The sequence below is a fragment of the Candidatus Symbiopectobacterium sp. NZEC135 genome (assembly GCF_025962695.1).
Window position 1 is genome coordinate 230,686 of sequence record NZ_JAGFPF010000001.1, and the last position, 52,649, is coordinate 283,334.

Sequence of the window (52,649 nt, forward strand, 5' to 3'; positions counted from 1 at the left end):
CTCATCCATGATGACGCTGCGTGGCGTAAGCAACCTCTATGTGGGTGGCTTGACGGTGCTGAACCCGGCCTATCACGGTGTGATGGCGCTGGAATCAGAAAACGTGGTGATGCACGGTCTGCAACACAAAACCTATGACGGCAACAACGCCGATGGTATTGAGTTCGGTAACAGCCAAAACGTCATGGTGTTCAACAACTTCTTCGATACCGGGGATGACAGCGTCAACTTTGCCGCAGGTTATGGTGCGGGGGTTGAAGAGTTTAGTCAGAAAGCCCAAAGCGGTGCCTGGATCTTCAACAACTACTTCCGTGAAGGTCACGGTGCGGTGGTTGCAGGAAGCCATACCGGTGCCTGGATCGAGAAGATTGTGGCTGAAAACAACGTGATGTACCTGACAGACGTCGGTCTGCGCATGAAGAGCCGTCCGTATTACGGCGGTGGCGCGCGTGACGTGTTGTTCCGTGATAACGCGATGAAAGATATCGGCGGCAACGAGCCGTTTATTTTCACCATCGCTTACAGCGCGGATACCAACGATACCCTGCCTGCCAAAGAACCGGCTCAGTTCCGCGATATCACTGTGTACAACATCACGATCGATGGCTCCAACAAGAAGAGCAGCATCGCGGTGGATGGTATGACTCAGGCAGCAATGGATACCGCGTATGGGTTTGATCTAGGTCGCGACGCGTACCATAAGAACTTCGATTTTGAAGATGTGAAGTTCCGCAACGTCAAAGCGACGGCCATTGGCTTCCTGCATGACAGCCAGTTCAAGAACGTCACGTTTGACAACGTATTGAACGGTGCGCAGGCCTGGAGCTTCGGTGAAGGGGTTTCCAACGTCAAGGTCAAAGACAGCGTGAATGATCAAACCATCACCACGACGGGTGCGCAAACCATCACGCTTGATGGCGCAACGCAGTAAAACCGTGCAGTAAAACCATGCAGTAAAATCGTAGTGTAACGCTATCCCCACGTCAGCAATGGCGTGGGGAAAGGAGAATGTATCAGGTGATGCAACAACGCGTACAACATTTGCTGTCAATCGGCGCGCGCCTGCCTTCCTCTTGGCTCAGGCTCGGGATGATGGGGTTACTGTTGTTACTGATTTGCCAACAGCTCGCCGTCTGGACCTGGCGCGTGTTGTTGCCAGCGCAACCGATGGTGAACGCTGTCTCTCTCTCGCCTGCACACGCCACGTCAACACCGTCACAAACCACTGTGTATACGCTGTTTGGTCGCTCTCCCAGTGCGACGTCGCTCAAGCCCGTTCCAGAAGGCGTACTGGAAGGGGATATTCCTGTTTCTTCCCTGCAACTGACCGTGACCGGCATTCTGGCAAGCCGACAGACCGATCGCGCCATTGTGATTATCGCCAAAGATGGTCGGCAATTCAGCCGTGGCGTCGGTGACGCCGTTCCTGGCTATGAGGCCCGGATTGTGACCATCTCTGCCGATCGTATCGTACTTGAACATCAGGGGCGTTATGAAGCGCTCTACCTGTATCGTGATGAAGTGGGTGCAACCAACCATAACAGCAGCACGTCCAAGCCGCCTGCGGCGGCACTGAGTGTAGTACGTAACACGCTGAAATCAGAACCGATGAAGGTGATGGAATACCTCGCGATTGTCCCTCAGATGAAAGATAACGCGCTGGCGGGATATCGCCTGAATCCGGGGAAAAAAACCGAACTGTTCTATCGCCTGGGGTTGCATGACAACGACCTGGCGGTGGCGCTCAATGGCATGGATTTGCGTGATGCGGAGCAAGGGCAACAAGCCATGGCGCAATTGCCGCAGTTAAGCGAATTGACGTTGACGATAGAGCGCGACGGACAGCGCCAGGATATTACGCTGACCCTTGATGGGGCTGCGGATGATGAGAGTGAACAGCACGCGGGCCGAGATGAGCCGTAACGGGAGACGAACAGGTGGCGCAACGTGTTTTTAGCAAAGGGCGGCGGATGACTGGCTTGCGGTTGGCGGGGGCGGGCCTTCTCATGATGGTTTCTGCCTGGTGCTGGGGCGCGGAATTTTCCGCCAGCTTTAAAGGGACGGATATTCAGGAGTTCATCAATACCGTCAGCAAGAATCTGAATAAAACCGTGATTATCGATCCTGCGGTGCGCGGTTCTATCACGGTGCGCAGCTACGACATGATGAACGAAGAGCAGTATTACCAATTCTTCCTCAGTGTGCTGGACGTGTACGGTTTTGCCGTGGTGCCGATGGATAACGGTGTGCTAAAAGTGATTGCCGCCAAAGATGCCAAAACTTCATCGATACCGGTCGCGACGGACAAGCAACCGGGTATCGGTGATGAAGTGGTGACGCGTGTCGTGCCGGTGAATAACGTTGCCGCCCGTGATTTAGCACCGCTGTTGCGCCAGCTCAATGACAATGCAGGCTCTGGCAGTGTGGTGCATTACGAACCGTCTAACGTGCTGCTGATGACGGGTCGCGCCGCGGTGGTGAAACGCCTGATGGAGATCGTTGAACGTGTCGACCGCACCGGCGATCGCAACGTGGTGACGGTGCCGCTCTCCTACGCCTCGTCTGCCGAAGTGGTGAAACTGGTTAACGAACTGAATAAGTCTGACGAAAAAACCGCGCTGCCGGGGGCGATGACCGCCAACGTGGTGGCGGATGAACGGACCAATGCGGTGTTGGTGCGCGGTGAGCCTAAATCGCGCGAACGGGTGATCGCCATGATCAAACAGCTCGACAGGCAGCAGGCGGCGCAGGGTAACACCAAGGTTATTTATCTCAAGTTCGCCAAGGCCGCTGATTTGGTGGAAGTACTTACCGGCGTTAGCGACAGCTTGCAAAAAGATCAGCAAACGACGCAGCCGGGTACCGCGCTACGCCGCGATATCTCCATTAAAGCGCATGAACAGACCAATGCCTTGATCGTCAATGCCGCGCCGGATGTGATGCGCGATCTGGAGCAGGTGATAAACCGTCTCGATATCCGTCGTCCGCAGGTGCTGGTAGAGGCGATCATCGCCGAAGTGCAGGACGCCGATGGCCTTAATCTCGGTATTCAGTGGGGCAATAAACACGCCGGGATGACGCAGTTCACCAACACCGGGCTACCGCTTTCCACCGTGGTGACCGGCGTGGATCAATACCGCAAAGATGGCACCATACCCACCGCGCTGGGTGCTGCGCTTGGCAGTGCTAACGGTTTAGCCGCCGGGTTCTACCAGGGCAACTGGTCGATGCTGCTGACTGCCATTTCCAGCGACAGCAAAAACGATATTCTGGCAACGCCAAGCATTGTCACGCTGGACAACATGGAAGCCAACTTCAACGTCGGCCAGGAAGTGCCGGTGCTGGCGGGATCGCAGACCACGGCCAGCGATCGTATCTTCAACACCGTTGAGCGTAAAACGGTCGGGATCAAACTCAAGGTCAAACCGCAGATCAACGAGGGGGATTCGGTGCTGATGGAGATTGAGCAAGAGGTCTCCAGCGTAGCCGATTCCGCCTCCAGCAGCAGTTCTGAATTGGGCGTGACCTTTAACACCCGCACGGTGAGCAACGCGGTGCTGGTTGGAAATGGTGAGACCGTCGTCGTCGGCGGCTTGCTGGATAAGAGCACTACCGAGAGCGCATCACGCGTGCCGTTATTGGGCGATATTCCGGTGATTGGTGCGCTGTTCCGCTCCAACAGCAAACAGATCAAGAAACGTAACCTGATGCTGTTTATCCGGCCCACCATCATCCGCGATCGCCAGCAGTACCAAACGGCGTCCAGCGATAAATACCGCTCATTCAGCGAAGAACGCGGGCAGCAACGCGAAGGGGATAACCGCGATAACCTGCTGCATGACAAACAGCTGCGCTTGCCTGGCAGCGGTAACACACAAACCTTCGTTCAGGTGAAAACCGCCCTTAGCGCGCTCTACCCCACGGGGGGCCGATGAGCGAGCTTAACGCCAGCATGCAGGAAGGGCGGCCCCTCTTGCCTTTTGCCTACGCGCGCACCCACCGCATCTTGCTGTTGCAGGATGGCGCAATGCAGCAGCACAGCCTGATGTGTGATGCGACGACAACGGCAACCGCGTTGATGGAGGCACGTCGCGTGGCGGGCAGCGCTTTTTCCGTAGCCTGTGTCAGTGCACAAGAGTTCGATCGGCAATTGATCGTTTGCTATCAGCGTGATTCCGATGAAGCGCGGCGTTTGATGGAGGATATTGGCAATGAAATGGATTTCTACACGTTGGTGGAAGAGTTGCCAGACAGCGACGATTTGCTGGACGCTGACGATGACGCGCCGATTATCCGTCTGATCAACGCCATGCTGACCGAGGCCATCAAAAACAAAGCCTCAGATATTCATATTGAAACCTACGAACGGCACCTGTTAATCCGTTTTCGCGTGGATGGCGTGCTGCGCGAGATTTTGCGCCCGCAACGCAAACTGGCGTCACTGCTGGTATCGCGTATCAAAGTCATGGCGCGGCTGGATATTGCCGAAAAACGTATTCCACAGGACGGCCGTATGGCGCTGCGCATTGGCGGGCGTGCCGTTGATGTGCGCGTCTCCACCTTGCCTTCCAGCCACGGCGAACGCGTGGTGCTGCGTTTGCTCGACAAGAACAGCGTCCAGCTCGATCTCGCGGCGTTGGGCATGTCGCAAGCGTTGCGACAACAGATTGATACACTGATCAACCGTCCGCACGGCATCATTCTGGTGACCGGGCCGACCGGTTCCGGTAAGAGTACCACGCTGTATGCGGCGCTGAGCCGCTTAAATGCCACCGAGCGCAACATCATGACGGTGGAAGACCCCATCGAGTATGAGCTGGAAGGCATCGGACAGACGCAGGTCAACACCAAGGTTGACATGACCTTTGCTCGCGGCCTGCGCGCAATTTTGCGTCAGGACCCTGACGTGGTGCTGGTCGGCGAAATTCGTGACGGCGAAACCGCGCAGATAGCGGTGCAGGCCTCACTCACCGGCCACCTGGTGCTCTCAACCCTGCACACCAACAGCGCGCTGGGGGCGCTGTCGCGCTTACAGGATATGGGTATCGAGCCGTTTCTGCTCTCCACCTCGCTGCTGGCCGTGTTGGCGCAGCGGCTGGTGCGCACCCTGTGCCCTGACTGCCGTGAAGCACACCCGGTTAATGCCGTGCAGGCGCAGCAAATGAGCATTACGCCACACAGCACGGTGTATCGGGCCGTTGGGTGCGCGCAGTGCAACTTTACTGGCTACCGGGGTCGTACCGGGATCCATGAACTTTTACTGGTGAATGACGACGTTCGTGCTGCCATCCACCGTGGCGACGGTGAACTGGCGATTGCCCGCCTGCTGGGGCCGGAACGTCTTACCATTCGCCAGGACGGTATCAACAAGGTGTTGGCCGGTTTAACCACCTGGGAAGAGGTCATTCGAGTAACGCAGGAGGAGTGAGATGGCGCTGTTTCACTATCAGGCATTGGACGAGCACGGAAAACGCTGTCGCGGCAGTCAGGAGGCCGACTCGGCTCGCCATGCGCGACAGCTACTGCGCGAGCGGGGCCTGACGCCATTGGCATTAAACGAGGGGCAAGGCAGCGGCGGCGCATCCGCGACACCGCGTTTTTCGCTGCGCCGCGCCACGCGCATCAGTGCGGCGGATTTGGCGTTGTTAACGCGCCAACTGGCCACGCTGGTGGCAGCAGCGTTGCCGTTGGAAGAGGCGCTGGATGCGGTGGCGCGTCAGAGTGAAAAACCGGCCTTGAGTAACCTGATGAGCGGCGTGCGCAGCAAAGTGATGGAAGGGCATTCACTGGCGGAGGCGATGAAAGCGTTTCCCGGCTGCTTTACCCGTCTCTACTGCGCCATGGTTGCCGCAGGGGAGACCTCGGGCCATCTGGATACGGTGTTGAACCGGCTGGCGGATTACACCGAACAGCGCCAGCAGATGCGCAGCCGCATTCAGCAGGCGTTGATCTACCCGTGCGTATTGACGGTGGTGGCCATTGCCGTGGTCAGTATTTTGCTGTCCGTCGTGGTGCCGAAGGTGGTCGAACAGTTTATTCACATGAAACAGGTGTTGCCGTTGTCAACCCGCGTGCTGATGGGTTTGAGCGATATGGTGCGCAGCGCCGGGCCGTGGATTGCCATTGCGCTGGTGGTCGGTGCCTTGGTCGCCCGGGTACTGCTCAAGCAGGAAACGCGTCGTCTGGCCTATCACCGCCGCCAGCTCGGCATGCCGGTGATTGGGCGCATTCTGCGCGGTCTCAATACCGCGCGCTATGCGCGTACGCTCAGCATTCTTAACGCCAGCGCGGTTCCGCTGTTGCAGGCGATGCGCATCAGCGGCGATGTGATGAGCAATGATTATGCGCGCTATCGCTTGTCGCAAGCCACGGAGGCAGTGCGCGAGGGCGTCAGCCTGCACAAAGCGCTGGAACAAACGGCACTGTTTCCGCCGATGATGCGCCACATGATCGCCAGCGGTGAACGCAGCGGTGAGCTGGACAGCATGCTGGAACGGGCGGCAGATAATCAGGACAGGGAATTCAACGCGCAGATGTCCATGGCGCTCGGGCTGTTTGAACCGTTATTGGTGGTGACGATGGCGGCCGTAGTGCTGTTTATTGTGCTGGCCATTCTTCAGCCGCTGTTGCAACTGAATACCATGATGAGCATGTAACGTAATCCCCGATCTAGGGGGTAAGGAATAAGGAAGACAATATGCAACAACATAACCCTACCCACCGCCAGTCAAGGCGGCGTCGCCCTGCTCAGCAGGGGTTCACGCTGCTGGAAATCATGGTGGTGATTGTGATCCTCGGGGTACTGGCGAGCATGGTGGTACCCAGCCTGATGGGCAACAAAGACAAAGCGGATCGCCAGAAAGCGGTGAGTGACATAGTGGCACTCGAAAGCGCATTGGATATGTATCGTCTGGATAACCAGCGCTACCCGTCGACGGAGCAGGGGCTGGTCGCGTTGGTGAAAAAACCGGTGATCCAGCCTGAGCCGAAAAATTACCAGCCGGACGGCTATATTCGGCGTTTGCCGCAAGACCCGTGGGGCGCGGATTATCAACTACAAAATCCGGGCAAGCACGGCAAACTGGATATTTTCTCTCTTGGGCCGGATGGCATGCCGGGCACCGAAGACGATATCGGTAATTGGAATATCGGTGGCAAATAGCGTGGGTAGCGCAAGGTAGGGCAGGATGGAAAAGCAACGCGGGTTCACACTACTGGAGATGATGTTGGTTGCTCTGCTGGCAGGGATTGCTGCCAGCCTGGTGATGATGGCCTTTCCTTCCGACAGGCAGAGTGACAGTGCCTGGCAGATGGCCTATTTCCGCGCGCAGCTTGATTTTGCCGTGGAAGAGAGCCAACTGAACGAACATGTGCTGGGTGTGCGTATTTATCAGAACCGGTGGCAGTTTATCGAGCTGTTGCCGAATGACGGTGGTGAAACGTCACGCTCGCACAGCGATCAGTTTCTGGGCTATCACTGGCAGCCCTGGCGACCACAAAGCATTACCCCCTCTGCGACGTTACCCGCACGCTTGCGCCTGGAACTGCAAGATATCAAAAGTAAAAAAGCGCTAAAACGCAATGCCCACGACGAGGTTTCTAACGGGCGTGACGATGAGCCTGACATTCTGATCTTGCCCGGCGGAGAAGTCACGCCGTTTCGTCTGGTGTTCAACGCCGAACCGAAAACGCAGAACGCCTGGGTACAGGTGGATGCCGTCGGCAACATCATGACCTCGCAGGATGTGCAAGAAAAACGCACGACGATGCAGGGGGCGCGGTTATGAAACCGCAGCAGGGTATGACGCTGCTTGAGGTGATGGTGGCGTTGACGGTGTTTGCGTTGGCGGGGCTGGCCGTGATGAAGACCGCTATCTACCAGGTCAGCACCCTGAACCGCCTGGAACTGAAAACCTTCGCAGGTTGGGTGGCAGAAAATCAGCAGGTACAGTTGAAGCTGGAGAAACGCTGGCCGGAAACGCGCTGGGTCAGCGGTGTCAGTTCTCAGGGCGGGGAGCGCTGGTTCTGGCGTTGGCAAGGCGTAGAAACCGGTGATGCGCAATTTCGCGCGCTGGATGTTGAAGTGCGACGTGACAAAAACAGCAGCGCGGCTGACGCCGTGCTGCGCAGTTATGTGGTGAAACAATGAAGGGCAGAACTGCCCGCGTTGACGGTGTAACCGCAAGGCCATCGCACGCACAGCGCGGTTTTACGCTGGTCGAGATGCTGCTGGCTATCGGCATTTTTGCCGCGTTGAGCGTTAGCGCCTTTCAGATACTGAACGGCGTGATGCGTAATGATGAAATTTCAGCGCGCAAGGCGCAGCGGCTATCGGAGTTGCAGCGGGCGTTTGGTCAGGTGGAGGACGATCTTTCACATATTATTGCGCGTCATGGTCGAGGCAGTGCTGCGTTCTTCTTTACTGGCAGTAAGCAGATGCAAAGCGAAGACGACTATCTGCGTTTCACACGCAATGGCTGGCTTAATCCGCTGGGTATTTTACCGCGCAGCGAATTACAGAGCGTGGCGTATCGATTACGTGATAACCAACTGGAACGGCTGTTTTATCGCTATGTCGATCCTATTCCCGGTGAAAAGCCGGAACAGAAAGCGATATTGACCCAGGTGGAGGGGTTTCGCTTACGTTTTTACGGCAGTAACGGCTGGCAGAAATCCTGGAGCAACGCCGCGCAGTTACCGCAGGGGATTGAGGTGATTTTAACGCTGCGCGATTACGGTGAAGTGTCACGCATGTTCCTTATCGCGCCGGGAGAGAAAACATGAGGTCGCGCCAGCGCGGTGTCGCCTTGTTGGTGGTATTGCTGATCCTGGCGCTGATGGTGACGGTCGCCGCCAGCATCGCTGAACGACAAGGCAAGGTGTTTATGCGCACCGACCGCCAGTTGGGGCACCAGCAGGCTAAATGGTATGCCCTTGGCGCGGAAGCCTTTGTGGGCAAAGTGATCCTGCGTGATGCGTTGACCACGCCGGAACGTACCACATTGTCGCAAAACTGGGCGCAGCGTGGACGCCAGTTCCCGGTTGAGGGCGGGGAGATCCTCGGCTATGTGCAGGATGGGCTGGCGTGTTTCAACCTGAATGCCCTTAATCAAACCCTCAGTGAGGACAGCACGACGGTCAGCACGCCGTATCCTGCACAGGTATTTCGCTGGCTGCTGATCAATCTTGGGGTCGATCCGGCACAGGCGGTAAACATTGTGGCAGCAGTGCGCGATTGGATTGACGAAGACAGCCAGCCGATGGCGAACGGGGCTGAAGATGAAACCTATATGGCGCTGCCCGAACCCTACCGTGCGGCCAACCAGTCGATGGTGGATATCAGCGAATTGCGCATGGTGCAAGGGGTGGATGCGGCGCTCTATCAGCGTTTGTTGCCGTTTGTTTGCGCACTGCCAACACAAAAGTTACAGATAAATATTAATACCTTACGGGATTATCAGGCACCGCTGCTCTCCGCGTTGTTTCTTAACACGCTAAGCGGTGAGCAGGCAAAAACGCTGTTACAGCAGCGCCCTGTGACGGGGTGGCAAAGCGGCGCTGCATTTTTATCGCAAGACGGTTTTCCCAATATCAATAAAAGCAGTGCGCAGCGGGTGTTGGTGGCGAGAAGCGATTGGTTTTTTGCCCACATGCGGGTTCGCATGGGTGACAGTGGTGATGTCTATCAAACCAGTCTGCTGCATCGGGATGGAAAAACAGTGTCCGTGGTACGACGGTACCCAGGCGGCTACCGCACGGTGAATCCATGAACAGGAACAGTATGAAGACGTTTAATTTTCAACGTATAGTGCCCGGCCGTGCGCTGACCGCTTCACGCCAGATGAGTGACAGTGTGCGAACGTCTGACAAGCCGCGCCTGATCCTGCGGCTGGCAGGCGATGAGTCGGATGTTGAATGGCTGATCGCGCACGGTCGTGAGGGGCGCGTTGTCATGCAAGGGCAGGGCAGTGTAGCGCAATTGCACGAACTGCTGGCGGGGTATCCGGGCATTCACTCTGCCACCGTGCTGGTGCCGACGACCGCCGTGACGTTTCACTCGCTGACGATTGCCCGACAGGCTCGCCGCCAGCTACAGCAGGCACTGCCGTTTATGCTGGAAGAACGCCTGGCCGTTGATGTGGAAACTGTACACTGTGCCGTACTGGCCTGGGACGGCGATCGTGCGACGGTTGCTGTCGTTGCAAAGAGCAAGATGGTGCACTGGATGGCGCTGTGCACCGCGCTTTCTATCAAACCGGATATCATCCTGCCGGATGTGATGGCGCTGCCTTTGCCCGTCACGGGGCTCAGTGCGCTCTGTCACCGCGATCTGTGGCTGTTTCGTCACACAACCGGCGATGGCATGGCGGCAGAGCAGAGCTGGCATGCGGCGTTGCTGGCCGCATTGCCCCAGGCCCATCCCACTGATGAGCCCGATGACGCAGGGGATGACGTCGACCCAGAGATGCCGGTTCTGCACGGTGACAGCTATAGCACCCCGGTACCATCCACCGGTATCTGGGCACCTCAACCCGCCACGCCGCTGCTGCAATTGGCGGCACAGGTATCGACGTTGTCCCTGTCAGGGTTGGATCAGGGGGAGTTCGCACCGGTGAGAGCATGGCGTAACGGGTGGAATGCTTGGCGTGGGGTAACGGCGCTGGCTGGTTGCTATCTGCTGTTGTTGCTGGCCGATGCTGCGTGGCAGCATTACCAGTTGTATCAACAAGCGACTTACTGGCAGCAAGAAAGCGTACGCGTTTATCGCCAGATATTCCCGGCAGAAACCCAGGTCGTAAATCCTCGGGTGCAGATGCAACAGCATTTACAGCAGGCTGGTGGTGAGCGCGATACGCCGCGTCTGCTGCAATCCATGAATCGCTTACAGGCGCTGCTGGGCGAAAATCAGGACATACGCCTGACCACGCTGGCCTATGACGGTAACCGGCGGGAAATTCGTCTGGCTTACAGCGCACCGGCCTATCCTGAGCTGGAGCAGTTCCAGCAACAAGCTGAAACCTATTACCAAATCCAACACGGTGAAATTCGCCAGAATGGCTCACGCGTTGAAGCACAGATGACGTTAAAGGGGCAGCCATGAGAAACGCCGTCATGATGCAGTGGCACCACTATTGGCTCAGCATTACACCGCGTGAGCGTCGGCTGCTGATGCTGGCGGGCAGTGCGTTGGCGCTGGCCGCCTGCTATTTCTTGCTGTGGCAACCCTGGCAGCAGCGCAGTGAGCTGTGGCAGCGCACGCTGGTCAGGGAGCAACAAACGGTCACTTGGTTACGTCAGCAAGCACCGCGTATCGCACAGGCCGCTGCGCCCTCGACACCTCTGGCGGCAGAATCGCGTCATGTCAGTTTGCCTGTGCTGATTTCGCAAAGCAGCAGCCGCTATGGCTTGAAAGCGACACGGTTACAACCGCAAGGGAATCAGGTTGCTGTGACGCTGGAGCGCAGTGATTTTACCTTGCTGATGCAGTGGCTGGGGGAGATGGAACAGTTGGGCGTTAGCGTGCTGCAACTCGACATGAATGCGGTGGACGGTGCGCCCGGCAGGGTGGATATCAGCAAACTGGTGATGGAGCGTGCCAATGAAAGCTAGTGCTCTCAATCGCGACGCAAATAAGGGGCGAACCTTCAAAATGCGAGTGCTGGGAGCGCTCGTGCTGATGCTGGGCTATCTGTTTTTCTTGGCGTTAGATGCACCCGCTCGCTTGCTGACGCGGTGGCTACCGTCGGATGTGGTGGTTAGTGGTATCAACGGCACTGTCTGGCATGGGCAGATTGATGCGGTTCGCTGGCGCGGTAGTGAGGTGGGTGCGGTGAGCTGGGATGTCACCTTCTCTGACCTGATGCCCGCGCTGGCGGTGGCTTTCGATAGTACCAACGGGCCGCGCGGAAAAGGCGTGATCCGAGGCTGGCAGCAGGCACAACTGTTTCAGTGGCAGGTGTCTGTTCCCGCTGCCTACGTGGTGAATAAGCTGCCGCTCATTGTCCCCATCAGCGCGCAAGGGAACGTGCAATTGCGACTACAACACGCCGTTGTCGATCCGCGCGGATGCCAATCACTGTCGGCAACGTTGAACTGGCAGGATGCGACGTTAGGCACACCGCTTGGCACGATTGCGCTGGCTCAGCCGCAGGTACAGCTTAACTGCCGTGAAGGCCGGTTGGAAATGGCGCTGCGCCAGCAATCGCCCTATGTGCAAATTACGGGTAAGGGGAGTTTGGCGGCCAGTGGGGAATACCAGTTTGATGGGAGAGTAGCGAGCGGTGACGCCATGCCGCAAGCGATTGGGCGTATTTTGTCCACGCAGGGTAACGCTGATACGCAAGGTGGCCGTTTGTTGCGTTTTCAGGGGCGTTTGGTGCTTTAACTGCGTGCGGGTGCACAAGCTTGCATTTGTGAATGTTTTACCGGTTGTTGCTCCTTGCAGCCTGTGAAACGATAGCGCGTCAAGGCGATGCCAACCATTACGAGGATGATGATATGCGAGGCACGGCGTGGAACAACTGGTAGCGTTTTCGGAAGCGTATCCTCTGCTCTGGTGCAGTGCGCTTTTGGTGTTGGGGTTGGTCATTGGTAGCTTTCTGAACGTGGTGATTTATCGCCTGCCTGTCATGTTGGAAATGCAGTGGCGTGATGAAGCCGCCTTGAACGTTGATGGCGACGTACAGCTTGCACAGACCCGCTATGATCTGTGGTGGCCGCGTTCCCACTGCCCACACTGCCACCAACCGATCGCGTTGCGTTATAACGTGCCGGTGCTGGGATGGCTGGTGCTGCGCGGGCGCAGCCGCTGCTGTAATCAGCCTATCGCGTGGCGCTATCCGCTGGTGGAAGCGGCAACCGGGATCCTGTTTGTGGCGGCTGGCAGCCTGTGGCCACCAGGCGCCTCGCTGCTGGGGGCATTGACACTGCTTGCCTTTCTTATTGCGCTGGCGGCGATTGATGCTGAGACTATGCTGCTGCCGGATGCGTTGACGCAGCCGCTGTTATGGCTTGGATTGTTAATCAATCTTGGCGATGCTTTTGTGCCACTGGAGAGTGCTGTCATTGGTGCCATGGCTGGATACTTTGCCCTGTGGGTGGTCTACTGGTTGTTTAAAACCCTGACGGGCAAAGATGCGTTGGGGGCGGGTGATTTCAAACTGCTGGCAGCACTCGGTGCCTGGCTCGGATGGCAAGCGCTACCGCAACTGGTGCTGTTAGCGGCATTGGGCGGTTTAGTGATGACCTGCCTGTGGCGATGGCGGCGTGGGGGCGATTTCGATCAGCCGCTGGCGTTTGGCCCCTGGCTGGCGATAAGCGGTGGCATTCTGCTTTTTGTCCCCGGTTTCTCTTTCTGACTTTTTTCACAAACGACACCAACAAAATGGGCTGAGTGATTATTCACTCAGCCCTTATTCATTTCATTTATTCGATTTTATTTATTTATGCTGTTTGGTATCGAACTTGCGATGACCTGTCACTAAATCATCAGCATAAAAGTACCCGCCCACACCATCAGCATGAATGAGATACCCATAAAAAAATACTTCACTGATTGTCATCTCCAGCAAACATACGCCTGCAACGATTCCGATTGTGCGTCTTTTTGGAAAGCATTTACCCCTGCGAACCGACGCAGAGCGAGGGCTTTCCGTCTGTCATAACAGGGCATGCCCATTATGATGGAATCGGCGCTAAATCTACGCCTGGTGGGGGTTGAATATCAATAGGGGGAAGGAGGAAAATGCAATAAATAGCATTAAAAAGCAGCCTGTTCGAGAGCGTCTTTAAAGGAAAAAAAGGCATGCGGTGGCGATTAATGCTACCAATAATCGCACCATTGACAGGAAAACGCGAGAAAGGGGATCAACCCAGAAAAAGCATTTGAAATTGCGCGTTGTCGTTCACTCATCTTACCCTCCATCGCTTCTCATTATCGTTGTGGATAATACTGGCTCCAAAGAGGCGTTTTAACCCTATAATGTGATTTGTCTCGCACTATTTGTTGCGAAGCGAACGTGAGTGCCGTGATAAAACACCAGACACATTAGGGTTGCTTAAACCTGCTATGAAGCCGGTTTCTGAGAAAGGAAAATGCTATGCCGAATCTATTCGAGCCCGTCACTATCGGCGAACTGACGCTGCCTAACCGCATTGTGATGGCGCCGTTGACGCGCATGAAAGCCTTTAACGAAAGAACACCTGGGCCGCTGATGCTGGAATACTACGTACAGCGCGCCAACGCAGGACTGATTATCAGCGAAGCGACCTCTATCTCAGCACAGGGTGTTGGCTATCCCAATACGCCGGGTATCTGGTCTGATGAACAAATTGCCGGTTGGGCGCGCGTCACCGCCGGAGTACACGCCGCCGGTGGAAAAATTGTCTTGCAACTGTGGCACGTCGGGCGCATCTCCGATCCTGTCTACCTTGATGGGAAACTGCCGGTTGCACCGAGTGCGATCGCACCGGAAGGCCACGTCGCTACGATTCGTCCCTACAAGCAGTATGAAGTGCCACGCGCGCTGGAAACCAATGAGATCCCTGCTATCGTTGAAGATTTCCGTCAAGCGGCTGCCAATGCCAAGCGAGCTGGTTTTGATGGTGTAGAAATACACGCGGCCAATGGCTACCTGCTCGATCAGTTCCTGCACGATGGTTCCAACCAGCGAACGGACCGCTACGGCGGCAGCATTGAGAATCGGACCCGTTTTCTGTTAGACGCGGTGGATGCGGTGCTCACCGTTTGGCCTGCTGGTCGGGTGGGTGTGCACCTGAACCTGATGTCCAATACGCACTCCATGAAGGATTCTGATCCGGCTGCGCTGTTTACCTATGTGGCCCAACAGCTTGATGCGCGGCGTTTGGCCTTTATCTTTGGCCGTGAAGATATTGCGGGTAGCACACTTTATGGCCCGTTGGTACGTAAGCATTTTACCGGTGCCTATATTGCCAATGATGGTTTGACGATGGCATCGGCACAGGCGCTGCTGGATGACGGTTGCGCAGATGCGGTGTCGTTTGGGCGTTGGTATATCGCTAACCCCGATCTGGTGCAACGCTTGCGTCTCGGGGCACCGCTCAATGCCTTGAACGCAGAAACTATCTATACCAGCGATCGAACCGGTTACACCGATTACCCCAGTCTGGATGATGCTACTGACAGCACCCAGGACGGTGCGTGATGGCGAGTATCCAATTAACGGTGAATCACCTGTATCAGTTACAAGGTAATGAAAAAAAACCGGCTCATGCGGTGGCTCGGGTCTATGTTGGGGATACGCTGCTAGCAACGGAAGAGATAACGGGAATGACAGAGGATGCAGTCAGCAAGTATCTGCACCATTCGCTCCCTGAAGGGCAAGTCGTGCGTGTCGAGTGGGATTGTGCGGGCGTTACCGCAATGAGCGCCGCTGAGGTGCATATGTGCCCTTGCTGCCACGCAGAGGAGTAAACCGCATCGCGTCATACAGCAGCCCGTGCAGATAAAGCAAATATCAGCGCGGGCACTGAGCCGCCATCAACATTACACGTCGCTTCTGTTTTCCTTACCGAGCAGCTCTTGAATACGCTGGTAGACTTCAGCTGCGGTGAGCCCGCTGTAGGATTCATTACTCTCAAAGTTCAGCACCTGTTCAGGATCCACGCCATGCAACACACCGAGCAGCGCCAGATCTTGTGGAGAAATGCGTTTTCCCGTCAACGAATCAAACATCTCTGATTGTCCATCAGGATATTTAATCACGGAGACCAATTTCCCACCGAACAGAGGAATGCCTGTCATGGTCAATGAATATTCATTACCCGTAGCGGCCTCGTCATCATCTTGTTGTCGCTCGGCCTGCTTTTTCTCAGCAGCATCGCCTCGGGCAGCGCGCGCCTTGTCAGAAGAGAGGGTCACCTTAGTGCTGTTGGCCGGAGAGAACGTGTCGGAAGGGTCTGAGCCAGTAGATGAAGAACCTGTTTTACTCTCAGTATTGACTGCCGCTACCGCATTGGGTGATTTGATCACATCAACGGTAGAGACGTTAGGTTGAAAAGTGGCGCCTTGTAGATTTTGAGTCTGAATATCTGGAATAACCACAATATAACTCCTTTATATATTCATTACTGGCAGTATTTAATGCCAACACGTCACTTTGAAATAAAGCGAAAAAAATAAAACCGTCAGTAAAGTATTTCTGACAAAACAGCCACTTAACATGTTGATGCGCAATCTCAACGCCTTGGGTTTTTAATAGCGTGACGTCCGGGCCAGCAACCACTGGTTATCGATGCTTTAGCCATTACCCGCTGATGCATCGAGCTTATCTGTATGTGCACAGAACACAAACCCTTGAAGTTACTATCGGCCAAAAAAAGAGCTTTTTTAATACTTAAAATGAATAATAGATGATTTCCGTTATTCCGTACGATAACTGCGGATATGGCGCGTTTTTTGATAGTTGTCCAACGCTAATTGGTCAGAACCGTCAATGAACCTAAAGCCAGCGCGATGTGAAAAACCTGATTCTCGCGTGTAGGCCGATCATTTGGGTTTGCGAGAAACATTGTTGCCTGCATCTGCACTTAACTTGATGATATCCCAGAGTGCCAGCGCGGTAATCAGCGCAATCATGGCAAACCCGATGCGAAAACTGACGCCTGGGATGGCAGGCAGCATAAACGTCTCGCTCAGCCAGGCTCCTGAGCGAATACACAGCGCGCCGAGCGTGATACCGAGGCCATTAGCCAATTGTAATGAGGTACTGAAAAGCGTGTTGGCCGAACTCATCTCTTGCGCGGGAACATCGGCGAAGGCCAGTGAACTGATCCCGGTGAATTGCATGGAGCGAAACAGACCGCCTAAAAACAGTATCACCAATGTGACTATCTGCGGCGTATCGGGGCTTAATAGTGCACAGCCTAACAACGAGAGTACACAAAGAATACCGTTACCGATCAGCAATTTTTTAAAGCCAAAATAACGGATAAGCGGTGTTGTTGCAGGTTTCATCGCCAGGTTACCGGCAAAAACCGCCAATACCAACGCACCTGAGTGAAAGGCATCCATACCAAATCCCACCTGAAACATCAGTGGCAGCAGGAAGGGAACGGAACTGATGGTAGCGCGTAAAACAAATCCTCCGCGCATCGTTATGCGGAACGTAGGGATGCTCAACGCCTCAAGGCGAATCAGCGGTGTAGTCGCCGTGCGCAGGTGCTTTATCGCCCAAAACAGAGTGAGCATGCCGGCAACGATGACGGCAAAGGCATATGCCGGGTGGCTCTGCTGCTGGCTAAGCATTTCCAATCCGGAAACCAGGCACAGCATGGTGATCCCGGTGGAGAGAAAGCCCCGATTATCAAACGGCAGTTTCTCTTTCGGTTTCTGATTTGGCATTAAACGCAGCGCGATAATAATGGCGATAATGCCTAAGGGCACGTTGAGGAAAAAAATCCAATGCCAACTGGCGTAAGAGGTGATGAACCCTCCCAATGGCGGCCCAATGATCGGTGCCACCAGTGCGGGCCAGGTGAGTGTGGCTATCGCTTTAATCAACTGGTCTTTTGGCGTGGTCCTCAATACCACCAGTCGACCCACTGGCACCATCATGGCACCGCCAATGCCTTGCACCACGCGTAACAACACAAACTGCGTGGTGGACTCTGCCAGGCCACACAATAACGATGAAAAGGTAAATATCGCCAATGCCACACTGAAAACGGTTCTGGCACCAAAACGCTCTGCAACCCAGCCGCTGGCAGGAATGAGCGCCGCCAGCGTTAACAGATAAGCCGTAATACCAATATTAAGGTCAACGGCAGAAACGCCAAACGCGCGCGCCATATCGGGCAATGCGGTGGCGATCACCGTGCCATCAAGGAACTCCATAAAGAAAGCGCTGGCTACCAACAGGGCGATACCTGAGATGGGGGCCGACGCGGGTTTGCTTTGCTGCTGCGCGGAATCCGATACCGCCATAATTATTCCCCTGACGTTACAATAAAAAAAGATATTATTATTTAATGGTATAACAGCACTAACAAAGGTGTTATACCACTATTGGCTTCAAGGGAAAACGACAAATCCATAGTCGTGATAGGGTTTTTAGGGTGCAAACATTGCACTGCATGTCTGATTTGCATTGCGTAAATCGTGGCCAGGCAAATGACGCATAAGTTTATGTAACGCCGTGCTGTGAAAAAAAAGCCAGGGCATCTTTTGTTGACGTTTGCGTTAAAGAGCCGGTCTCTATAATAGTGTCCGCGTAATAAAGGGTATAACGGCCACAGTCATTGCCATTCAAGAGGTGCTGATGCCCGTGATGCTGTGCAGTGGGGATAGCTCCTTTGTCCAACTCAAGATTTTTATGGTTGAGAAACTGCCTTTTAAGGTGCTTAGCACCCTGATAAAAACCATCAATTAACCCTGCTTTAGGGTCATGCAGGGTTGTTGTCTGGATTTTTCCCTCGTTAATATCGACCTCACATAGCACAAAGTGGCCGCGTAGCCCAAAGCACCCGAGTGGATTACTTTGTGCGATAGGCATTAAGGCTTTTATATTTCCCGTTGGAAATTCTATTTTTATTTCTTCCAACATGGCAGCGGCAGAGTGTCCACCCGATAGCGTTGCTGTATTGCTCTGCTCATCGAGTAGATCGTGGGCTGGAGCAGATATCAGGTAGGTAGTGCCTTCGATCTGTCTACTGCGATAGACGGTTTGTTCTATGGCGTGATACGCCGATGTCCTTCTCAAGGGGGTCCACCCCTCTTCTTTGCTAAACAGTGCATCCAACTGAAGATTAAGCTGTGAGCACGTGAGTTTTTCACCATAGGTGTCGGTCAACACATTGAATATTTCTGCGAGTTTGGCGCGGAAATCACCGAACTGAAAAGACAGGAGTGACTTCATGGCTTCCTTCATGAGCGTCGCACAAGGGGTTTGTGCTAAAGGGGAGGCGACTGGAGAGTGTTGGGGGATTGTATGGTTTGAAATGGACAGTGGCATATTTTTATATCTCACAGAGTGGGAAAAGGCTGTATACGATATGTTCGTGTGGGCAAGGGCGGTAGCGAGCCTTAATAAGGCGATAATGGCGCGGTAGGTCGTTGAGGGGAATAGGGGATAGACCCTGTTCCAGATTCTGGAACAGGGTCAGGGTGTTGGCGATCAACCACTAATTATTTGGCGCTGGAAAGGGCATTGATCGCTTCCCATGACAATCCAAGGTAGTTATTTTTCTGCAATTCAGTTAATCCATACAAGCGTTCACGAACCATATCGAGATTATCTTTGGCGTGGAACAGATAAACCGCAATCAGGTAATCGTAGGTAAATTTGCCGAAACCACTATCGCCGAAATAGGTCTGATAGGCATCATTGATTTCTGCTTTAAACAGGTCCCATTCATCTTCATTGATCATATTACAGGTGAAGCCCCACCGAACCAGCATGGCAGCACGTTGTAAATTGAAGGCGACGTAGGGAAGCGTCGTTTCGTGATGCTTTTCCAACTGTGTTTCTGTTACCGCTGAAAATTTATCCAGAATAGCCAGTGCTTCACCGTAGGCAGATTTGGCTTCCGGTCTGTTTTCTTCCGGCAATGATTGGAGTAATTTGCCAATAAATTCGATCAGCTCGCTGCGTTTTTCGATGTCATAGCTCAGCATCAGATAGTCAAACGCAGAATTATCAATAATGCCTTTTTTATTTGGCGCTTGATTGACGTCGTAGGCCTCACGGCTGTTGAGATAGGATCTGGCATGATCGGCGCGGTTGTTCCTGGTATCACAGATATCCATCAAACCGGATAACTTCACGATCAACGCATCGGCATCATCTCTCAGAGGATAGCGAATGTTGGCGGCTATCCCGTTGGAAAATTGTGGAATGCCATCCTTGAAACCATAGTTGGTTATAATATTCAGCAATAACCGAAGGATCACCCACGCTAATGAAGCACCTATTACCCACGGGAAATAGGTATGTATGCTGTCAAGACGTGTACCTAGCATATTTTCAAGGTAAGGGAGAGAATAATGAATGACCAGGAAAAAAATGGCGATTTTGCCAAGGCCGATAACCAGTTTTTTTATTATAGGTTTATAGATCTCAAACATAAAATTTCCTTATAAATGTCTATTGCACAACGCCACGGTATTAAACAGTTCAACCGGCCCTTTTCCATCATGACCTGAACGAGTAAAACAGAAAGGGGACACGTAAATATCCAGCGACCGCGTGATGCCAGATAACCTTATTGGCAAAATATGTGGCGTGAATCTAACAATTTCATAGGGATAATTCAATGTCAGCGTGATAGCTTCTTTTTTTGCAATTTATTGAACGGCGTAATTATTTAATCTGTTGCTATATTATTGTCTCAATATTTTATTTGTGGCGGATTTTCATGCTAATCCGCTGAGATCTGCCCGGTTAAACAAACATTTTCTATGCAACCGTCGCCCCCGTGTTGCAGGTGTCACTCCCGCAGCGCAAAACAGGATTTCTTGATACCCCTTGCAATGCCTACCACTTTGTGCGTTAATAGCTGCGTCGGTTTGATAAGCAGACATGATCAACGCAGTTTACTAAAGCAGTTCTCACATCTAAGTGCTATCTAAGAGTTATCCTCGATACCCCTTCTTTTTGAGTTTCATCTTTACGCTCTGATTCTACCCTGTTCTCAAGCCCTGTTCGCCGAAAGGCTCATTAAGAAGGTAATAAATATGTCTAACAAAATGACTGGTTTAGTAAAATGGTTTAACGCAGATAAGGGTTTTGGCTTCATTTCCCCGACTGACGGTAGCAAAGATGTTTTTGTTCATTTTTCTGCAATCCAGAGCAACGAATTCCGCACTCTGGATGAAGGTCAGAAAGTTGAATTCTCGATTGAAAATGGCCCTAAAGGCCCAGCAGCCGCGAACGTGGTTGCGCTGTAAGTAAAGGATTGGTTCGTTATTTCTACATTACTTTTAAAATGTCCGTGTTGTCACGGTTCCCAATACAGAACGTCGCACTTTGACGTTTCACCGTGGAACCCGCATGGTGCTAAATGCATTTTTTGCAAATCCATCATGCAAGTGGCGAGCAACAGCGTTGTGCACACTGGGCAGCTAATAAAAACGCCAACATCATTGGCGCATTATTTCTGATCATTTCAGAATAAAAACCTCTGTATAAATAAAACCACACCTGGCGCGTCATTGCTAATTGAACGGGGTGTGGTTTTTTGTATCAATCCACAATCCTGAACGTTATTTCACCCTTCAACGATACGACAGTTTATATATTCCCCCAACAAGCCGCAGAACTTCGGATAAAAATACTTGTTAGTGTAATAGCTCACCAGTATAGTCAGCCTGTTGTCGCAAAATCGGCAACCGGGATTAGCAGCCTGTGTGTACTATCGGCGATACCAGACGCGCCATGCGTCTTTTTTGTATCGTAGCCTCGGCACATCCATACTTTACGAATACTATTCGTAACACAATGGTGGCTCAGGCGGGGCAGCCTTCGGGCTGGCCGGTTTCCGATAGTGCCGGTACTGCTAACCCTGTCTGGGCTACCACCAATTTAGAGATTAGCAGCTCTGGTGGTGGCATCTTTACTACTATCGGAGACTACCGTAATGGTTGCGACCCCTACCCAAACTCAGCCTGAATGTTGCTCTGCCTTTCTGACACAACGATGTGTCGATCTGTTTTCAACCGGTGATTTGCTGCTGGCCGAGAGGGCATGCCATGTTTGATAACGCCCCTCTGGAACTGGAAGACCTCATCGATCAATGCCGCGCGCTTGCTTATGCAATGGTGGAGTTGGATCACCCTGAGGCTAAAGACATTCTTACCTTTATTTTGTCAGAACGGTTGGACTCTCTTTATCGCGCTTTTCACCTGACGTCGGAAGAAAGGGACTATTATTAGTACTCATGGGATGAAGTAAACTTGTAGGAGGACAATACGCGTTTTGCTGGGAGCGCGAGGCAATGAACGTTGACTGGCGTCCCCAGCAGAAACCGAATTGGAACCACTGGAGACTGATTTTGAAGGGAATATTTGGATGTGAGAAATTTTTTACCCGATATTTTACCCGCATTGGCGTAGAATTCTGTTCGAATTATTGGTTCGACTCCTGATCGGTTGGTTTATTGTACATAGATTTCCAGTTTTTGTAATCGCGGTACTCCCATCGTGACCACCTGCCAACTTTTGTTGGTTTAGGTAGTCGTCCGGCCTTTATCTCTGAGTAGAAGAACGTCTTACCAAAGCGCGAATCTTCCATCATGAATTTCAGATCAACAAAAGAGTCATCTCGCATTTCCATCATCACCTCACTTAAATAACCCGAAACACAGCCAGCCCGAACGCGATCGCCACAACGAATTCAAATAGCGTCATGGTTTCCTCCTGTCTCTGAAATGCTCGACCAGACGCTTCACTAGTTCAGCCAGGCACCAAACGAAACAGGCCACGCCGATAAAAGCGAATAGGGCGTTCCTCTGCTCCATGTGCCAACTAAACAGGTATAAAAAAGCCACCGTGACAGTGGCTAATAACCAGTTGGGTAACGGTATGCGGATCATGTAATGCTCCATAGCGCATATAGCGCCCACAAAAAAGCCGCTACAAGAGCGGCTATGGCTAGTGTTGCTGCTGGAGTTGGGCGTTTCATGATTCTTCACCATCTGCCACAATTACCGTGACGTTATATCCGGGATAGTCGCGCATACGGTCTAGATCTTCGATGATGAATCCCTTGAGGAAATCCTTATCATCAACACTCATTCCTATTTCTTGAAGCTCTTCTGCCGTAACCTTCACCGTAATTTCCATCTTCATCTCCAAAAATAAGCCCCGCTATTGCGAGGCTGGTTAGTTGGTGGTTTTTGCTGGTTTGCGCTCATACAGCGGCACATAAACATCGGTATCAGTATCAGCACCGGGCTGTTGTTCAAGCGTGAAGCACATGCCCGTGAATCGGTTCATGTAGCGGGTTGGTGTTGCTGCTGGTGGCTGGGGAGCGGAGTACAACATGGCCCGGTATGCATCTCGCATATTTTGGGAGTCATCATCACTCATTGGTGCAGAGTCCCACGCATTTCGCATTTCTGTTGTTAAATTTTCAGGAACCAGCGCCCAACCTTCCGGAATTACCGGATGGTTGCCCATATTGGTGGCATCAACAGAATGGTTCACTTGTTCGGAATTACCGGACAACTGGAGCATTGCGGCGCGGATATTGATGTGAAGCTCAGAGAAGGCGGCAGAGTGAGCGATAACCCACTCATACATATCATCTGTCTTATCTTTATCACCCAAGTCGTATTGAGACTGCATTCTCAGAAACTCTGCACGGCGCATTTCAGACCATTGCAATAAAGTTCCCATATCAACTACACCGGAATGCTTTATAAATGCATCCAGTGGCTGGCCTTCGATAATTTGTACGGCTGACAGCATCCCTGCTGCTTTCATTCTCTCGTCAATCTCATCCGGCACTACAGGCAGGGGTGGGGCGTTATCCTTCACGTACTGGTCAAGTTCCACTTGATTGGACGGCAACCAATCATCAACCACCTGATAGCTGAGCACCTCGTCATCAACCCACGCGCCCTCATCGTGGTCATAGCGATGTACAACAAATTCCCCATCAGAATCACGCTCTGGTAGCGTGTAACTGTCGTATGGGCCGCCATATGTCGGCACATAGCCAAGCGTCGGATGCTCAATCCACAGGAAGAATTCTCGGCCCGTTACTGGGTCATGATCAGGGCGCCACGCTACAGGCTTCTCCGCCGCCTCACGTCGCTGTAACTCTCGCCGTGCTAGTTCCTCCGCTTCTGCTGCCGGAATCATTACGTTGCTGTCAGCGCCATACGTTTCACGCCACGACGCTATTTTTTCCAGCCTTTCTTTGCTTAAATCAGTCATGGTGTTCACCATCTCAATATGACGGCTTTCTTGCCGTTTACGTGAATATGCTCAGCCTCTGTACAAGTACCAACCGCCGAATTGATTTCGTTATCTTCATCATCGGCCTGCTCATGGTCTTGCCAGACCACAGGAGCGTTTTGAGGCATTCGCTGAAGTTCTTTAATCAACTGTTTCACGGTAAACCCCATCTATTCCCCCTCAACCGGTATTTTCGCGGCTTTGAGAGCTTCAATGACATCCTCACGATAACTACGCTGCCCTGCGTGATTGCCGTCGACAATATCGCTATTCGCACAAAGACACGGGTAAATCGGCGGCAACCTCACCACGCGCGCCCGCTCTGCTGCTAACTGCTGCTCAAGGGATGAGATGCGTTCAGCCATAGCAACAACGGCATCTGCCATCAGATACTTCTCTTCACTAATCGGTTTGTTGGTCATGCTGCACGCTCCAGTCCGATTTCTTCCGCGATTTTGTCCATTGTCTCTTGCGTTTCCCCCAAAGATTTTTCCATCCAGTCAAAGGAAACCAGCAGACCATTTTCAATTACGCCAATATTGAAATCGTCAGATTCAGTTATTTTAAATCCGCTACTGATTGCTTCATTTCGCGTGCTGAACTCTTCAATGTCAGATGAATATTGAATTCCATGACCGCTTTCGTTGCACCAAAGTCGCTGATGAATAACGATGTACTTTTTCACACCTTCCCCTCCCGCAATTGTTGGGCGCGTTTTAATTTTTCGTAATCGTCACGGCAGTATTCGTCACAGAACAGGCCAGCCTTTATGTCACCACGGCAATTGCGACATTTACCCGTGAATATCATCGGAGGCTTTCGATTGGCTAATGCGTGCTGAATATTTAAATCCGTGAGGTCGTTTGCTTCGTCGATAATATCAGCCATTTTCATTACTCCACGATTCAAGCCGGGAGCCGAATTTCTCGCAAAACTCAGCGCGGATATTGCAATACTTCTTGAATTTACCGCGCGCATATTCCTCTGCTGCAATCCAAGCTACTTTAGCCTGAGCGTATTTACATGCGCGTTCGAGTTCACCGGCTGTCTTAGCCGCTGTTAAGTAGAGGTCATTCATGGGGTTATTCCTGATTATTACATGCGATTTAATATCGTTCGCTTTACTTCACTTATCAGCGATAGGAATTGCTCTCTTCTTTCCCTTAGAGCGTTTATTTCATCCATGCAATCATCACGATTTAGGCGGTAGACAATTAATTGGTTGCCATCTGGAAAGTCTGCACAATAGCTTACGAAATCAACCCAGTCTCTTTCCGAGCAATCAAGGTGACCAACCAGTTGCCAGCGATATGCAGGGTCGAAATTACCGCGCTGCAATGTTGCGTAGTGGGTGGGGGCGATAACAGATTTAATCTCTATCACGCCGTCACTACCCACCAATCCATCCGGGCTGTCACCGTATGTATCGTGGTCAAAGAAACCGCCGTTATCGACACCGATGAAGTTAATGTCCTCATACAGCATCCGTGCTATCGGCTCCTGTTCGTGACCACGCTCCATGTGCTCATTTGAAAAGCTGAATTCCGACTTGCAGCCTTTGATTTGCTCCAGTGCAATTTGGAGCGCATAGCGCTTTGCTGGGTCGCCAAACGCTTTCCCTGCGTTAGCCATGATTAACCCGAAATTAGATGCTGTTGCCTTTCCTACGCGCAGCGCTTCCCATTCCTCGGTGTTCTGCTGGATGTCATGCCAAATCATTCCGCCGCCTCCCTGCATTCGCTAATAAGCTGCTTCCGGTGTTCCTCGGACATATCCATGCGCTCAAGCACCTTGCGCAAGTCTCCATCGCGTTTATAGGCTGCTTTGGCGTTGTTCCATGCCTGAATAGATGCCGGTGTCAAAACTGGCTTGGTGACGCGGGTAGGGCTTATGCGCAGTCCTTCCACTGAGCTATTGCCGAAACGTACCTTTGTATCGACATAAACCGTCACTCGCGTACCAGACCAATCTTCAATATAGGGCGAACCGGTCAGCGCTTTCATAGTCTTGCTGTTCGTAGCATTGAGAATCATCGGCTTCAATTTTTCGCCCGGTCGCAGTTCCTTCTCCGCAAAATATGCTGTGTTGAAGACGTCCTTTGTCTTCTTGGTTTTGTCCGTTTCTAGCGTTACTTTTGCTATCGTTAAAACTGTTGGCTCCACAATGTCAGCGCTGCTGAGATAAGGCGAATCGAACGCCTTTCTGTAGTGCGTCTTGGCCTGTTCGCTCATGCTGCATCCTCCCCTTGAAAGTATCTGTCTCTGCGTTCCATCTTCATCTGCTTAATTGCAGCCACATAACACATGTCAGTAATGTATTTCTTGTGGATGTTGTCATAAGCAGCCTCATCCTGAGATTTGCTATTCAGAGAATCGCTAAATACCGATGACCATGCTGATAGTATTTTTGAGTTACCGCCTGAGTGCATGGCTGTATAAATAAACTCGTCAGCGATACTGTTAACGTATTCCGTTTCTGCATCGCTCAATGACTTCAACTCTTCGTCTAAGTCATCAATGGTTATCGATGGTGGCAAAAGAGTTTTCATGGGTGGCCCTTTTGATTAACCGCTGCGATAAGTTGCTCAAATAACCGTTGCAGCCAACTTTTCTTTTTGAAGCTCTGGCAGGTGACGATATTTGAAAAGTGATGTTCGATTGATTTAATCGGATCGAATTCTATGACTATCTCTGAGCTACCCATAGGGATAGCCCCGACATTGGTATATGCCATTGGGTAACTCCTGATTGATTAATTAGTAGGTAATGCGGGTGCGCTGGATTAGTCTTTCAGAAATTCATCTGTAGGAAATCCAATTTCTGCTTGAAGCAATTCCGCGTGATTGCTGCTAACAATTACTGTGTGATGCGGGTGAACGTTTTCAGCCAGCCACTTGATTAATGGCTTCGCCGCTTCTTCAAAGCTATCGCGTAATTCTTTCTCCATTTCTATCCTCACTTGTTCAGTTTTGATATTTCTTCTTCGGTAAAACCAGCCTGACGCATTTTTTCAATCACTGCGTTACGGGATTCATTTATAAGTCGCAACTTTTTGTCATCCGTTGACTCACTTTCAATATTCCCCGGCACAAACCATTCATGACCAATTTTTACAGCAATTGATTTCTCTACCGGACAGTTGCTTCCCTGAACGTATTTCTTCTTGCCAAGACGGATTGCTGTTTCTTCTGTCTCGCAAACATGAAGCACTCGCTGATAGCCGCGACCCTCAGTTAAATCGTCATTGGTCAATGTCAGCCAAACTGTTTTCTCTTCTTTAATTTCACTCATCACTCCCTCCTGTTTATTCATAACTATGCCGCCTGGTAGCAGCATGGGTATGAAAGCCGCTATCGTAATAACGGCTTGGGCTGTTACTCGGTTTTAATATTTGCGCGATAGTCATCGAGAGCATCGGCAATCACCTGTATCGGATCATGCTCCTGACCAATGACCTCGCGAATCGACGCTTCACTGGCATGATGAACGCCATCCCCCAAATAAAAGGCCAGTGCATTAATTATTTCTTCGTAAGCACATGTCTCTTTACTCACTTTCGCCTCCTAAAGCTTTTTTAATTGCAGAATCAACTAATTTAACCGCCTCTTCATCTTGCGTTGGAATCCATGGCTGAATGAATTGCAGTGCTTTAAGCATTTCTGGGGCTGCCGAGATTAGGTCTGCGTTTGCTCGCTGGCATTTATGGTCCAAATCAAACTCAACCCATGCTACCGGCAATATCATTCCGTATGACTGGTCATCATCTTTGCAAACAGGCCCGATGCTACGATCGCTTTTCGAAGCAACCCAAGGGCCATTGGTCCCCAAAAATTCTGGTATATCTGTTTCTTTGCTCATCTTCACTTACTCCCAACTAGGCGTATAAACACCGCCATGTGATAGAAATCATCTTTGGTTAGATACACGATTAAGCCTCTACAAATTCACCGTCTTCATTCAGCGTGTAAAATACATTTGGCTTGATACCGTTATCACCAACCTTGCTTGCTCGGATGTGAATCAACTCACCATCATCATTTCGGTATACGCACACAATCGCGCATCCTGCTGGTGCTTTGGCCTTACTTTCTTCCCCAAGCGCGGAGGCGACAGCGTGTAATTCTCTTCCGTCATCTGCTGGAGTGATCTCGCTGCTTGACCGGTAACCCGTGGCTGACGATGCAGACCGGTCACCCGTAGCTGACGATGCAGACTGGTAACCCGTAGCTGACGATGCAGACTGGTTGCCCGTGGCTGACGATGCAGACTGGTAACCCGTAGCTGACGATGCAGACTGGTAACCCGTGGCTGACGATGCAGACTGGTAACCCGTGGCTGACGATGCAGACCGGTAACCCGTGGCTGACGATGCAGACCGGTCACCCGTGGCTGACGATGCAGACCGGTCACCCGTAGCTGACGATGCAGACTGGTAACCCGTGGCTGACGATGCAGACCGGTCACCCGTGGCTGACGATGCAGACTGGTAACCCGTAGCTGACGATGCAGACTGGTAACCCGTAGCTGACGATGCAGACTGGTTGCCCGTAGCTGACGATGCAGACCGGTTGCCCTTAACATGATCGCCTTTCTTTTTGTCGCACCGCTCTGTGGTGTATTCGATTGCTGCTTTCACTAACCCGGCGATATTGATTGCCGCTTTGATGGCGATTTTCCGGCTAGCAACTTTGCTGTCATCTTCATGCCGGGATAAATCACCCTCTTGCTCGCAGGTAGCGTAAACGGACGTTCCCGGCTCGTAGTAACCGAAACAGTCAAGCGGATACTCACAAGCATGAAAGCCAGATGAACAGGCTTCAACGTCGCCTTTGTGCTCGAATGTCTTGCCGATTTCGAATTGATATCCACGGCACCGCATGCTTGCGTTAAAACCTTTATAGGTAATGATTTTCTCGTCGCTCATAGCGGCTTCCTTAGAATTTAGGCGTAAAAAAAGCCGCTATTGCGGCGTGGTATTCTCTGGTGTTGGCGTGGTTAATTAACTTCTTCGTACTCAATCGTTACCCTGACGAGATAGCGCTTAGGGTCTTTCATGTCAGGGTCAGAATTCGCCTCGCGCATCGTCGCAGGCGTTCCGCCGTATGATTTATGATTGAGAGTGTTAATAATTAGTGAGCCGTCCATGAAATCATGGCTTACCGTCAAATATTGCATGTTGCTCTAATATTTCATGAACCCACATACTCACCCCTTACGCATCTTCTGATGCGATGATGTAATAAAAAATCCGCTCTAGGCGGCTTGTGCTGTGGCGATGTCGTTAAGTGATTTAATGAAATCTATCGCGCTTCTCCCTTTAATTTTCAAGCCAAATCTATTCATCATTATTTCTTTAGCGTCACACAGCCGTATATGGCCTGTTTTGACGATTGATGAAAGTCCCTTTGCGACATCAGAAACATCTTCGCATTCATTATTTGTCAAATTCCATGTGCCAACAAAATCATCAGGCAATTTATTATCCAGCCTCCGAATCCAAACAGCCGTCCCAGATAAAGTTTTATTTACACTGAAAACCACAAACCGCGTGTCGCTCAATACATGTTTATAGACACCGCCGACTTTGTATTTCATATTCGCCTCACTTAATAATATGCGTTGCGTCTTTAACGATGAACATTTCGAAAACTTTCGGCGCTTTTCGTGGTTTAATATCACGGAAGTCTCGCAAGATTTCTTTTAGCTCTGATAATTTAATTCCAAGTTTCTTTGCATGCTGCTTAATTAAATCGGCGTCCATTTTATCGAATAATTCTTTTGCAATTTTATGCGCTGCTTCAAACTCTGCCTTATTATCACTTATCTTCTGAGCCCTGAGTTTTTTTCTCATTCGCTAAATGGTCATCAAGTTCTTTATGAAAGTTACCGCGCTTGCTGAGCGGTACATTAAGCATGCCGTGGTCAAGAGCCATAATTACCTCGCTGTCACATTTTCAGATTTACGAAATCCCGCCTGATACACCCACACATTAGGCAGGCACACATTGTCTGCACTGTCGTATACAGGGGTGTCGCGTACCATCGTTGCTTTTTCTGGCTTGCTCATTACCTTGCGTTTGCAGGCCAGCTCAATCTTTGTAGCCTCTGGCGCTGCGTCCCATTCTTTGCTGCTAACTTCCAGCGGCTGTAAATGCTTGCGTGCTTCACGGCGACGACTTGCTGATGTTCCGGTGAATGGCGTTCTGCGTGTCATAGATACCTCCAGTGGTTTCATTCATGCGCCCACGTATAGGCGCAGGGTGAAGTCACTGCATTGGCCAACCCATAATCCGCTGATAGTGGCATGATGAGTGTTTGAAGCCGAAAGAGCGCTGAAATTGCCCATCGCGGCCACAACCAGCAATACGGCGAGAATCACGGTCTTTACCAGTAACTTTTGAACCGTAGTATTTTTTCATCCTCTTACCCTCATTCAGTTAAGTGCTTTGGTGATGGTGGCCAGAACTGAATCTGGTCAGAGCGTCGTCGCCTTGGTGAGCCATTACCTCACCAACAAGCCTGATACCCGGCTACCATCCCAAAACACTTGGCTTTGGTAATCGGCCTTGCGGCCTCGTAGGTCTACCTGACCGTTGTATAAAGAGCGTGATGTCCGTTTCTGTTCGTCAGCGTCCTGCTGTGAAATGAGTATCACCGCAAGTGGTTTTATAGTCAACACCGCAGGAGATAAAAAATCACCGTCAGTGGTTAATTACATGATTAATCTGTGAATTTATTTTTTACGCAGCGGGCGCGTGGGTGCAGGAGTAACGAAAAGGTGCAGGAACTACGGAAAAGTGCGGGTGTTGGTGCTGATCAATAACGCGATAATCGGCAGTTAATCCGCATAGTACGATATGAATATCAGTGAGTTATGGTGAGGGTGGGGGGGGTGATCAATGGGAGAGAGTAGGGCACAAAAAAACCCGGCGCGGAGCCGGGTGGTGGGGTTATTTTTTTATTCTTGCTCTGGGGGCAGGTAGTTTCTCAACATCAAATGCTTCCAAAACAAGGTTTGCATCTTTGATGTCCATGCCTTTTTTAGTTTGACCTAGAAGATATTTCGGTAATTTAGCTGTGATGTAATGCCGCTTCAACCATGCCCTAAATATGCCTAGTGCGCCATCTGGGTAGGCGTGTGATGGTTGTGGGTTGCTTTTTGATTGGGGGTAGTAGTCTGGATATTCATGGTCAAAACTTATCCGTTTGCCAAATTCATCAGAAAGCCCATTTTCTATCCAAAACTCACTCCAGAACCTACCAACTGAAATGTCAGGAATGACCTTATCATTGACCATTACCCCAGAGCGAATCATTGGAATAATCATGGATGCTATTTCACGGAATACGCAAAAGTAGCCGTCAGGAACTTTATCTGTAGTAAGATCAATTCGGTCATGAAAGTGTCGCCAACTATCAAGCATTTTTTGTTCTGGATTGTAACCAGTTGCTTGATAAACAAACTCTCTAAATTTCGTTCTTGCCAGGGTTCTGAATGCGTGTGCGGCCTGATCTCTTGTTTCATCAGCAACGAATGCATAGTATTCCACAAGGGACATTACAACTGGTTCTGAAAATGCGCTAACCTCTCTTCCATTGCTTTCAGCGCGAATGAAAAGCTCATCTTCATGATAGTTGTATGTTTCTAAAATCTTTTGTATTTCTTGCCCTCTCGGCCTTAATTTTTCCTCTTTCCAATTGTTAGTTAGCCGGTAAAATGGGCCGTGACCTACGCCACACATCCTTTCAAGTCCACGGCCTGTTAGAAATGGCACCCCATTTTCGAGAACACCCATTTCAACGCCATCAATTTCAATTTGACGCTCAATATGGAATAGTTCCTGCTGCATTGGGGTGGTACCTTCAATAGCCATTAAATCATTAATGCTTTTGATTTTCTTGTCTTTTTCCATGGTACCCTCCTTGAAAGATTAATGTATGACTTTCCCCCACACCCACCTACTGCCGTGGCTACTTGAATGTCTCTTCCGGCCACTGAGCTTTAACCACTTTGCCAATGATGCGACAATTCTCAGTGAACTCAATGCTCTGGTAGCGCGGGTTGGGGTTTAGTGGTTCAAGCCACGGCTTACCATCCTCACGAACGAACTTTTTGAATGTCACCTCGGAATCGCCAAAGATACCAGCTACGCAGAAATCACCGTTCTCAACATCTTCCTTTGGATCCACAAGTATCAGCATCCCCTCTGGAAAGCTTGGTTTACTGCCTTGTGGTGCGGTCATCGAGTGCCCTGATACCTCAAGCCAAAAAGCTTTATCGCTTGCTTTTTTGGTGGTAGCAACCCAACCCTTTTCATCACCATTGGTATACGTCCCAGCATCTGAAAAGTCACCCGCCTGAACATCGGCGTAGAGAGGGTATTCATAGTGAGTAATCGGCCGAGATTTTAAGTTAACCGATTCATACATATCAGAAATTTCGCGCGCAATTGATGGGCTGAAATCTTCCACTCCAACCTTTAATACCTTCGCTATTGCAGCGGCGTTGGCATGGTTTAGCGCATTTACACCATTCAATAGTGCATTAATGGCCGACTGGCCAACGTTTAATGCATAGGCTATTGAGTCTTGGGATAGCCCAAGCTCGCTCTTTTTTGCCTCGTAAAGAGCCTTAAGGCGCATGGAGTCCTCAATCTGCTCTGGGCTTAGTGGCTTCTTTTTCTGTGTCATGGCGTAAATTTATCACCGCGTGGAATATTTAACTAACACCGCATGTGTTGACTAATTTACCTCTAGCGGTGATAATTAGGTCTAAGTACAAAGGAGGCTCCGATGAAGCAACGAATTAAGCTTAAGGATTACGCTCTTAAGTTTGGGCAGACCAAGACGGCTAACGATCTTGGCGTCTATCAAAGTGCAATTTTTAAAGCCATATCTTCTCAGCGTGATATCACGGTTATCGTGAATGAAGATGGGACTATCTCCGCCGAGGAGTTAAAGCCCTTCCCAAGTAATCGTCGTGATTATCAAGCTGCATAAGTAACCCTCGCTCTTTTCAAAACGGGCACGGAGCCCTACGAAGCTGCAAAGCTAATTCAATAAAACAAACACGAACCAACGTGGCCCAGCTACGGCTTTGTCACGTATTAACAACAGGAAAATAGTACCGAATGGATAACGCAAAGACACGCAAAGACGCTCTGAAAATCGAGAGTGCTTTGCTTAACAAAATTGCTGTGAAAGGGGTAAGCGCTATTGCTGATTTAGTGGGCGTAAATCCTTCACAGATAACCCGGTGGAAAGAGTCTCTTATACCGCGCATGAGCTTACTTCTGGCGGTGTTGGAATGGGGAGTTAACGACGACGAGCTAGCGCATCTGGCTAAGCAAGTTGCGTTGATTCTGACGCAAAAGAAAAAGCCATCGGCGGCAACCGATGACTCTCAGATTTCAATAGATTTCTAACAGGACAATTATACATGAGTAATGAATCAGCGGCAATTATTGTGCCGACAGACATATCGCTAATGGTCAGGGAGATTAAAGCGGCCTACACGCGCTATCTGCGCGAGTTCCGCGTCCCTGATGACCACATAATTTTGGTTAATTTCTCCGCTGGCAAAGACAGCACCACGACAGCAACTATTGCCCACCACATTTTTGGCGATCGCGTCCGTTCAGTAATGGCGGATACCGATAACGAGCATGACCTTACGATTGATTTTGCTAGAAACATCCATCTACAAATTGGCAGTAACCCTGTCGAGGTGGTAAAGCGAATTTATACCGAGGCTGAATTTTCTAAACGCAGAGAGAGGGTTATCGCCGGATGGAAAACAAAGCAGACAATTCGTCTCGGAGCATATCGTGGCGTTGTCATGCCATCGCTGGACCGTTCAGATACAAAGTTTGGTCAGGCATGGTTAAAGACGGCTGAACGCTGGGGTATTGAGTTTGAAACCGCGCTCGATGCTGCTCTGTCAGTACTGCATCCATCAGGGAATAGCTTTCTCGATGCTGCTCTTTTGCATGGTCAGTTCCCGCAACTGCGCAACCGGTTTTGTACTGACGAGCTAAAAATTCAAATCGTCTATGACGCTGTGATAAAGCCGCTGATTGATGACGGCGAAGTCGTTGTTCAGTGGTCCGGCGTGAGAGCGCAGGAATCAACGAAGAGAGCCGCATACAAGCGGTTTGACAAAGACAATCGAGATCCCGATTTTCTTTACAACTTTCTCCCCATCCATCAATGGACGGCGGCAGATGTTTTCGCCCTGCATAAATATTTCGGCATCAAGCCAAATCCTTTGTACCTGCAAGGCGCTGATCGCGTCGGGTGCATGAACTGCGTCCTATGCAACAAGCAGGAAATAGCAGAGACGGCGGCGAGGTGGCCTGAATATCAAGAGCGACACAAGGAATGGGAGCAAAAAGTGCGCCTTGCTTCCCGCTGGGTTCACTGGATGAGCGTAGGGACGTTTGATCAGGCTTGGATGCGGGCTATGGGCGTTAAGCGTCTTGGCAATGAAAAACAAATCTATGGTTTAGAGCCTGACATTCAGCACATCGAGTGGTCGGGGTTTTATGGGCCTCGCGGCGGCATGGGTTCACCGAATGTCGATGAGGTTGTTGAGTGGGCCAAAACAGGGCGGGGGGGCAAGGTTTACGACCTTGTTAAAGCTAGCCTTGATACAGAAGTTTGCTCATCACGTTACGGCCTTTGTGAATAGGAGATAACCATGAACACCGCCAAGGTAATCAAATTCCCCGGGCCTGAGCCGGGGCAGGAGAAAAGAGTGGCTGATATCGATGATGGGTATACCAGAATCGCTAACGAGCTGCTGGAAGCTATCGCAAGCGCCGATTTAACAGCGCGTCAGTTGAAAGTCATGCTGGCTTACGTTCGTAAAACGTATGGCTTCAACAAGAAAACAGATCGGATTGCCGACGAGCAAATATCTCAAGTTACCGGGCTGTCACGGCAGAACGTTAACAAGGCAAAAAGAGAACTGCTTTCAATGAATTGCCTGTTACTTGATGGAAGCAAAATCGGCGTTAACAAAGAGGTTTCTGCGTGGCAATTCAGCAAGTGTCTCCACGTTAGCAATTTTGTCTCTAAGCCAGAGACAAAAAATGTCTCGAAGTTAGAGACAATGGAAGTCTCCAGTTTAGAGACACACAAAAGACATACTTTAAAGAAAGAAAGACAAAAAGATATTACCCCTATAGTCCCCGCTGGGGACGTGTGTGAAAAACCAACCGAACCAACCGAACCAACCGAAGAAGAGCCAGCCGCGCAACCAGTATCGCAAGCCATCAAAACCGTGTTCAGCCATTGGCAAGCAGAGCACAACCACCTGACATCGAAACTCGACCCTAAGCGCCGCAAGCGAATCAACGCCCGTCTCGAAGAGGGATTTAGCGTTGCTGAACTCTGCAAAGCCATTTCCGGTGCCAAGTACGACCCGTGGCTGATGGGGAAGAACCCATCCAACAGGCGCTATGACGGTATCGAAACAATCCTGCGTGATGCTGCGCAGGTCGAGAAACTGCGTGACCTTGACGACAACGAACACGCTAAAGCGATCTCTGCTGGCAAATACTCGGCAACCACTGCACGAAACCTCGACACTCTCCAGCGCTGGGCCGGAGGGGGAGATAACGGAGCACCATTCTGATGAACGATACTGAAAAACCTAAGTTCGCTCAGTCGATGGCAGCGATTGGCGAGATATACGGGAAAGACATTTCCGAAGTGATGATCGGGATTTACTGGAACGCTCTCAAGCCGTACCCGTCCGAGGATGTGCAGCGAGCATTTCAGGGGCATACCCGCGACACCGACAACGGTCAATTTTTCCCGAAACCTGCCGACCTGCTACGGCACATTGAGGGAAACAAGGACGGTAGGGCATTACAGGCATGGAGTAAGGCATACAAGGCGATTTGCAGCTACGGACGCCGCAACAGCGTTGTGTTCGATGATCCCGCCATTCACGCTGTGATATCTGAAATGGGCGGCTGGATTGAATTCGCTGGCGTTACCGAAGAGGAATTACCGTTCCGGGCGCGGGAGTTCGAGAAGCGATATCGCGCGATGCTGATCACTGGCGTGCAGAAATGCGAAACCATCATGATCGGCATGGATGATGCGCAGAATATCCGCGCTGGGTTTCAGGAAACCCCTAAGCCGTTTTTGCTGGGTGATGTAGCCAAGGCCAAGCAGATCCGTAACGGAATGTTCCTCATCGAAAACAAAGGCGCGGCATAGGCCAGTCAAATCAGGGGGAGTAGAACAGTGGGAAAAATCAAAGTAGGGCAGATCTGGAAAGAGCAAGACAAGCGTTTTGATCGTCAAATCGAAGTGGTCGAGTATCACAATTTTGGCGGCAGAAACGTAAAAATTAAAAACGTTAAAACAGGCCGTCACACATGGGCTAGTGAAGAGAGATTTAACGGTAAGTATCTAGGTTACATTCTCGTGAAAGATATAGACGAGGGAGTAGAACAGTGAAAGTAAAAAGCGTTGAGCAAAAATGCACTGGCTGCGATGGGCATGGATTGGTCGGCGGATTACTGCCAAATGGCGGCGGATATGACGTGGACGAATGCCCGTATTGCCACGGTAGCGGGATGGAAATCGAGGTAAAACCAAGGGTACTACCGGAGGGATTAGCTAATGGGATGGATTAAGTGGGGATTTCAAATATTTTTCTGGTTTATCGGCATGGCCCTGTTCTTCATGTTGCTTAACTGCGCCGGGGAATTAGACCGGAAGAACTGCGAAGAACGGATCGCAAAAGAATTAAATACAACCGCCGTTTACATCAACGAGAAATGCATGGTCAAGGGTTATGGACGTGCTGACGGAAGGTAACCCATGCTAACCATCTACATCACAGAGCTAATAAGCCCGCTGATAATCGCTGCGGGCTTTTTTATGGGAGTTAGGAAATGACAGACGAAATGAAAATGAAATTGGCGAAGCAATTAACGATAGCTATGCATGCCATTGGCGCGCCGGTAGAACTGCTGTGCATTGTTGGCTCACTCGGCGACACGCAGAGCGATGAGGATGTACTGGAGTCGTTAGAGCAGTTCAACGAGCGCGGTACCTGCATGGATGAAATCATATCCCACCCATTCACATGGACACCTGATCCAGCATTCAAAGGGGATTAAACGATGAGCACAGAGAAGAGTAACGCAGCATTCGAAAAATGGTGGGAAGCACCAGAGCAGCGCGAACTGAGAAGCAGTTGCGCGAAAGGGTGGGGCTTTAAGATATGGACTGCCAGCCGCACGGCGCTAGTGGTCACACTTCCATCAACAGAGGGGTTTAGTATTTACAGCGAGGAAACAGCGCAGATAGCGATTGATGGCTGCGCCGAGGTCATGTTGGCTGCCGGTATAACTGTGAGGAATGAGTGATATGAGTGAACTAAAGAGAGGAATGCTGATATTGGCTCTGTGCCTCATGAACCCGCACAGAGTTGCTATATCGCTAATGACCACTTCATCGAGATGGGTTTATAGGTTGGCTGAAAATCTTGATGATGCCGCAAGATGGCTGGATTACACCGGAGATGAGCTGTGCAACAAAACACCACTATTCGGTAAGAAACTATTAGATAGGCTTAATGCCGATTTTGAAGAAAAGAGGAAAGAAGAAAACAGGAGGGCGTGTGAAGCAATACTTCCTGCTTCGCAACGAAGCAATCAGAAATAACGCAATAGACACCATCCTCGCACTACCAATCGACGACAAGTCACCGCACGAAATCCACGTAAAAGAACCCAAGCGAAGCAAGGCCCAAAATGACCGTATGTGGCCTATGTTGCAGGACGTCTCGCGGCAGGTTCTTTGGCATGGTCATCGGTACGACGAAAGCGACTGGAAAGACATTTTCACCGCGCTATGGCTTAAAACGAAACGGCAGGAGCAACGCAGTGCGCCGGGCATTGACGGCGGCGTCGTGCTGTTCGGCGTTCGCACTAGCAAGATGAGAAAGGCCAACATGACGGAGCTGATAGAAATTATGTTCTGGTTCGGCTCTGAAAGAAATGTCAGGTGGAGCGATGACTCTCGACGTGAATATGAATTATCTCAACGAGCAGGGGATAAAAATGACAACAAGACGAGCAATCTGTGAGTACCTCAAATCTCACGGCAACGGGACATTCACACAACTGCGTGAACACTGCGAAAAAGCCGGGGTGAGTTGTTCCAGCGGCGGCATATCTTTTTGCGTTGGTGACATGCTAAATCGCGGAGAGGTTTCCCGCACTGGCAAGCCCGGTAAATACGTTTACTTCCCGACTGACCAACTCAAAGAAGAAATTCCCCCGCAACCAAGAGAGACAAGAGCGCCGCAATGTAACCTTTCAGGGATTATTGGTCGGTTCGACCAGCTATTGCGCGGGGTGCGGGGATGATAAGAAGCCCGACCCAAGCTGTTATGGACAGCATGATATTCAGACCTACCCGCCGAAGCAGAAACCGAAAGAAACCAATCCCACCCGCTAGCGAAGTCCAGACATTCGATTATGTCTACGGGCTGCGCCGTTCCGTTTGGGATAGAACCAGAAGCAGGAGAGCAAAGTGAAAGACTATAACGAGCTAAGTGATTTTGAGATTAACTGCGAAGTTCTGGAGGTATTTAGTCCAGACATTAAGCACATGTGTCTGAGTGGAGATAACACATGCTTTTACGATTGCGGGCCAGTTGGTGACGGCTGGGATCAGATAGACATACCAGACTACTGCAACAGCCCCTCCGCCGCATGGCCGATTATTGTTGGTAACAGAATTAATTTAACCACCTGTGTCGATTTATGGGTGGCTAACAGGAGCGTATTCCAACAATACAACGAAAACCCACTCCGCGCCGCCATGATTGTCTTCCTCATGATGAAGGAGGGCTAATGCTAACTCCAGATGACATAACCGACTATCAAAAAGGCTGCCTGCATCGTTCATGGGGCGTGAGCTACGAGGGCTACCCCCTTTGCTGTGCATGCGGCGCTGAGATGAAAAGCGGTGAGGTATACGCACATGCAGAATGCGCTGAAAGGCTGCTTGAGGGTGAAGTAATTGAGAGAGTGAGGAGCGAGAGCAATGGCTGAAAACAATAATAACCTGATGAATAAATGGAGAGCTGATCTTATGTCCGTCCTTCATTACAACGATGAAACCGGCGTATTCACTTGGAAAAAACACAGAAAAAATCACATGAATGAAGGTGATATCGCTGGTACGAAAAATTCAAATGGCTACATAAATATTGGGTTTAGGGGAAAGGTTATCAGAGCTCACAGACTGGCTTGGATGTTTGTTTATGGATCGTGGCCAACCAAGAGCATTGATCATAAGAACGGCAACACATCAGATAACCGAATCATAAACTTGAGGGAGTGCTCACATAGAGAAAATATGATGAATATGGGGGATCACAAAAATAATACCAGCGGATTTAAAGGAGTATCCCTCAGGGGTGATGGAAAAAAATGGCGTGCATGTATAAGTCTGAATGGAAAACAGGTAACGCTTGGAAGTTATCGAAAGGCATCACAAGCATCAGCGGCATATAAATTAGCCGAGTACCTCTATTTTGGGCAGTTCGCAAGGGAGGTGGCTATTGGCAAAGACAATAAAGAATAAGACCTGCCCGATATGTTCCACTGAATACATCCCACGAAACTCCCTTCAAAAAGCCTGTTACTCCATTACCTGCGCAATGGCCTACGCAGAGCAGCAAAAGAAGCTCAAGGCTGAACGCGAAGCATTGAGACAGGCAAAGTTACAGCGTGATGACCTAAAACGCCGTAGAGAAGCTCTCAAGACGAAATCTGACTGGAACAAAGAGGCTCAGGCCGCTGTGAACCGGTTCATATTTTGGCGTGATTATGGTCGTCCCTGTATAGCGTGTGGCAAACCGCTTAATTACGGCGTTCGGGGTGGGGCAGTAGATGCAAGTCACTATCGGTCAAGAGGCTCGGCAGCACATCTAAGATTCAATATTTTCAACAATCATGCGGGTTGCGTTCATTGCAACCGAGACCTATCGGGGAACCTGATCCCCTATCGAATAAACCTCATCGAAAAAATCGGACTTCATCGCGTCGAGCGACTGGAGCATGACAACACACCACGCAAATTCGACATCGCCTATTTGCAGCGAGTGAAAGCCATATTCACGCGCCGGGCTAGGCATTACGAGAAATTGCGCAAACGTCAGATGGAGGAAGCAGCCTGATGTTCACCAATCTCAACGCGGCTATAGAAGAGGCTCGCTTTATGCGAATACTCACACGCCATCACCATTGTGTGCACCAGAAGCGCAACGGGGAGATGCATGTCAGGCAGGAAATCGGCGCAGCGAGGGAAAGGATACTCCGCAAGTTATACAGCACACGTCAGGACAGGTTCGGCACGGTAAACACTCAGGGGGATGCATGCTAACTATCGCAATAGCTATTTACTTTTTCATGGCTGGACTGACTGCGGAATGGATGCATACAGCCATCAAGGCCGAAGGAGTTAAGGAATATCTAATCCTGTCATCTCTGGTGTGGGGGCTGCTGTGGCCCATAACGCTATGGAGGCTTGTGTCATGAAACTAATCACCTACATCCTCAACCTTTTCACCCCAATCACCCCTCAAGTACAGCCAACCAGCTATCAGAGTTGGGATGCGGATCCGAAACGGAGGAAAACATGCAATTAGCCGAATTGAATCTAACCAAGGAGCAACACGACTGGATTAATGGATGGTTGGAGCTATGGGGCGCATGGGTTTATTCAGGGAGATTAGAGAAGCGGCAAAGCAGCGTGATAGCGCAATTCATGGAAAGGGCAGAGCCATCTAGGGTGATGAGCAGGCCCATGTGTAACGATGATGACGGGATGTTGATTTCTCAGGTCGTAGATTCCGTCATGAAAATTGACACAAGGGCGCTCGGTATTCTTCTCAGCTACTACGCTCACGGATCATCTAAGCGAGCAATTGCATCGTACTATCACAAGACTGCAAGGCCACGCAAAATCGACAAGGGGAGGCTGGGAGAGGGGTGGCGTAAACCATCAGAGGAAACTCTACGGAAAGAGATTGCTCAGGTGTTAGAAGCCACGCTGTATATTCTCTACACTCCGCTGCAAAATGCGTTTAAAAGTCGCAAACGTGTCGAGAAAATTAAGCATGTTGCATGAAATGGCTTGACACCGTTTACCCATTTACCCATACTTATACCTAAGCTGCCGTTCGTGACTCTTAAGTTGCACCGGCACACATTCAAGCCACTGCTAGCGCGGTGGCTTTTCTATTTCAGGCTGAGCTATTGCGTGGCCTTTTTTATTTCCCCTTTCAATAACACACAGCGCCACGCAATAGCGGGGTAGGGTCTATGCAATTGGACAAGATAACCACAGGCGTCTCATATGGCGCGTCGGGTGCCAGCGGGAGCTATTGGATGTTCCAGTTACTGGACCAAGTATCACCTACGCAATGGGCGGCGATTGGCGTTCTCGGCAGCTTGGTATTTGGCCTGCTTACCTTTTTGGTGAATCTTCATTTCAAAATAAAGGAAGATCGCCGCAAAGAAGCGCGGGGTGAGTGAGTATGAGCAAGCGCAAAATTGCAGCAGGTGTGGTGTGCTCTGTTGCTGTCGCCATCTCAACCGTTATTTCGTGGGGCAATGTCAAAACTAACGAGGCGGGGTTGGAGATCATCGGTAATGCAGAGCAATGCCGCCGTGACCCATATTCCTGCCCCGCTGGTAAATTAACTGATGGTCTGGGTAACACTCACGATGTGTACGCTGGTAAGACTGATGAGCAGATTTACCGAGACTGGGAGCGAAACATTCTCGACGCGGAGCGTTGCATAAGTCGATATTTCCGTGGCGATGACATGCCCGCAAATGCATTCAGCGCAATGACAAGTGCGGCATTCAATATGGGTTGCCCGACGCTACGAACTTACTATAGCGCGGCTCAAAATAAGCGCATCGAGACGTCAATTAGTAAATGGGCACAGAAGGGCAGTTGGATAAACATGTGCAACCATTTGCCAGACTTCAAAAACTCCGTGGTTAACGGAAAGTTCCAAGCTCTACGCGGGTTGGAAATCCGGCGCGGAAAGGAGCGTGAGCTATGTCTATCAGGGCTACAGTAATCGCCGTTCTGCTTGCTCTCATCGCGGCGCTGTCATTCGGCGTCTACTACTACCACGACGCATACAGTGATGAGCAAGGGAAAGCAAAAAGGCTGGGCCAAGAGGTCGCCGGACAAAAGGCGGTAATCAGCCGTCAAGCTTTCGAGTTTAACCGCTTCAACCAGATATCCCAGCAAGCCAGCCAGTATGCAACCAACATCAAAGGGCAATCAGATGAAAGGCAGATTGTTTACCGGACAATCATCAAACGCGATCCGGCTAGTCGCCAGTGCGTGCCTGATGATGTTGCTGGCAGGTTGCTCGACTACACGAACGGTCTACGTGCCAGCGCAATGCACACCGATTCCGGCAAGTCTGACACAACCAGTGCTAGCGCCATTGCCACCGCCTGCCGACTGACATACGCGCAGGCTGTTTACTGGATTGATCCGCTGCTGACTGCGATTGACCAGGCTAATAGTCAATTGGCAGGAATCAGGGAAATAGAAACATCCCGACAGAACAACCCCGACAAGGTTAGATAGCTCTCTCGTAACGGAGGTGATCGCCTGTATTACAGGGCCTATCTTGGCAGCCGGAAAGACGGAAGTGGCGGCGCAACTCTGTGAAGAAGTGGCAATGCTGCGAATATAATATTCTGACAAGCGTCAAAATAATGGCGCTTCACAGAGTTTTATATAGATTTCATCCCATGCCAGTATCCCGATTCCCGGGGCTGGCATTTTTTTATGCGCCACTCCCGTCGCAGTCCCGCTGTGTTAGCTATGACCTGTTCACTCCTTTCGGCGAGCGCATAACTGGAATCAATAACGGGATATACCGCGTTTCTCCGCATTGCAGTGCGGGTTTGTCGCTCATGGCAGTCTAACCGAAACTGTGGTAGGCGAATTCGGGTGCAATACAGAGCCTTTTCACTGAGAAGGCTCGATATTGCAGATGAAAATAAAATCAGGTGTGAAATATCACGGCTGAGTATCAGGTGTAAAAGAGGAATGTTCTGTTTATGATTAGACCAACGCCTCCGCCTAGTCTTCTGAATGAATTTAGCACATACACCAGGCTGACCCCCGCAAACGAAATCCACGAATGGGTTGATGAGCACATCCTGAGCGAAGCCGGTGATTTGCATAATCCCGATCACTTCCATCTCAAAGATGCTGACCTGTGTTTCCTGTGGGCTTCCTCTGCATTCGAAAAGGGTGGTCGTGTTGTTCTTGGTCAATGTGAGCAGGTAATGATGCGTGCTGGAGGGTGGCAGAAAGCCAGAATGGAGCAACAGATGCATGAATGGTTCGGACGGGTGCCGACATTCATCATTACACTGGCTGCCGATTACTGCTCTCAATGCAATGACATCGAATTCTGCGCGCTGGTTGAGCATGAGCTTTACCACATTGCCCAAGCGATCGATCAATATGGCGCACCGAAATTCAACAAGGAGGGCCAGCCGGTACTGAAGCTGCGTGGTCACGATGTTGAGGAGTTCGTCGGCGTGGTTCGTCGCTACGGCGCGGGCAAAGAAGTACAAGAATTGGTTGATGCGGCAAACAAACCTGCGGAGGTTGCTCATCTCGATGTCGCCAGAGCGTGCGGAACGTGCATGCTGAAACTGGCTTAACGCTTTATTCAGATTGTCATGGAGGCAACCAATGGCAGCATTATCGACAGAGGTTAAAGCCTTCATCGTTCAGTCTCTGGCATGCTTTGAGCCACCCACAAAAGTTATAGAGCTTGTAAAGCAAGAATTCGGTATTGATGTGTCGCGTCAACAAGTATCCCAATATAGTCCCGGCAATGCGATGGCGGCAAAGCTCAGCCAGAAATGGATTGACCTGTTTGATACTACTCGAGAGCGATTTCGCAACGAAATATCAGATATCCCGATCGCCAATAAGGCATACCGGCTGCGCGTTCTTGGGCGGATGGCTACCGCTGCTGAGAAAATGAAAAATATGGCGCTCACCGCCCAACTTATGGAACAGGCCGCTAAAGAGGTTGGGGACGCGTACACAAACCGGCAGAAAGTTGAGCACACGGGTAAGGATGGCGGCCCGATTGAAGCGGCCACGCTAACGAAAAACGAATACAAGCAGGCTCGGCGGGAGATGTTGGAGGATGACGACTGTTGAGCAACGCGCATATGCGAGAAAGATAGAGTGTGAAGAAGAGGGGATGTATTTCGCCCGATACTTCTTCAAGCAGCGTACAGGCGGCAAGATGATTGTCGCGCCGCACCATAAAGTTATTCAGCAAACACTCGATCGCGTGATCGACGGCGAGATAAAACGCCTCGTTATCAACGTTCCACCCGGCTACACAAAAACCGAACTGGCGACCATCAACATGATGGGCAGAGGGTTGGCATTGAACAACCGCGCACGCTTTATGCACCTGTCTTATTCGCACAACCTTGCGTTACTTAACTCATCGACCACTCGCAGCATGGTTAAGTCGAAAGCGTATCAAGCTATGTGGCCTATGACGCTGCGTGACGACGCGGACAGTAAAGCGATGTGGTGGACAGAGCATGGAGGCGGTGTTTATGCCTCATCCGCTGCTGGGCAGGTTACGGGCTTCCGCGCTGGACACATGGAACCCGGCTGGCAGGGCGCTCTAATTATTGATGACCCGGTTAAGCCTGATGACGCATACAGCGAGACGGTGCGCGACGGGGTAAACAACCGGTTCAACGAAACAATAAAATCACGTCTGGCGGTTGAAACAACGCCGATGATAGTGATTATGCAGCGCATCCACTATCAAGACCTGAGCGGCTACCTGTTACGTGGTGGATCTGGTGAAATGTGGCATCACCTGAATCTCCCGGTGATCATCGATAACAGCCAGGCATATTCCGCGCTCTATCCTGAGAACACACACGCAATACCGATTGAGCACGGCTTGCCTGATGGCTGGTTGTGGGAATTCAAACACAACGAATCACACCGGGTGGCGCTGACATCTCACCGCCGCACGTTCGAAGCGCAATACATGCAGAAGCCACGGCGATTTAACGCTGAGGGTGCGTTGTGGAATGAGGCGATGATATCCGCCGCTCACGATCTGCAAATCCGTTTCGATAAAGTGCGCACGGTGGTAGCGATTGACCCGCAGGCAACCAACAGCGACGAGAGCGACGAGACAGGTATTGCGGTTGCTAGCTCATACGGCGCTGGTGATAAGAAACAATATTCAGTTGATGCCGACTACAGCGGAAAGTACTCGCCGAATGGTTGGGCGACAAGAGCGATCAACGCCTACGAACAGCACGAAGCCGACGCGATAGTCATCGAAACAAACCAAGGCGGCGACATGGCTGAGGAAACGCTACGTAACGCCGGGTTTAAAGGTAGGATCATTCGCGTACACGCCAGTAAGGGCAAGTTTGCCCGCGCCGAGCCTATATCTGCTTTGTACGAGCAAGGACGCGTGGCTCACCACGGCAATCTCTACACACTGGAAAATCAGTTGATGGAATACGTTCCAGCTACTGCAAAGAAATCACCTGACCGCCTTGACGCTTGCGTATATGCATTGACTGAACTTGGCGGCGCTCAACCGATGGGCATGATGATACCTAAACGCCTACTCAGATAACGGAAACAGCATGACAGACAAACTACAGCTTGCCGTCAATGCCGCAATGAATGAGGCGGCTATCGCACGCGCCCGTATGGGGCTGCTGAATATCGGCATGGGCCTTGATGCGAAACGAGCTAGCGCATGGTGTGAGTACGGCTTTAAAGAAAATATCGAATTCTCCGACCTGTATAACCTGTACCGTCGCGGCGGAATCGCTCATGGTGCAGTGAATAAGCTCGTTCAAAACTGTTGGAAAACAAACCCTGAGATTATCGAAGGTGACGAACAGGATGATTCACGGAAAGAAACGCCGTGGGAACGCAGCAACAAATCCATTTTCAACAACCGATTCTGGCGCACGTTTTCCGAGGCCGATACTCGTCGTCTGGTGGGGCGCTATGCTGGAATCCTACTGCATATCGGTGATAGCAGAGGCTGGGATCAGCCAGCGGTAACCGGAAAGGCTCTAAAAAAGATTACCGTTGCGTGGGCTGGGGCGTTGAAGGTAGTCGAGTGGAATACTGAGATTAACTCAGAGGACTACGGCAGCCCAAAGATGTGGCAGTACGAAGAGCGCCTGGCCAATGGATCTAATCGGCGGGTAAGCGTTCACCCTGACCGCGTTTTCATCCTCGGTGACTACTCTACGGACGCTATCGGTTTCCTTGAACCAGCCTATAACGCTTTCGTCAGTCTGGAGAAAGTAGAGGGTGGCTCTGGTGAGTCGTTCCTGAAAAACGCCGCTAGACAGTTGAATGTCAACTTTGATGCAGCGATTGACTTCAACAATTTAGCCTCTCTTTATGGCGTATCAGTTGATGCACTGCAAGAGCGCTTCAATGAAGCTGCCGCAGAAGTCAATCGCGGCAATGATGTGCTACTGACCACGCAAGGCGCGAATGTAACGCCATTGGTGACAGCGGTTGCTGATCCGGAACCAACCTACAACGTCAACCTACAAACCGCTGGCTCCGCTCTGGACATTCCCACGAAAATACTCGTCGGCATGCAGACGGGGGAGCGAGCCAGCACGGAAGATCAGCGCTATTTCAATGCGCGATGCCAATCGCGGCGCGGCGACCTGTCGCTTGAGATTGAGGACTTGTGCGACAAGCTTATCAAGTTGGGCGTCGTCAAAGACATCTCAATGAAAACTGTGATGTGGGATGACCTCAACGAACAGACGGCTTCCGAGAAATTGGAAAGCGCAGTGAAGATGAGTCAAATCAACAGCACGTCTATCAGCACCGGAGAGGCGGTATTTACGGTTGAAGAAATCCGCGTTGCTGCTGGTTATGAACCTGATGGCGCTGAACCGCTGGGCGAGGTAGATGATGGCGACGAAACCGAAACCGGCGATAATCCCGAAGAACAAAAGTGACCCGACCGGACTTAATGCGTTAGAAAGAAAGGCGATGGCTGATTTCGCCAGACGCTTAAGGAAAGTTCAGAAGACCTACACCGACGCATTAGACAGATTCCCAGCTTCACCAGTAGTTAACCGCAGATACGAATACCGGCTTGACCCACTTATGTTAGACATCATTTTCGATGATGCCAGCGTGCTTGTGGATTCAATATTGCTAGATGGTGGAAAGAATAACCTTTGGTTTAGCGAGGACTATGTAGAGCCAGCCGTAATACGCGGTACATCTCAGGTGTTCTTTAATCTCGGTCAGCAATCATCAACATATGCAGCATGGCGTGAATCCCTGCAGTCAATAATGCTCACACCTCAATTTCAGCGGCGAATGGCTATGGCCTATACGCGTGTCTTTGAGGAAATGAGCGGATTCACCTCAGCAGCAAAACAGCAAATGGCTAGGGCTTTGGCTGATGGAATTGGGCGCGGCTTAAACCCTCGCGATGTTGCCAGAAACCTCAGAAAAGCAACAGGAATGTTGACATCAAGAGCTAACAGAATTGCTCAAACAGAAATCCCAGGCGCACTCCGAAGGGCGAGAAGAGATGAGGCCAAAGAGGCTGAATCTCTTGGGTTGAATATCAGGATGATACACATCTCAGCTCTGCTACCAACAACGCGCCGCACCCACGCGGTAAGACACTCTCATGTCTACACAGTAGAACAGGTTGAGGAATGGTATTCCGTTGATGCAAATGGAATTAATTGTCATTGCACTCAGGTAGAGGCGCTTGTTGATGACAAGGGTCAAGTTCTCCAGCCGTCAATCATCGAAAAGCTCAAAGAGGAACGCAAGCAAATGGCTAAGCGCGGTTATCCGTGGGCTGAGGAATAAATCATGCCAATGCAAATAAATGTCACAACTCGCGTGAATGCCTCGGCTATTCGGCGTGAGAAGTATAACGGGCGCGATCACTGGATTGTGCCGAGCTACACGCTACCCGGCAACGTCATCATGAATGGCGGACTTTATCCGGCTAGCGAAATTGACACCCACTATCAGGGACTAGAAGGCACGCTAGCCCCGCTTGGTCATCCACAGGTTAACGGTTCGTTCGTATCGGCGTTTAGCCCTGAGGGGTTAAACGTTGGCTATATCGGCGCATGGAACCGAAACGCCAAGAAGTCAGGAAACCGCATCTACGTTGAGAAGTGGATCGACGTCGATAAGGCCAATGAGTCTGACGGTGGGAAAAGGTTGATTGAGCGCCTAGAAGCACTGGAGAAGGGCGAGGATGTGCCACCTATTCATACAAGTGTCGCCGTTTTCCTTGAGCAACTAGAGGCCAACGACGAACAGAAATCTCAGGGTGCAGAATGGGTGGCAAAACTACATTCCATCGATCATGACGCCATCCTGCTTGATGAAGTCGGTGCCGCCACGCCAGAGAAAGGCGTGGGAATGATGATTAATGCCGACCTCGCTACCCCGTTGAAAGCCAATTCTGGCGCGTTGATTGGGGAGTCTTACCGAGAACGCGAGCGCCGGTTAGAAAAGGCCGCGAAAGACCGCTTTGCGCCAAATACCGACGAATACGTATGGGTTGTCGATTTCACCGACTCGCAGGCGGTTATCTCCCGTAATGGCGGTCAGTACGAGGTTTACGGCTACAAATCCGAGAGCGGAAAAATCACATTTGACGATACAGGAACGTCAGTGGCCCGCGCTGAGTCGTGGGTGGCTGTCGTAACAAACAAAGTTAAGTCATTTTTCACTACGCAGGATCCACCTGCAACCAATAGCAATAAAACGGAGGGCGAGATGCCTTTAACTACCGAAGATACAGAAGTACTGCGCAAAATCGTTGGTGAGGCGATCGCTGCCAATAACGACACGGCAATTAAGCCACTGGCGGACAGCATCGCAGCCATTCAAGCCAATCAGAAAACACTCACTGACACGCTGACCGCTAACTCTCGCGCAGAAGAGGCAACCAAGCGCGCAGAAGTCGCCAAGGTTCACGGTGAAATCGTGGCTAATGCGCTGTCCGGCGAATCGCTGGACGCGATGTATAAATCCATTGGCAACGCTGCGCCGCTGGCTGGCAACTCAGCGCAGAACCAAAAAGAAACTGGCGCGCCAGATTACAAAACCTATTTCGATGGAGGTGCTAAATAATGGCTCGTTATCGTCGCGTCAATATTGATGGCGATTCTCTATTTAAAACGGAGACTCGCAAAACCGCCGCCGCGTTGAACCCCGGCACCTTTGTTGTGATTAACGGCAGCAACCTGTTTGCACAAGGCACTACTCCTGTTGGTCGCATGTACGTGCTGGATAGCGCTTATCACGAAGGGCTGGGAATCACTGACCAAATCCCGTCCGGACACTCTGCTATCGGTAACTACTTGGAAGAAGGCCGCGAATTTGCTGTGCGCGTCCCTGCTGGCACCTACGCCAAAGACCAGCCAATCACCGTTATTGCAGGTCAGGCTGCTGCTGTTCCGGCAACTGCTGGCACGTACAAAATCATTGGCTACAACCAAGATGCTGTTACGACTACAGCGGTTGACTTCATCCGCATTCGTGCTCGCGCTGACATCGTAACTGTGGTTTAAGGAGAAAAAGATGTTTTTTGATGCTAACACGTTGGCTACGAATAGCCGCCTGCGCGGTCACTGGAATGAGTTGTGGGCTAACCGCAACATGTTTGATGCGCAAAACAATGCGATGATCGCCGCTAACCGCAACATGATGACGCCGGAAATGTTGGCGGCGAATGCGCTGTTGGGTGATGGGTTGGGCCGTGACTTTTGGGCAGAGATTGACCGCCAGATTATCCAGTTGCGCGACCAAGAAACAGGCATGGAAATCGTCACCGACTTGATGGGCATTCAGACTGTTTTACCTATCGGGAAAACGGCGAAACTGTACAACATGGTTGGTGATATCGCTGATGACGTTTCTATTAGCCTTGATGGTCAGCCGCCGTATTCCTTCGACCATACTGAATATGCTAGCGATGGCGACCCTATCCCGGTGTTTACTGCTGGTTACGGCGTTAACTGGCGTCTTGCAGCAGGCTTGAACACTGTAGGGGTGGATCTGGTTCTGGATTCTCAGGCGGCTAAACTTCGCAAGTTTAATAAGCGCATCGTCTCCTATGTTCTTGATGGTGCCAGCACCATTCAAGTACAGAGTTATCCGGCGCAGGGGCTGCGTACCCACCGTAACACTATTAAGCTTAATCTAGGCTCTGGTGCAGGTGGAGCAAATATCAACCTGACAACTGCCGATCAGACAGATATCGCAGCATTCTTCACATCAGGCGCATTCGGTCAGGCTGCTCGTGACAATTTCGTGGAAGCCTACGATGTCATGTGGGTATCACCGCAGATTTGGGCCAACTTGATGAAGCCTGCAACAGTCACGATTGGCGGCAGTACTTTGCTGTCAGACGGTACGGTTCTGAGCGTTATCACTGGATTCATCCCTGCGCGTGCCGTTCGTCAGACGTTTGCATTGAGCGGCAATGAGTTCATCGCCTATCAACGCCGTCAGGATGTCATCACCCCGCTGGTTGGTATGGCTACTGGTGTTGTGCCGCTTCCGCGTCCTATGCCTCAGTCAAACTGGAATTTCCAGATCATGGCGGCAATGGGCTTGCAGATTAAGCGTGATGGTGAGGGTAAATCAGGCGTGCTGTACGGCGCGAATCTGGCGTAAGGGGCGAGCATGGATAAGTACGAGGTAATTCGACCGTGGCACGGCGTTAAACGTGGTGATGTGGTGGAGTTGGCAACGCTCCACCCGGCGCTTGAATCTAATGTGCGCCTGCTGGTTGGTGAAGTGGCTGGAGATCTGACGCCAGCAACACCAAATGCTGGAACCGGTGAGGTGGATAAAAAGGCCATCATCAAAGCCAAGCTGACAGAGTTAGGTATTGAGTTTAAGGGCAACCTAGGCGTTGAAAAGCTTGCTGAGCTACTGCCAGATGGTGAGCTAGAAAAGCTCTTCCCAACCGAATAAGCCGCCAATTTTGAGCGGCTTTTTTAATGCCCCATTTCGGTGGGGCTTCACTTTTAGGGGATCGGCATGCTGACCGCAGAACAGGCAAAAGAGTATCTGGCTACAGTCGGGGTGTCGCTCCCTTCATTCGTGCTTGATGCTTTAGTCGAGCAGGCCAACAGCATTCAGGAATGCTTGGATGCCAACTACACACCGGCAACCGCGCTGCTTATCCAACTCTATCTGATTGGGCTGATGGGTTTGGGGCAGGGTGACAAGTATATATCCAGCCAGACTGCACCGTCAGGAGCTTCGCAGTCATTCCGATATCAGTCATTTTCTGACCGATGGAAAGGGGTATTAAACCTGCTGCGTGGGCTGGATAAAAACGGCTGTGCTACTGGCTTGATTCCGCCTGACCCAACGCAGACTGCGCATGGAGGATTGTGGGTTTCACGCGGTGGCTGCATGTGTGGAGATAAATAATGATTGATGCCAAGCAAATTGCAGACCTGTTTAATCAGTTATACGCGCTCGATCCCTTGGCGGCGGCAAATCTGGTTGGTCATCGTGTTATCTGCAATAAAAAATTTGCCGAAAGCGACGTTCCGTTTGTGTGCTCACAGCAAAGTGACGGCATTGTCTCAATGGGTGTTGTTGGTTTTGTTAATGCGATTGCATCACCTAATTCCGGTCGCGTTGCGGCGGTTTATGGCGACGATAAAAAGCTAACCGGGTTCACTGTGGTAGGCGGTAAATGATGAACTGGACGCCAGTAACTGACAGCTTGCCAAAGCCATTAACGCGCGTGTGGGTGATGACAGATAGCGGAAAGCAGACAACGGCATATATCCGCAAAGACGGCGAATGGTTTTTGTTCTGCCGGAAGATTGCGGCGGAGAAGCCTGTCATCGTTAAGTGGAGAGAGTGATGGAAAGAATAACCGCGCTAAATGTGGATGTCTTTTATCGGGTTGATGGTGAGACTCGCCGCTTCACTAAAACAATAGTTGCTCCTTATATCGTTCACTGTTACCTGAAACTCGAATCAGGCGATACCGTTGGGTTGTTTGTACCTGTTGGCAATGGGCAGCAAGTCAATGCGCTCAATATCGAATGGTTTGAAATTGAGCGCGTGACCGAAGCGCAGGGGGCGTGAATGTCATCACTGGCTGCTTGGAGCTACACCGCCAAGGCGACTATCTGGCCTCTCACCGATACTGACCGCTACGGCAAGTCAACGTTCGGCGAACCCATTGTTATTGATTGCGACTATGGCGGCGACGGCAAGCGAGGCAATAGCAATGTCGGTCTGGAATTCGTCGTCAAAAACACGTTCTGGACTGAATACGCCGCTGCAAAAGTCGGTGACATGATAGCGCTGGGCGAATCTACCGCAGCGACGCCGCCAAATGATGCTGACGAGGTAAAACACATCATCCGGTACGCTGACACCTTTTACCGCACAGCAGACGATTACGAGATTCTGACGGGCGTGTGATATGGCAAAAGTCAAAGTAAGCGGCATCCGTGAATCACAGAATAAGTTGAACGCGCTGATAGGCGATATTCAAGGCCGCAAAGCGGTGCGAGCGCTCCAGTCTGCGATGATTATCGGTGGCTCTC

General features: G+C 51.0%; 81 protein-coding genes (2 of these 81 only partly in view). 55 read left to right on the forward strand and 26 right to left on the reverse strand.

The genetic code is table 11. The features are described from left to right. The 14 genes from J5224_RS00945 to J5224_RS01010 form a co-directional block, all read left to right on the forward strand. Positions 1-931: the end of a glycoside hydrolase family 28 protein gene (locus J5224_RS00945; protein WP_264623560.1), read on the forward strand. Its footprint begins 1,067 nt before the window's first position; only the last 931 of its 1,998 coding nucleotides appear in the window; its start codon lies beyond the left edge, outside the window; the stop codon is at positions 929-931. An 89-nt stretch (positions 932-1,020) separates the two neighbouring features. Next, the gene (gene gspC, locus J5224_RS00950) at positions 1,021-1,923 is read left to right on the forward strand and encodes a type II secretion system protein GspC (RefSeq protein WP_264623680.1); all 903 of its coding nucleotides are present in this window, start codon (positions 1,021-1,023) and stop codon (positions 1,921-1,923) included. An 83-nt stretch (positions 1,924-2,006) separates the two neighbouring features. Further along, positions 2,007-3,935, forward strand: coding sequence for a type II secretion system secretin GspD (gene gspD / locus J5224_RS00955; RefSeq protein ID WP_264623681.1), 1,929 nt, complete (start codon positions 2,007-2,009; stop codon positions 3,933-3,935). Then, positions 3,932-5,428 (forward strand): type II secretion system ATPase GspE, encoded by a 1,497-nt coding sequence (gene gspE, locus J5224_RS00960; RefSeq protein ID WP_264623561.1) that lies wholly within the window; start codon positions 3,932-3,934, stop codon positions 5,426-5,428. Before gspD ends, gspE begins: the two co-directional genes overlap by 4 nt. A gap of 1 nt (position 5,429) precedes the next feature. Next, a complete protein-coding gene (gene gspF, locus J5224_RS00965) occupies positions 5,430-6,656 on the forward strand; it encodes a type II secretion system inner membrane protein GspF (RefSeq protein WP_264623562.1) in 1,227 nt (408 codons plus the stop codon). A gap of 41 nt (positions 6,657-6,697) precedes the next feature. After that, on the forward strand, positions 6,698-7,162 hold the full coding sequence (gene gspG / locus J5224_RS00970) for a type II secretion system major pseudopilin GspG (RefSeq protein WP_264623563.1): 465 nt from the start codon (positions 6,698-6,700) through the stop codon (positions 7,160-7,162). Positions 7,163-7,187: 25 nt separating this feature from the next. After that, entirely contained in the window at positions 7,188-7,787 is a 600-nt protein-coding gene (gene gspH / locus J5224_RS00975; RefSeq protein WP_264623564.1) for a type II secretion system minor pseudopilin GspH, read from the forward strand. Continuing rightward, entirely contained in the window at positions 7,784-8,149 is a 366-nt protein-coding gene (gspI, locus tag J5224_RS00980) for a type II secretion system minor pseudopilin GspI (protein WP_264623565.1), read from the forward strand. Before gspH ends, gspI begins: the two co-directional genes overlap by 4 nt. Beyond that, positions 8,146-8,784: a type II secretion system minor pseudopilin GspJ gene (gspJ, locus tag J5224_RS00985; protein ID WP_264623566.1), complete on the forward strand. Its 639-nt coding sequence runs from the start codon at positions 8,146-8,148 to the stop codon at positions 8,782-8,784. The genes gspI and gspJ overlap by 4 nt, the downstream gene beginning before the upstream one ends. After that, positions 8,781-9,770, forward strand: coding sequence for a type II secretion system minor pseudopilin GspK (gene gspK / locus J5224_RS00990; protein ID WP_264623567.1), 990 nt, complete (start codon positions 8,781-8,783; stop codon positions 9,768-9,770). Before gspJ ends, gspK begins: the two co-directional genes overlap by 4 nt. Before the next feature lie 11 nt (positions 9,771-9,781). Further along, entirely contained in the window at positions 9,782-11,101 is a 1,320-nt protein-coding gene (gene gspL / locus J5224_RS00995) for a type II secretion system protein GspL (protein WP_264623568.1), read from the forward strand. After that, positions 11,098-11,610: a type II secretion system protein M gene (locus J5224_RS01000; RefSeq protein ID WP_264623569.1), complete on the forward strand. Its 513-nt coding sequence runs from the start codon at positions 11,098-11,100 to the stop codon at positions 11,608-11,610. The genes gspL and J5224_RS01000 overlap by 4 nt, the downstream gene beginning before the upstream one ends. After that, positions 11,600-12,385, forward strand: coding sequence for a type II secretion system protein N (locus tag J5224_RS01005; protein WP_264623570.1), 786 nt, complete (start codon positions 11,600-11,602; stop codon positions 12,383-12,385). The genes J5224_RS01000 and J5224_RS01005 overlap by 11 nt, the downstream gene beginning before the upstream one ends. Before the next feature lie 127 nt (positions 12,386-12,512). Further along, the gene (locus J5224_RS01010) at positions 12,513-13,358 is read left to right on the forward strand and encodes a prepilin peptidase (protein ID WP_264623571.1); all 846 of its coding nucleotides are present in this window, start codon (positions 12,513-12,515) and stop codon (positions 13,356-13,358) included. Between the two features lie 122 nt (positions 13,359-13,480). Here the strand turns inward: J5224_RS01010 and ypdK are convergent, their stop codons facing one another. Beyond that, positions 13,481-13,552 (reverse strand): membrane protein YpdK, encoded by a 72-nt coding sequence (ypdK, locus tag J5224_RS01015; protein WP_195314225.1) that lies wholly within the window; start codon positions 13,550-13,552, stop codon positions 13,481-13,483. 547 nt (positions 13,553-14,099) lie between these two features. Here ypdK and J5224_RS01020 point away from each other — a divergent pair. Both J5224_RS01020 and J5224_RS01025 read left to right on the forward strand, forming a co-directional pair. Beyond that, on the forward strand, positions 14,100-15,185 hold the full coding sequence (locus J5224_RS01020) for an alkene reductase (protein ID WP_264623572.1): 1,086 nt from the start codon (positions 14,100-14,102) through the stop codon (positions 15,183-15,185). After that, complete coding sequence (locus tag J5224_RS01025; RefSeq protein ID WP_264623573.1) at positions 15,185-15,454, forward strand: hypothetical protein; 270 nt, start codon at positions 15,185-15,187, stop codon at positions 15,452-15,454. Before J5224_RS01020 ends, J5224_RS01025 begins: the two co-directional genes overlap by 1 nt. A 72-nt stretch (positions 15,455-15,526) precedes the next feature. Here the strand turns inward: J5224_RS01025 and J5224_RS01030 are convergent, their stop codons facing one another. From J5224_RS01030 to J5224_RS01045, 4 genes are all read right to left on the reverse strand, one after another. Continuing rightward, on the reverse strand, positions 15,527-16,084 hold the full coding sequence (locus J5224_RS01030; protein ID WP_264623574.1) for a hypothetical protein: 558 nt from the start codon (positions 16,082-16,084) through the stop codon (positions 15,527-15,529). A gap of 444 nt (positions 16,085-16,528) precedes the next feature. Then, the gene (locus tag J5224_RS01035; RefSeq protein ID WP_264623575.1) at positions 16,529-17,965 is read right to left on the reverse strand and encodes an MFS transporter; all 1,437 of its coding nucleotides are present in this window, start codon (positions 17,963-17,965) and stop codon (positions 16,529-16,531) included. Positions 17,966-18,164: 199 nt separating this feature from the next. Beyond that, entirely contained in the window at positions 18,165-18,908 is a 744-nt protein-coding gene (locus J5224_RS01040; RefSeq protein WP_264623576.1) for a hypothetical protein, read from the reverse strand. A 257-nt stretch (positions 18,909-19,165) separates the two neighbouring features. After that, entirely contained in the window at positions 19,166-20,104 is a 939-nt protein-coding gene (locus J5224_RS01045; RefSeq protein WP_264623577.1) for a DUF1266 domain-containing protein, read from the reverse strand. A gap of 609 nt (positions 20,105-20,713) precedes the next feature. Here J5224_RS01045 and cspG point away from each other — a divergent pair. The 4 genes from cspG to J5224_RS01065 all read left to right on the forward strand — a co-directional run bounded on the left by cspG (position 20,714) and on the right by J5224_RS01065 (position 21,910). After that, entirely contained in the window at positions 20,714-20,926 is a 213-nt protein-coding gene (cspG, locus tag J5224_RS01050) for a cold shock protein CspG (RefSeq protein WP_195314187.1), read from the forward strand. Between the two features lie 18 nt (positions 20,927-20,944). Continuing rightward, positions 20,945-21,139, forward strand: coding sequence for a hypothetical protein (locus J5224_RS01055; RefSeq protein ID WP_264623682.1), 195 nt, complete (start codon positions 20,945-20,947; stop codon positions 21,137-21,139). Positions 21,140-21,413: 274 nt separating this feature from the next. Next, the gene (locus tag J5224_RS01060; protein ID WP_413544631.1) at positions 21,414-21,647 is read left to right on the forward strand and encodes an ash family protein; all 234 of its coding nucleotides are present in this window, start codon (positions 21,414-21,416) and stop codon (positions 21,645-21,647) included. Between the two features lie 80 nt (positions 21,648-21,727). Then, a complete protein-coding gene (locus tag J5224_RS01065; protein WP_264623578.1) occupies positions 21,728-21,910 on the forward strand; it encodes a hypothetical protein in 183 nt (60 codons plus the stop codon). 744 nt (positions 21,911-22,654) lie between these two features. Here the strand turns inward: J5224_RS01065 and J5224_RS01075 are convergent. The 21 genes from J5224_RS01075 to J5224_RS01180 all read right to left on the reverse strand — a co-directional run bounded on the left by J5224_RS01075 (position 22,655) and on the right by J5224_RS01180 (position 32,628). Next, on the reverse strand, positions 22,655-22,819 hold the full coding sequence (locus J5224_RS01075) for a hypothetical protein (protein ID WP_264623579.1): 165 nt from the start codon (positions 22,817-22,819) through the stop codon (positions 22,655-22,657). 39 nt (positions 22,820-22,858) lie between these two features. Next, on the reverse strand, positions 22,859-23,917 hold the full coding sequence (locus J5224_RS35735) for a hypothetical protein (RefSeq protein ID WP_413544625.1): 1,059 nt from the start codon (positions 23,915-23,917) through the stop codon (positions 22,859-22,861). A 5-nt stretch (positions 23,918-23,922) separates the two neighbouring features. Further along, entirely contained in the window at positions 23,923-24,108 is a 186-nt protein-coding gene (locus J5224_RS01085) for a hypothetical protein (protein ID WP_264623580.1), read from the reverse strand. Further along, a complete protein-coding gene (locus tag J5224_RS01090) occupies positions 24,109-24,360 on the reverse strand; it encodes a hypothetical protein (protein WP_264623581.1) in 252 nt (83 codons plus the stop codon). It abuts the gene before it with no gap. Continuing rightward, entirely contained in the window at positions 24,357-24,623 is a 267-nt protein-coding gene (locus J5224_RS01095) for an antitoxin (RefSeq protein ID WP_264623582.1), read from the reverse strand. The genes J5224_RS01090 and J5224_RS01095 overlap by 4 nt, the downstream gene beginning before the upstream one ends. After that, complete coding sequence (locus J5224_RS01100) at positions 24,620-24,826, reverse strand: hypothetical protein (protein WP_264623583.1); 207 nt, start codon at positions 24,824-24,826, stop codon at positions 24,620-24,622. The genes J5224_RS01095 and J5224_RS01100 overlap by 4 nt, the downstream gene beginning before the upstream one ends. Further along, positions 24,819-25,016 (reverse strand): ANR family transcriptional regulator, encoded by a 198-nt coding sequence (locus J5224_RS01105; protein ID WP_264623584.1) that lies wholly within the window; start codon positions 25,014-25,016, stop codon positions 24,819-24,821. The genes J5224_RS01100 and J5224_RS01105 overlap by 8 nt, the downstream gene beginning before the upstream one ends. A 17-nt stretch (positions 25,017-25,033) precedes the next feature. Beyond that, positions 25,034-25,657 carry a lambda exonuclease family protein gene (locus tag J5224_RS01110; RefSeq protein WP_264623585.1) on the reverse strand — a complete coding sequence of 208 codons (624 nt, stop codon included), beginning with the start codon at positions 25,655-25,657 and terminating at the stop codon, positions 25,034-25,036. Continuing rightward, the gene (locus J5224_RS35740; RefSeq protein ID WP_413544626.1) at positions 25,654-26,169 is read right to left on the reverse strand and encodes a hypothetical protein; all 516 of its coding nucleotides are present in this window, start codon (positions 26,167-26,169) and stop codon (positions 25,654-25,656) included. Before J5224_RS35740 ends, J5224_RS01110 begins: the two co-directional genes overlap by 4 nt. Further along, complete coding sequence (locus tag J5224_RS01125) at positions 26,166-26,486, reverse strand: hypothetical protein (protein ID WP_264623587.1); 321 nt, start codon at positions 26,484-26,486, stop codon at positions 26,166-26,168. Before J5224_RS01125 ends, J5224_RS35740 begins: the two co-directional genes overlap by 4 nt. Beyond that, a complete protein-coding gene (locus J5224_RS01130) occupies positions 26,483-26,671 on the reverse strand; it encodes a hypothetical protein (RefSeq protein ID WP_264623588.1) in 189 nt (62 codons plus the stop codon). Before J5224_RS01130 ends, J5224_RS01125 begins: the two co-directional genes overlap by 4 nt. 48 nt (positions 26,672-26,719) lie before the next feature. After that, positions 26,720-26,884 carry a hypothetical protein gene (locus tag J5224_RS01135; protein ID WP_264623589.1) on the reverse strand — a complete coding sequence of 55 codons (165 nt, stop codon included), beginning with the start codon at positions 26,882-26,884 and terminating at the stop codon, positions 26,720-26,722. Positions 26,885-26,892: 8 nt separating this feature from the next. Continuing rightward, the gene (locus tag J5224_RS01140; protein WP_264623590.1) at positions 26,893-27,228 is read right to left on the reverse strand and encodes a hypothetical protein; all 336 of its coding nucleotides are present in this window, start codon (positions 27,226-27,228) and stop codon (positions 26,893-26,895) included. A gap of 83 nt (positions 27,229-27,311) precedes the next feature. After that, positions 27,312-27,491: a hypothetical protein gene (locus J5224_RS01145; protein WP_264623591.1), complete on the reverse strand. Its 180-nt coding sequence runs from the start codon at positions 27,489-27,491 to the stop codon at positions 27,312-27,314. After that, a complete protein-coding gene (locus J5224_RS01150; RefSeq protein ID WP_264623592.1) occupies positions 27,484-27,795 on the reverse strand; it encodes a hypothetical protein in 312 nt (103 codons plus the stop codon). Before J5224_RS01150 ends, J5224_RS01145 begins: the two co-directional genes overlap by 8 nt. Before the next feature lie 162 nt (positions 27,796-27,957). Beyond that, positions 27,958-28,518, reverse strand: coding sequence for a hypothetical protein (locus J5224_RS01155; protein ID WP_264623593.1), 561 nt, complete (start codon positions 28,516-28,518; stop codon positions 27,958-27,960). A gap of 672 nt (positions 28,519-29,190) precedes the next feature. Continuing rightward, positions 29,191-29,532, reverse strand: coding sequence for a hypothetical protein (locus J5224_RS01160; protein WP_264623594.1), 342 nt, complete (start codon positions 29,530-29,532; stop codon positions 29,191-29,193). A 7-nt stretch (positions 29,533-29,539) separates the two neighbouring features. Beyond that, positions 29,540-29,788 carry a hypothetical protein gene (locus J5224_RS01165; protein WP_264623595.1) on the reverse strand — a complete coding sequence of 83 codons (249 nt, stop codon included), beginning with the start codon at positions 29,786-29,788 and terminating at the stop codon, positions 29,540-29,542. Between the two features lie 84 nt (positions 29,789-29,872). Further along, positions 29,873-30,151 carry a hypothetical protein gene (locus tag J5224_RS01170; protein WP_264623596.1) on the reverse strand — a complete coding sequence of 93 codons (279 nt, stop codon included), beginning with the start codon at positions 30,149-30,151 and terminating at the stop codon, positions 29,873-29,875. Positions 30,152-30,887: 736 nt separating this feature from the next. Further along, positions 30,888-31,850 carry a hypothetical protein gene (locus J5224_RS01175; protein WP_264623597.1) on the reverse strand — a complete coding sequence of 321 codons (963 nt, stop codon included), beginning with the start codon at positions 31,848-31,850 and terminating at the stop codon, positions 30,888-30,890. 58 nt (positions 31,851-31,908) lie between these two features. Continuing rightward, complete coding sequence (locus J5224_RS01180; RefSeq protein WP_264623598.1) at positions 31,909-32,628, reverse strand: LexA family protein; 720 nt, start codon at positions 32,626-32,628, stop codon at positions 31,909-31,911. 102 nt (positions 32,629-32,730) lie between these two features. On the opposite strand from J5224_RS01180, the gene J5224_RS01185 reads away from it, so the two are divergent. The 35 genes from J5224_RS01185 to J5224_RS01355 form a co-directional block, all read left to right on the forward strand. Then, complete coding sequence (locus tag J5224_RS01185) at positions 32,731-32,937, forward strand: Cro/CI family transcriptional regulator (RefSeq protein ID WP_264623599.1); 207 nt, start codon at positions 32,731-32,733, stop codon at positions 32,935-32,937. 131 nt (positions 32,938-33,068) lie between these two features. After that, a complete protein-coding gene (locus J5224_RS01190; RefSeq protein ID WP_264623600.1) occupies positions 33,069-33,362 on the forward strand; it encodes a lambda phage CII family protein in 294 nt (97 codons plus the stop codon). Positions 33,363-33,376: 14 nt separating this feature from the next. Beyond that, positions 33,377-34,627 (forward strand): phosphoadenosine phosphosulfate reductase family protein, encoded by a 1,251-nt coding sequence (locus tag J5224_RS01195; protein ID WP_264623601.1) that lies wholly within the window; start codon positions 33,377-33,379, stop codon positions 34,625-34,627. A gap of 9 nt (positions 34,628-34,636) precedes the next feature. Beyond that, positions 34,637-35,575 carry a replication protein gene (locus J5224_RS01200; protein WP_264623602.1) on the forward strand — a complete coding sequence of 313 codons (939 nt, stop codon included), beginning with the start codon at positions 34,637-34,639 and terminating at the stop codon, positions 35,573-35,575. After that, positions 35,575-36,168 (forward strand): DUF6475 domain-containing protein, encoded by a 594-nt coding sequence (locus J5224_RS01205; RefSeq protein ID WP_264623603.1) that lies wholly within the window; start codon positions 35,575-35,577, stop codon positions 36,166-36,168. The genes J5224_RS01200 and J5224_RS01205 overlap by 1 nt, the downstream gene beginning before the upstream one ends. 27 nt (positions 36,169-36,195) lie before the next feature. After that, on the forward strand, positions 36,196-36,411 hold the full coding sequence (locus J5224_RS01210) for a hypothetical protein (protein WP_264623604.1): 216 nt from the start codon (positions 36,196-36,198) through the stop codon (positions 36,409-36,411). Positions 36,412-36,423: 12 nt separating this feature from the next. Next, positions 36,424-36,546 carry a hypothetical protein gene (locus tag J5224_RS01215; RefSeq protein WP_264623605.1) on the forward strand — a complete coding sequence of 41 codons (123 nt, stop codon included), beginning with the start codon at positions 36,424-36,426 and terminating at the stop codon, positions 36,544-36,546. 30 nt (positions 36,547-36,576) lie between these two features. Continuing rightward, on the forward strand, positions 36,577-36,774 hold the full coding sequence (locus tag J5224_RS01220) for a hypothetical protein (protein WP_264623606.1): 198 nt from the start codon (positions 36,577-36,579) through the stop codon (positions 36,772-36,774). 77 nt (positions 36,775-36,851) lie between these two features. After that, on the forward strand, positions 36,852-37,079 hold the full coding sequence (locus J5224_RS01225) for a hypothetical protein (RefSeq protein WP_264623607.1): 228 nt from the start codon (positions 36,852-36,854) through the stop codon (positions 37,077-37,079). A 3-nt stretch (positions 37,080-37,082) separates the two neighbouring features. Next, on the forward strand, positions 37,083-37,328 hold the full coding sequence (locus tag J5224_RS01230) for a hypothetical protein (protein WP_264623608.1): 246 nt from the start codon (positions 37,083-37,085) through the stop codon (positions 37,326-37,328). Position 37,329: 1 nt separating this feature from the next. After that, the gene (locus J5224_RS01235; protein WP_264623609.1) at positions 37,330-37,626 is read left to right on the forward strand and encodes a hypothetical protein; all 297 of its coding nucleotides are present in this window, start codon (positions 37,330-37,332) and stop codon (positions 37,624-37,626) included. Beyond that, a complete protein-coding gene (locus tag J5224_RS01240; RefSeq protein WP_264623610.1) occupies positions 37,583-38,050 on the forward strand; it encodes a recombination protein NinB in 468 nt (155 codons plus the stop codon). Before J5224_RS01235 ends, J5224_RS01240 begins: the two co-directional genes overlap by 44 nt. Before the next feature lie 279 nt (positions 38,051-38,329). Continuing rightward, positions 38,330-38,503, forward strand: a complete 174-nt coding sequence (locus tag J5224_RS01245) for a NinE family protein (protein ID WP_264623611.1) — start codon at positions 38,330-38,332, stop codon at positions 38,501-38,503. After that, positions 38,500-38,823: a DUF2591 domain-containing protein gene (locus tag J5224_RS01250; protein WP_264623612.1), complete on the forward strand. Its 324-nt coding sequence runs from the start codon at positions 38,500-38,502 to the stop codon at positions 38,821-38,823. The genes J5224_RS01245 and J5224_RS01250 overlap by 4 nt, the downstream gene beginning before the upstream one ends. A 192-nt stretch (positions 38,824-39,015) precedes the next feature. Then, positions 39,016-39,558 carry an HNH endonuclease gene (locus J5224_RS01255; protein WP_264623613.1) on the forward strand — a complete coding sequence of 181 codons (543 nt, stop codon included), beginning with the start codon at positions 39,016-39,018 and terminating at the stop codon, positions 39,556-39,558. Further along, the gene (locus J5224_RS01260; protein WP_264623614.1) at positions 39,536-40,153 is read left to right on the forward strand and encodes a recombination protein NinG; all 618 of its coding nucleotides are present in this window, start codon (positions 39,536-39,538) and stop codon (positions 40,151-40,153) included. The genes J5224_RS01255 and J5224_RS01260 overlap by 23 nt, the downstream gene beginning before the upstream one ends. Before the next feature lie 461 nt (positions 40,154-40,614). Then, positions 40,615-41,106: an antiterminator Q family protein gene (locus J5224_RS01265; RefSeq protein ID WP_264623615.1), complete on the forward strand. Its 492-nt coding sequence runs from the start codon at positions 40,615-40,617 to the stop codon at positions 41,104-41,106. Positions 41,107-41,300: 194 nt separating this feature from the next. Further along, positions 41,301-41,513 (forward strand): class II holin family protein, encoded by a 213-nt coding sequence (locus J5224_RS01270; RefSeq protein ID WP_104210370.1) that lies wholly within the window; start codon positions 41,301-41,303, stop codon positions 41,511-41,513. Positions 41,514-41,515: 2 nt separating this feature from the next. Next, the gene (locus tag J5224_RS01275; protein WP_264623616.1) at positions 41,516-42,070 is read left to right on the forward strand and encodes a lysozyme; all 555 of its coding nucleotides are present in this window, start codon (positions 41,516-41,518) and stop codon (positions 42,068-42,070) included. After that, complete coding sequence (locus J5224_RS01280; protein ID WP_264623617.1) at positions 42,049-42,594, forward strand: hypothetical protein; 546 nt, start codon at positions 42,049-42,051, stop codon at positions 42,592-42,594. The genes J5224_RS01275 and J5224_RS01280 overlap by 22 nt, the downstream gene beginning before the upstream one ends. A 479-nt stretch (positions 42,595-43,073) precedes the next feature. After that, positions 43,074-43,688: a putative metallopeptidase gene (locus J5224_RS01285; protein WP_264623618.1), complete on the forward strand. Its 615-nt coding sequence runs from the start codon at positions 43,074-43,076 to the stop codon at positions 43,686-43,688. A 31-nt stretch (positions 43,689-43,719) separates the two neighbouring features. Next, a complete protein-coding gene (locus J5224_RS01290; protein WP_264623619.1) occupies positions 43,720-44,199 on the forward strand; it encodes a DUF2280 domain-containing protein in 480 nt (159 codons plus the stop codon). Further along, positions 44,186-45,667, forward strand: a complete 1,482-nt coding sequence (locus J5224_RS01295) for a DNA-packaging protein (protein WP_264623620.1) — start codon at positions 44,186-44,188, stop codon at positions 45,665-45,667. Before J5224_RS01290 ends, J5224_RS01295 begins: the two co-directional genes overlap by 14 nt. Before the next feature lie 10 nt (positions 45,668-45,677). Beyond that, positions 45,678-47,033 carry a DUF1073 domain-containing protein gene (locus tag J5224_RS01300; protein WP_264623621.1) on the forward strand — a complete coding sequence of 452 codons (1,356 nt, stop codon included), beginning with the start codon at positions 45,678-45,680 and terminating at the stop codon, positions 47,031-47,033. Beyond that, positions 46,984-47,910, forward strand: a complete 927-nt coding sequence (locus J5224_RS01305) for a phage head morphogenesis protein (RefSeq protein WP_264623622.1) — start codon at positions 46,984-46,986, stop codon at positions 47,908-47,910. Before J5224_RS01300 ends, J5224_RS01305 begins: the two co-directional genes overlap by 50 nt. A gap of 3 nt (positions 47,911-47,913) precedes the next feature. Then, the gene (locus tag J5224_RS01310; protein ID WP_264623623.1) at positions 47,914-49,194 is read left to right on the forward strand and encodes a hypothetical protein; all 1,281 of its coding nucleotides are present in this window, start codon (positions 47,914-47,916) and stop codon (positions 49,192-49,194) included. Further along, positions 49,194-49,634: a hypothetical protein gene (locus J5224_RS01315; RefSeq protein WP_264623624.1), complete on the forward strand. Its 441-nt coding sequence runs from the start codon at positions 49,194-49,196 to the stop codon at positions 49,632-49,634. Before J5224_RS01310 ends, J5224_RS01315 begins: the two co-directional genes overlap by 1 nt. A 10-nt stretch (positions 49,635-49,644) precedes the next feature. Further along, positions 49,645-50,742, forward strand: coding sequence for a major capsid protein (locus J5224_RS01320; protein ID WP_264623625.1), 1,098 nt, complete (start codon positions 49,645-49,647; stop codon positions 50,740-50,742). A gap of 9 nt (positions 50,743-50,751) precedes the next feature. Further along, the gene (locus J5224_RS01325) at positions 50,752-51,045 is read left to right on the forward strand and encodes a hypothetical protein (RefSeq protein WP_264623626.1); all 294 of its coding nucleotides are present in this window, start codon (positions 50,752-50,754) and stop codon (positions 51,043-51,045) included. A gap of 66 nt (positions 51,046-51,111) precedes the next feature. Then, on the forward strand, positions 51,112-51,510 hold the full coding sequence (locus J5224_RS01330) for a hypothetical protein (RefSeq protein ID WP_264623627.1): 399 nt from the start codon (positions 51,112-51,114) through the stop codon (positions 51,508-51,510). Continuing rightward, complete coding sequence (locus tag J5224_RS01335; RefSeq protein ID WP_264623628.1) at positions 51,510-51,785, forward strand: hypothetical protein; 276 nt, start codon at positions 51,510-51,512, stop codon at positions 51,783-51,785. Before J5224_RS01330 ends, J5224_RS01335 begins: the two co-directional genes overlap by 1 nt. Continuing rightward, positions 51,782-51,955, forward strand: a complete 174-nt coding sequence (locus J5224_RS01340; protein ID WP_264623684.1) for a hypothetical protein — start codon at positions 51,782-51,784, stop codon at positions 51,953-51,955. Before J5224_RS01335 ends, J5224_RS01340 begins: the two co-directional genes overlap by 4 nt. After that, positions 51,955-52,182: a hypothetical protein gene (locus tag J5224_RS01345; protein ID WP_264623629.1), complete on the forward strand. Its 228-nt coding sequence runs from the start codon at positions 51,955-51,957 to the stop codon at positions 52,180-52,182. Before J5224_RS01340 ends, J5224_RS01345 begins: the two co-directional genes overlap by 1 nt. Next, positions 52,183-52,524 carry a hypothetical protein gene (locus J5224_RS01350; RefSeq protein WP_264623630.1) on the forward strand — a complete coding sequence of 114 codons (342 nt, stop codon included), beginning with the start codon at positions 52,183-52,185 and terminating at the stop codon, positions 52,522-52,524. 1 nt (position 52,525) lies between these two features. Next, positions 52,526-52,649 carry the start of an HK97 gp10 family phage protein gene (locus J5224_RS01355; RefSeq protein ID WP_264623631.1) on the forward strand. 248 nt of this gene lie beyond the right edge of the window, so only the first 124 of its 372 coding nucleotides appear in the window; the start codon lies at positions 52,526-52,528; the stop codon falls past the right edge of the window.

What these genes read in the sequence shown, in the direction of transcription:
- gspC (WP_264623680.1), top strand. Translation starts at nt 1,021, where the DNA reads ATGCAACAACGCGTACAACATTTGCTGTCAATCGGCGCGCGCCTGCCT.
- gspD (WP_264623681.1), top strand. Translation starts at nt 2,007, where the DNA reads ATGATGGTTTCTGCCTGGTGCTGGGGCGCGGAATTTTCCGCCAGCTTT.
- gspE (WP_264623561.1), top strand. Translation starts at nt 3,932, where the DNA reads ATGAGCGAGCTTAACGCCAGCATGCAGGAAGGGCGGCCCCTCTTGCCT.
- gspF (WP_264623562.1), top strand. Translation starts at nt 5,430, where the DNA reads ATGGCGCTGTTTCACTATCAGGCATTGGACGAGCACGGAAAACGCTGT.
- gspG (WP_264623563.1), top strand. Translation starts at nt 6,698, where the DNA reads ATGCAACAACATAACCCTACCCACCGCCAGTCAAGGCGGCGTCGCCCT.
- gspH (WP_264623564.1), top strand. Translation starts at nt 7,188, where the DNA reads ATGGAAAAGCAACGCGGGTTCACACTACTGGAGATGATGTTGGTTGCT.
- gspI (WP_264623565.1), top strand. Translation starts at nt 7,784, where the DNA reads ATGAAACCGCAGCAGGGTATGACGCTGCTTGAGGTGATGGTGGCGTTG.
- gspJ (WP_264623566.1), top strand. Translation starts at nt 8,146, where the DNA reads ATGAAGGGCAGAACTGCCCGCGTTGACGGTGTAACCGCAAGGCCATCG.
- gspK (WP_264623567.1), top strand. Translation starts at nt 8,781, where the DNA reads ATGAGGTCGCGCCAGCGCGGTGTCGCCTTGTTGGTGGTATTGCTGATC.
- gspL (WP_264623568.1), top strand. Translation starts at nt 9,782, where the DNA reads ATGAAGACGTTTAATTTTCAACGTATAGTGCCCGGCCGTGCGCTGACC.
- J5224_RS01000 (WP_264623569.1), top strand. Translation starts at nt 11,098, where the DNA reads ATGAGAAACGCCGTCATGATGCAGTGGCACCACTATTGGCTCAGCATT.
- J5224_RS01005 (WP_264623570.1), top strand. Translation starts at nt 11,600, where the DNA reads ATGAAAGCTAGTGCTCTCAATCGCGACGCAAATAAGGGGCGAACCTTC.
- J5224_RS01020 (WP_264623572.1), top strand. Translation starts at nt 14,100, where the DNA reads ATGCCGAATCTATTCGAGCCCGTCACTATCGGCGAACTGACGCTGCCT.
- J5224_RS01025 (WP_264623573.1), top strand. Translation starts at nt 15,185, where the DNA reads ATGGCGAGTATCCAATTAACGGTGAATCACCTGTATCAGTTACAAGGT.
- J5224_RS01035 (WP_264623575.1), bottom strand. Translation starts at nt 17,965, where the DNA reads ATGGCGGTATCGGATTCCGCGCAGCAGCAAAGCAAACCCGCGTCGGCC.
- J5224_RS01040 (WP_264623576.1), bottom strand. Translation starts at nt 18,908, where the DNA reads ATGAAGGAAGCCATGAAGTCACTCCTGTCTTTTCAGTTCGGTGATTTC.
- J5224_RS01045 (WP_264623577.1), bottom strand. Translation starts at nt 20,104, where the DNA reads ATGTTTGAGATCTATAAACCTATAATAAAAAAACTGGTTATCGGCCTT.
- cspG (WP_195314187.1), top strand. Translation starts at nt 20,714, where the DNA reads ATGTCTAACAAAATGACTGGTTTAGTAAAATGGTTTAACGCAGATAAG.
- J5224_RS01060 (WP_413544631.1), top strand. Translation starts at nt 21,414, where the DNA reads ATGCGTCTTTTTTGTATCGTAGCCTCGGCACATCCATACTTTACGAAT.
- J5224_RS01065 (WP_264623578.1), top strand. Translation starts at nt 21,728, where the DNA reads ATGTTTGATAACGCCCCTCTGGAACTGGAAGACCTCATCGATCAATGC.
- J5224_RS01075 (WP_264623579.1), bottom strand. Translation starts at nt 22,819, where the DNA reads ATGGAAATTACGGTGAAGGTTACGGCAGAAGAGCTTCAAGAAATAGGA.
- J5224_RS35735 (WP_413544625.1), bottom strand. Translation starts at nt 23,917, where the DNA reads ATGACTGATTTAAGCAAAGAAAGGCTGGAAAAAATAGCGTCGTGGCGT.
- J5224_RS01085 (WP_264623580.1), bottom strand. Translation starts at nt 24,108, where the DNA reads ATGGGGTTTACCGTGAAACAGTTGATTAAAGAACTTCAGCGAATGCCT.
- J5224_RS01090 (WP_264623581.1), bottom strand. Translation starts at nt 24,360, where the DNA reads ATGACCAACAAACCGATTAGTGAAGAGAAGTATCTGATGGCAGATGCC.
- J5224_RS01100 (WP_264623583.1), bottom strand. Translation starts at nt 24,826, where the DNA reads ATGGCTGATATTATCGACGAAGCAAACGACCTCACGGATTTAAATATT.
- J5224_RS01105 (WP_264623584.1), bottom strand. Translation starts at nt 25,016, where the DNA reads ATGAATGACCTCTACTTAACAGCGGCTAAGACAGCCGGTGAACTCGAA.
- J5224_RS01110 (WP_264623585.1), bottom strand. Translation starts at nt 25,657, where the DNA reads ATGATTTGGCATGACATCCAGCAGAACACCGAGGAATGGGAAGCGCTG.
- J5224_RS35740 (WP_413544626.1), bottom strand. Translation starts at nt 26,169, where the DNA reads ATGAGCGAACAGGCCAAGACGCACTACAGAAAGGCGTTCGATTCGCCT.
- J5224_RS01125 (WP_264623587.1), bottom strand. Translation starts at nt 26,486, where the DNA reads ATGAAAACTCTTTTGCCACCATCGATAACCATTGATGACTTAGACGAA.
- J5224_RS01130 (WP_264623588.1), bottom strand. Translation starts at nt 26,671, where the DNA reads ATGGCATATACCAATGTCGGGGCTATCCCTATGGGTAGCTCAGAGATA.
- J5224_RS01135 (WP_264623589.1), bottom strand. Translation starts at nt 26,884, where the DNA reads ATGGAGAAAGAATTACGCGATAGCTTTGAAGAAGCGGCGAAGCCATTA.
- J5224_RS01140 (WP_264623590.1), bottom strand. Translation starts at nt 27,228, where the DNA reads ATGAGTGAAATTAAAGAAGAGAAAACAGTTTGGCTGACATTGACCAAT.
- J5224_RS01150 (WP_264623592.1), bottom strand. Translation starts at nt 27,795, where the DNA reads ATGAGCAAAGAAACAGATATACCAGAATTTTTGGGGACCAATGGCCCT.
- J5224_RS01155 (WP_264623593.1), bottom strand. Translation starts at nt 28,518, where the DNA reads ATGTTAAGGGCAACCGGTCTGCATCGTCAGCTACGGGCAACCAGTCTG.
- J5224_RS01160 (WP_264623594.1), bottom strand. Translation starts at nt 29,532, where the DNA reads ATGAAATACAAAGTCGGCGGTGTCTATAAACATGTATTGAGCGACACG.
- J5224_RS01165 (WP_264623595.1), bottom strand. Translation starts at nt 29,788, where the DNA reads ATGAGAAAAAAACTCAGGGCTCAGAAGATAAGTGATAATAAGGCAGAG.
- J5224_RS01170 (WP_264623596.1), bottom strand. Translation starts at nt 30,151, where the DNA reads ATGACACGCAGAACGCCATTCACCGGAACATCAGCAAGTCGTCGCCGT.
- J5224_RS01175 (WP_264623597.1), bottom strand. Translation starts at nt 31,850, where the DNA reads ATGGAAAAAGACAAGAAAATCAAAAGCATTAATGATTTAATGGCTATT.
- J5224_RS01180 (WP_264623598.1), bottom strand. Translation starts at nt 32,628, where the DNA reads ATGACACAGAAAAAGAAGCCACTAAGCCCAGAGCAGATTGAGGACTCC.
- J5224_RS01185 (WP_264623599.1), top strand. Translation starts at nt 32,731, where the DNA reads ATGAAGCAACGAATTAAGCTTAAGGATTACGCTCTTAAGTTTGGGCAG.
- J5224_RS01190 (WP_264623600.1), top strand. Translation starts at nt 33,069, where the DNA reads ATGGATAACGCAAAGACACGCAAAGACGCTCTGAAAATCGAGAGTGCT.
- J5224_RS01195 (WP_264623601.1), top strand. Translation starts at nt 33,377, where the DNA reads ATGAGTAATGAATCAGCGGCAATTATTGTGCCGACAGACATATCGCTA.
- J5224_RS01200 (WP_264623602.1), top strand. Translation starts at nt 34,637, where the DNA reads ATGAACACCGCCAAGGTAATCAAATTCCCCGGGCCTGAGCCGGGGCAG.
- J5224_RS01205 (WP_264623603.1), top strand. Translation starts at nt 35,575, where the DNA reads ATGAACGATACTGAAAAACCTAAGTTCGCTCAGTCGATGGCAGCGATT.
- J5224_RS01220 (WP_264623606.1), top strand. Translation starts at nt 36,577, where the DNA reads ATGGGATGGATTAAGTGGGGATTTCAAATATTTTTCTGGTTTATCGGC.
- J5224_RS01225 (WP_264623607.1), top strand. Translation starts at nt 36,852, where the DNA reads ATGACAGACGAAATGAAAATGAAATTGGCGAAGCAATTAACGATAGCT.
- J5224_RS01230 (WP_264623608.1), top strand. Translation starts at nt 37,083, where the DNA reads ATGAGCACAGAGAAGAGTAACGCAGCATTCGAAAAATGGTGGGAAGCA.
- J5224_RS01235 (WP_264623609.1), top strand. Translation starts at nt 37,330, where the DNA reads ATGAGTGAACTAAAGAGAGGAATGCTGATATTGGCTCTGTGCCTCATG.
- J5224_RS01245 (WP_264623611.1), top strand. Translation starts at nt 38,330, where the DNA reads ATGATAAGAAGCCCGACCCAAGCTGTTATGGACAGCATGATATTCAGA.
- J5224_RS01255 (WP_264623613.1), top strand. Translation starts at nt 39,016, where the DNA reads ATGGCTGAAAACAATAATAACCTGATGAATAAATGGAGAGCTGATCTT.
- J5224_RS01265 (WP_264623615.1), top strand. Translation starts at nt 40,615, where the DNA reads ATGCAATTAGCCGAATTGAATCTAACCAAGGAGCAACACGACTGGATT.
- J5224_RS01270 (WP_104210370.1), top strand. Translation starts at nt 41,301, where the DNA reads ATGCAATTGGACAAGATAACCACAGGCGTCTCATATGGCGCGTCGGGT.
- J5224_RS01275 (WP_264623616.1), top strand. Translation starts at nt 41,516, where the DNA reads ATGAGCAAGCGCAAAATTGCAGCAGGTGTGGTGTGCTCTGTTGCTGTC.
- J5224_RS01280 (WP_264623617.1), top strand. Translation starts at nt 42,049, where the DNA reads ATGTCTATCAGGGCTACAGTAATCGCCGTTCTGCTTGCTCTCATCGCG.
- J5224_RS01285 (WP_264623618.1), top strand. Translation starts at nt 43,074, where the DNA reads ATGATTAGACCAACGCCTCCGCCTAGTCTTCTGAATGAATTTAGCACA.
- J5224_RS01290 (WP_264623619.1), top strand. Translation starts at nt 43,720, where the DNA reads ATGGCAGCATTATCGACAGAGGTTAAAGCCTTCATCGTTCAGTCTCTG.
- J5224_RS01295 (WP_264623620.1), top strand. Translation starts at nt 44,186, where the DNA reads ATGACGACTGTTGAGCAACGCGCATATGCGAGAAAGATAGAGTGTGAA.
- J5224_RS01300 (WP_264623621.1), top strand. Translation starts at nt 45,678, where the DNA reads ATGACAGACAAACTACAGCTTGCCGTCAATGCCGCAATGAATGAGGCG.
- J5224_RS01305 (WP_264623622.1), top strand. Translation starts at nt 46,984, where the DNA reads ATGATGGCGACGAAACCGAAACCGGCGATAATCCCGAAGAACAAAAGT.
- J5224_RS01310 (WP_264623623.1), top strand. Translation starts at nt 47,914, where the DNA reads ATGCCAATGCAAATAAATGTCACAACTCGCGTGAATGCCTCGGCTATT.
- J5224_RS01315 (WP_264623624.1), top strand. Translation starts at nt 49,194, where the DNA reads ATGGCTCGTTATCGTCGCGTCAATATTGATGGCGATTCTCTATTTAAA.
- J5224_RS01320 (WP_264623625.1), top strand. Translation starts at nt 49,645, where the DNA reads ATGTTTTTTGATGCTAACACGTTGGCTACGAATAGCCGCCTGCGCGGT.
- J5224_RS01325 (WP_264623626.1), top strand. Translation starts at nt 50,752, where the DNA reads ATGGATAAGTACGAGGTAATTCGACCGTGGCACGGCGTTAAACGTGGT.
- J5224_RS01330 (WP_264623627.1), top strand. Translation starts at nt 51,112, where the DNA reads ATGCTGACCGCAGAACAGGCAAAAGAGTATCTGGCTACAGTCGGGGTG.
- J5224_RS01335 (WP_264623628.1), top strand. Translation starts at nt 51,510, where the DNA reads ATGATTGATGCCAAGCAAATTGCAGACCTGTTTAATCAGTTATACGCG.
- J5224_RS01340 (WP_264623684.1), top strand. Translation starts at nt 51,782, where the DNA reads ATGATGAACTGGACGCCAGTAACTGACAGCTTGCCAAAGCCATTAACG.
- J5224_RS01345 (WP_264623629.1), top strand. Translation starts at nt 51,955, where the DNA reads ATGGAAAGAATAACCGCGCTAAATGTGGATGTCTTTTATCGGGTTGAT.
- J5224_RS01350 (WP_264623630.1), top strand. Translation starts at nt 52,183, where the DNA reads ATGTCATCACTGGCTGCTTGGAGCTACACCGCCAAGGCGACTATCTGG.